Here is a 57,671-nt window from a genome sequence, read left to right as displayed (position 1 = left end):
TTCGCCCTGACCGCCCTGATCGTGACGGCCACCGTCGTGACCATGGCGGTCGCGCCCGACCACAGCGAGCCGGTGCCGCCCCGGCACGCCCGCGAGGCGGGCCACAACCGCGCCGATACCCCCGGCGCCCCGGGCCACGCCCCCTCCGACGACCCGGCGCGCGCGGCAACGGACGCACGCACCGACGCACCCCCGCCCGTCCCGCCCCGCGTCCCCCCGGCCGCACACCGCAACCCCCGCCCCGGCCTACGGGACGCGCACGGGGCGCGACTCCGCCCGGACACCGGCAAACCGCCGCTGCCCTGAGGTCTTGGCCGTAGGCGCGGTCCTGGCGGGGACGGGCAGCGGCGAAACCCCGCTGGGCCGAGCTCCGTCCGAGCGACGCGGAAACGGCGCGGGTCCGGCCCCTTCCGAGGAAGGGAACCGGACCCGCGCCGTGTGGCGTGCCGAGCCGACCGCAGGTCAGCCGGCCAGGATCGACCGCGCGAGGCGCGCCGTCTCGGACGGCGTCTTGCCGACCTTGACGCCCGCGGCCTCCAGGGCCTCCTTCTTGGCCTGCGCCGTGCCGGAGGAGCCGGAGACGATGGCGCCCGCGTGGCCCATCGTCTTACCCTCGGGCGCGGTGAAACCGGCGACGTAGCCGACGACCGGCTTCGTCACGTTCTTCTCGATGAAGGCCGCGGCCCGCTCCTCGGCGTCGCCGCCGATCTCGCCGATCATGACGATCAGGTCGGTGTCGGGGTCGGCCTCGAACGCGGCGAGCGCGTCGATGTGCGTGGTTCCGATGATCGGGTCACCGCCGATGCCGACGGCGGACGAGAAGCCGATGTCGCGCAGCTCGTACATCATCTGGTACGTCAGGGTGCCGGACTTGGAGACCAGGCCGATGCGGCCGGGCTTGGTGATGTCGCCCGGAATGATGCCCGCGTTGGACTGGCCGGGGGTGATCAGGCCGGGGCAGTTCGGGCCGATGATCCGGGTCTTGTTGCCCTTGGCCTGGGCGAGCGCCCAGAACGCGGCGGAGTCGTGCACCGCGACGCCCTCGGTGATCACCACGGCGAGCGGGATCTCGGCCTCGATGGCCTCGACCACGGCGTCCTTGGTGAACTTCTCCGGGACGAAGATGACCGTCACGTCCGCGCCGGTGGCCTCGATGGCCTCCTTGACGGAGCCGAAGACCGGGACCTCGCCCTGGTCGAAGGAGACGGTGGTGCCCGCCTTGCGCGGGTTGACGCCGCCGACGATGTTCGTGCCGTCGGCGAGCATGAGCGTGGTGTGCTTCATGCCGGTGGCGCCGGTCATGCCCTGGACGATGACCTTGCTGTCCTTGGTCAGGAAGATAGCCATGGTTGTCGGTGTCCTCGTCCCTTACTTCGCAGCCAGCTCGGCGGCCTTGTCGGCCGCTCCGTCCATGGTGTCCACGCGCTGTACCAGCGGGTGGTTCGCGTCGGACAGGATCTTGCGACCCAGCTCCGCGTTGTTGCCGTCCAGGCGTACGACCAGCGGCTTCGTGACGTTCTCACCCTTGGACTTGAGCAGCTCCAGGGCCTGCACGATGCCGTTGGCGACCTCGTCGCAGGCGGTGATGCCGCCGAAGACGTTGACGAAGACGGACTTGACGTCCGGGTCGCCGAGGATGATCTCCAGGCCGTTGGCCATCACCTCGGCGGACGCGCCGCCGCCGATGTCCAGGAAGTTGGCGGGCTTCACGCCGCCGTGCGCCTCACCGGCGTAGGCGACGACGTCGAGGGTGCTCATGACGAGCCCCGCGCCGTTGCCGATGATGCCGACCTCGCCTTCCAGCTTCACGTAGTTGAGGCCCTTGGCCTTGGCCTTCGCCTCCAGCGGGTTGGCGGCGGCCTTGTCCTCGAGCGCCTCGTGCTCCGGCTGCCGGAACGCGGCGTTCTCGTCGAGCGAGACCTTGCCGTCGAGCGCGACGATCTTGCCCTCGCCGGTCTTGACCAGCGGGTTGACCTCGACCAGCAGGGCGTCTTCCTTGACGAAGACGGTCCAGAGCTGCTGGAGGACGGAGGCGACCTGGTCGGCGATGTCGGCCGGGAACTTCGCGGCGGCGACGATCTCGGCGGCCTTCTCCGGGGTCACACCCTCCAGGGCGTCGACCGGGACCTTGGCCAGCGCGTCCGGGTTCTCCTCGGCGACGACCTCGATCTCGACACCGCCCTCGACGGAGGCCATGGCGAGGAAGGTGCGGTTGGTGCGGTCCAGCAGGAAGGAGACGTAGTACTCCTCCTTGATGTCCGCGGTCTCGGCGAGCATCACCTTGTGGACCGTGTGGCCCTTGATGTCCATGCCCAGGATCGCGTCGGCCTTGGCCACCGCGTCGGCCGGGTCGGCGGCCAGCTTCACGCCACCGGCCTTGCCGCGGCCGCCCACCTTGACCTGAGCCTTGACGACCGCACGGCCGCCCAGTCGCTCCGCCACCTCGCGCGCCGCCTCAGGCGTGTCGATGACTTCACCGGCCAGCACCGGTACACCGTGCTTGGCGAAGAGGTCCCTCGCCTGGTACTCGAACAGGTCCACGCGCGTCCGTCTCCCTTTTCCCTGGTTTCCAGGGTTCCTGGTTTCCCTGGAATTCAGCATTTCGCAAGCTGCTGCCGCCTGATGTGTGCGGCGCTGCGTGCGTTTCTGCCTGATCTGCCTGGGCGTGCCGCTACGGGCAGGGCGACTGCACTGTCACAAGGGAAGCGCACACGGTGACCGAGTACGCGGCATGTCCGTCTCGCAGGTTATCGCCGAGGGCGGTGACGGGCTAAATCGCAGATCACATGTGGGCGGTGAGAACGGTCACAGATCACCGTCCGGGTCCGTTCCCGATCGTCGTTCACGCCTCCGGTATCGGAATCGGGCGTTTCTCGATCGCCGCTGCCATCACATCGGGAAAGAGGTCGGGGGTGCAGGCGAACGCCGGAGCGCCGAGGGCGGCGAGCGCGGCGGCGTGGTCGTGGTCGTAGGCGGGCGCGCCCTCGTCGGACAGCGCGAGCAGCGCCACGAACTGGACGCCGGCCGCCTTCATGGCCGCCACCCGCTTCAGCATCTCGTCGCGGATACCGCCCTCGTAGAGATCGCTGATCAGTACGACGACGGTTTCGGCCGGACGGGTGATCAGGCCCTGGCAGTACGCGAGCGCCCGGTTGATGTCGGTGCCGCCGCCGAGCTGGGTGCCGAACAGCACGTCCACCGGGTCGTCCAGCTCGTCGGTGAGGTCGACCACGGCGGTGTCGAAGACGACGAGCTTGGTGGCGATCGAGCGCATCGAGGCCAGGACGGCGCCGAAGACGGACGCGTAGACGACGGAGGCGGCCATCGAACCCGACTGGTCGATGCAGAGGACGACGTCCTTCTTCACCGCCTGGTCGGCGCGGCCGTAACCGATCAGCCGCTCGGGCACGACGGTGCCGTGCTCGGGCAGGTAGTTCTTGAGGTTGGCGCGGATCGTGCGGTTCCAGTCGATGTCCCGGTGCCGGGGGCGGCTGACCCGCGCCGAGCGGTCGAGCGCGCCGGTGAGGGTGGCGCGGGTCCGGGTGGCGAGCCGCTTCTCCAGGTCGTCCACGACCTTGCGGACCACCATCCGCGCCGTTTCCTTGGTGGTGTCGGGCATCGCCTTGTTCAGCGACAGCAGCGTGCCGACCAGGTGCACGTCGGCCTCCACGGCCTCCAGCATCTCCGGCTCCAGCAGCAGCGCCGACAGCCCGAGCCGGTCGATCGCGTCCCGCTGCATCACCTGGACGACGGAGCTGGGGAAGTACGTACGGATGTCGCCGAGCCAGCGGGCCACTTGCGGCGCGGAGCCGCCGAGGCCCGCCGAACGGTCGGCCCCGCGCCCCGAGGCGCTGCCCGTGCCGCCGTACAGCGCGCCGAGAGTACGGTCCATCGCCGCGTCCCTGCCGGTCAGTTCGCACCCGGTGCCGTCGGCGCCCCCGCCGCCGAGCACGAGCCGCCAGCGGCGCAGCCGCTCATCGGTGTCAGTCATCTGCCTGGTCCCCCTCGTTGGTCAGCCTGGCGGCGAGATCGGTCGTGGTGGTCGTGCCCAGCAGCAGCCGGACGGTGTGCAGGACGGCGTCGGCGCGGGCCGCGTCGAGGCCGGTGCCGAAGCCGGGCAGGCCCGGGTCCGACGCGGTGGCCGGGCGGCGCGCCGCCGAGGGGCCGCGCCGCACCAACTCCCCCACGCTGCGCCGCACCCCGGTCTCGAAGTCCGCGAAGGTCCGCCGCAGCAGGGGCAGCACGTCGTTGAACGCCGTCGCCGGTACGGCCGCCAGCCAGCCGTCGACCAGCGCCAGCAGCCGCTCGTCGTGCACCAGCAGCATCCCGCCGCCGGACAGGAACCCCTCGATCCACGCGGCCCCCTCCGCGGGCCCCGTCCCCGGCGACAGCGCCAGCCCCATCAGCCGCGCCGCGTCCTCCGCCTCGATCCGCCCGTCGTCCATGAGCAGCCGCGTCGCGGCCCCCCGCAGCAGCCCGGGTATCGCCCCGTCCCGCTCGGCCAACCCCCGCAGCGTCCCCGCCCACCGCTCCCGAAGGTCCCCCCCAGGAGCATCCCCCCGCCCCTGCGGGCTGGCCCCGGAGACCAGCGCGCGCCCAGAGCCGGGTGCGGTGCCGGAGGCGGGTGCGGTGGCGGGTGCGGTCTCGGGGGCGGGTGCGGTGCCAGAGGCGGGCTCGGAGGCGGGTGCGGGTGCGTCCGTCTGGGCCGGGCCAACCGCCGGTCCTGGGCCGACCGCAGGGTGCGGGGTCGGGGAGGGGAGGAGGCCGATCGCGCGGTGGACCTCGTCCATGTGGGTGCGCAGCGCCGCCGCGCCGTCGGCGTCGAGGCCGACGCAGGCCGGGGGGAAGCCGACGCAGATACGGGAGGCCAGACCCTCCGCGACCTCGCCGAGGGCGGCGGAGTCGGTGCCGCGGACGTCGCCGTAGCGGACGGCACGGACCAGCGCGGGCAGCGCGGCGGCGAGGTGGGAGACGTCGGCGTCGAGCGCGGCGCGGTCGGCGAGGACGCGCATGACGACGGGGAGCGCGTCGGACAGCCCGGCGAGCAGGCACTGTTCGGCGACCGAGGTGACGGCGGCCAGCGCGTCGCTGTGCACGGCGGCGTCCTCGGCCTTGGCCGTGGCGGCCGACCCCACGGTGGTGCCCCAGATCCCGGCCTCGGCGATCCGTACCGCCAACTCCGGCTCCCAGCGCAGCCGCCACGTCTCACGGAAGGTGCCCTTGCCGTGCCGGGCGACGGCCGGTTCGCCCCAGCCGATGCCGAGCATCGTCAGGCGGTGCAGCAGGCGGCTGCGGCCCGCGTCCATCTCCTTGCGCAGGTCCAGCTCCAGCTCCTTCTCCAGCGCCTCGGGCTTGAGCCGGAGCCTGCGCTGCTCGCGGGCGAGGTCACGGGCGAGCGGCACCGCGGGCGCGTCCGGCGGGACTTCACCGAGCACGTCGCCGACGACCAGCCGGTCCTGGATCAGGGCGAGCGGCACGTCGGAGCCGTCGCACATCACCGCGCGGACCGCGTCGGTGGTCTCGCCGAGACCGGCCAGCGGGCGGCCCCGCATCGCGGCGAGCGTGTCGGCCAGCCGTACCGCCTCGATGACGTGGGCCGAGGAGACCGGCAGGTCCTCCTCCCTGAGCAGCCCCGCCACCTTCGTCATCCAGCGGGTCACCGGGCGGTCCCGCGCGGTGAACAGGTGCCGGTACCAGCCCGGCGAGTCGATGCCCGCGCCGTAGCCGCTGGCCCTGGCCAGCCGACGGTGGGTCCACGGCACCCAGGTCGTCTCGACCTTCGCCTTGGGCAGGCCCTTGAGGAGCTGCCGGTCGGCGGTGGCCGTCGTCCGCTCGGTGAGGGCGGGCACGTGCCAGGCGCCGCAGACCACCGCCGTCCGCTCGTACGCCTTGCGCGCCTCGCGGACCCGCAGCCGCATGTGGGCCTCGCGCAGCGGGTCCTGGGCGTGGCCGCCGTCGCCGTAGGTCTCGCGGATCGCCGCCATGGCCTCGGCGAGCGCCGCGAAGGGGACGAGCGGGTCGCCGTCGCCGTCGCCGTCCGCCGTGCCGCCGCGGTGCTCGACCGCGTCCTCCCACCAGCGCTCCGGGTCGTCGTACCCGGCTGCCCTGGCGAGGACGGCCAGCGGGTCGATCCGCGCGGCAGCCGCCGCCCCGCCGTCGTCCCTATCCCCTCCGGCCGCCTCCTCCTCGGCGGGCTGCTGCCCTTCCTCTCCTTCTCGCACCGGCCCCCGTACCGGCCCTTCCGGGTCCGGGCCGCCGGACGCGGCCTCCTCTTCCTCCGCGGCGGCGCGCAGCGCGAGGGTGTGCGCGGCCGGGAGGTCGATGAAGCGGACGTCGGCGCCCGCCTGCGCGGCCCACCGGATCGCCACCCACTCGGGCGAGAATTCGGCGAAGGGCCAGAACCCGGCCCGCGCCGGGTCGTCCACCACGTGCGCCAGCAGCGCGACGGGCGGGCGCATCGCGGGGTCGGCGGCCAGCGCGAGCAGCGCGTCGGCCTCCGGCGGCCCCTCGATGAGCACGGCCTGCGGCCGGTACGCGTCGAGCGCGGCCCGCACCGCCCGCGCGGACCCGGGCCCGTGGTGCCGTACTCCGAGCAGTACGAGGTCGTCGCCGTAGTGGCCGCCCGCACCGCCGCGGACGACGGCGGCGGGCACCGCCCCGGCCCGGAGTCCTTCCGCCGTGCGGTCCCCCGGCCCGCTTCCGGCCGCCGTCGCACCGTCCTCCGCGCGACCGGGCACCGCCGTACCGTCAGCCGTCCGCGTGCCGCCCGCCGCGCGGTCACCCGTCGTCGTGCCGCCGGTGGCGGCGTCCATGACCGTCATGCCGACACCTCGCGGCAGGCGCGGTAGAAGTCCTTCCAGCCGTCCCGCTCGCGGACGACCGTCTCCAGATACTCGTGCCAGATCAGCCGGTCGGCGGCCGGGTCGCGGACGACGGCGCCGAGGATGCCCGCGGCGACGTCACCGGCCCGCAGCACGCCGTCCCCGAAGTGGGCCGCGAGCGCGAGGCCGTTGGTGACCACGGAGATCGCCTCGGCCGTGGAGAGCGTGCCCGAGGGGGACTTGAGCTTGGTGCAGCCGTCCTCGGTGACGCCGCCGCGCAGTTCGCGGAAGACGGTGACGACCCGGCGGATCTCGGTGGCGCCCTCCGGGGCGGCCGGGAGGTCGAGGCCGCGGCCGAGCTGGTCGACCCGGCGGGAGACGATGTCGATCTCGTCCTCGGCGGAGGCGGGCAGCGGCAGCACGACCGTGTTGAAGCGGCGGCGCAGCGCGCTGGAGAGGTCGTTGACCCCGCGGTCGCGGTCGTTGGCGGTCGCGATGAGGTTGAAGCCGCGTACGGCCTGTGTCTCGGCGCCCAACTCCGGTATCGGCAGGGTCTTCTCGGACAGGATCGTGATCAGCGAGTCCTGGACGTCCGCCGGGATGCGGGTCAGCTCCTCGACGCGCGCGAGCCGGCCCTCGGCCATCGCCCGCATGACGGGGCTGGGCACCAGCGCGTCCCTGCTGGGGCCGTTGGTGAGGAGCTGCGCGTAGTTCCACCCGTAGCGGATGGCCTCCTCGGGGGTGCCCGCGGTGCCCTGCACCAGCAGGGTCGAGTCGCCGCTGATCGCGGCGGCGAGGTGTTCCGACACCCAGGTCTTCGCGGTGCCCGGCACGCCGAGCAGCAGCAGCGCCCGGTCGGTGGCGAGCGTGGTCACGGCCACCTCGACGATCCGCCGCGGGCCCACGTACTTCGGTGTGACGACCGTGCCGTCGGGCAGTGTCCCGCCGAGCAGGTAGGTGGCCACGGCCCAGGGCGAGAGATTCCACCGGGCGGGGCGCGGCCGGTCGTCCGCCGCGGCGAGCGCCTTGAGCTCGTCCGCGAACGCGTCCTCCGCGTGCGGCCTCAGGGCCTGCTCGGCGCCGGTGCCGCTGTCGGTCTCGGCACCCGTCGTACCGGTCATGGCTCTCCCCCACTCATCCGTCGGACCCGCGTGGTCCGAGCTGTTCTCCACGATGCACCCGACCACTGACAATCGGTCACAGCGCGCGATCCGCGCAGGTCAGAGCGATTGTCAGTGGGGGGTTCTACCTTCGGGGGCATGGAGACGGAAGCACGGTGGACAGCGGATCAGGTCCTGGCGCTCGCGCCTGACGCCGCATCACGCAAGGCGGGCGCGCGGCTCGCCACACCCGCGCCGTGGTCCGGTGCGGGGACGGCCGGCGGCGCGGTGTGGGGGCTGTGCGCGGGCAGCGGCAGCAAGCCGTACCAGACGGTGGTGGATGTGAACGGGCCCGCGCACCGGTGCAGTTGCCCGAGCCGGAAATTCCCGTGCAAGCACGCGCTCGGACTGCTGCTGCTGTGGTCCGAGGGCGGGGCGGGGCCGGTCGGCGCGGGGGACGTGCCGGAGTGGGCCGAGCAGTGGATCGACGCCCGGCGGAAGAAGGCCGAGACGGTGGCCGAGACGGCCGCGGTCCGGGCGGAGTCGGGCCCCGCGGACCCGACGGCGGCGCGGCGGCGGGCCGAGCGGCGCGCGGTCCGCGTCGAGGGCGGGGCCGCCGAGCTGGAACAGCGGCTCACCGACCTGCTGCGGGGCGGGCTCGCGGGCGCGGACCGCGCGGGCTATCAGCAGTGGGACGAGATCGCGGCCCGCATGGTCGACGCGCAGGCGCCGGGACTGGCCACGCGGGTGCGGGAGTTGGGGACGGTGGTCGCGGCGGGCGGCGACTGGCCGTCGCGGATGCTGGAGGAGACGGCGCTGCTGCATCTGCTGGCGCGCGGTTTCCTCGGCCGCCAGGGGCTGCCGGGGCCGCTGGCCGACACGGTCAGGTCGCGAGTCGGATTCACCGTCGACACGGCGGAGTTGCTGGCCGGGCCGACCGTCCGCGGCCACTGGCAGGTCCTCGCGCAGTACGACAGCGCGGACGAGCGGCTGACGACTCGGCGGATCTGGCTGTACGACCGGGAGCCCGGCCGTTTCGCGCTGCTCCTGTCCTTCGGGGCGGTCGGCCGCGCGCCCGAACTGGCCCTGCCGGTGGGCGCGGTGCTCGACGCGGAGCTGGCCTACCACCCGGCGGCGCTGCCGTTGCGGGCTGCGCTCGGCACCCGGCACGGCACGGTCGGCGCGGGAGGCGGCCCCTCCGGCGGCGGTACGGGGGGCGGTACGGGCGGCGGCCCCTCCGGCGGCGGTACGGGCGGCGCACCGGTCGGGACCGGGATCGACGCGGCGCTCGCGTCCTACGGCAGCGCGCTCGCGGACGACCCCTGGCTCGACGCGTGGCCCGTCGTCCTGTCGGGAGTCGTCCCCATACCGGGGCCGAACCGCTGGCAACTGGCGCACAGGGAAGGGCAGGACGCCGTCCCGCTCACCCCGGCCACCACCGGCCTGTGGCGCCTCGCCTCGGTCTCCGGCGGCCACCCGGTCACCGTCTTCGGTGAGTTGGGTCCGACGGGCCTGCGCGCGCTGGCGGTCTGGCCGGACGGCGGGGAGACGGTGCCGCTCTAACCGCGCCGGAAGCGCGGGGAGCGGGCCCGGAGTTGGGCCCGGCGTGGAACGCACGGTTTACGGGGGGACGGGTACGGGGGCGCGGGGCGGCCCGCCCGGGGGACGGTGCGCGACTGCGGAGGGGGCAGCCGCGCGCGGGAACCCGGCGGGCCGGACCCGGCCGGAGCAGCGGCATCAGGCAACAGGCAGCAGGCAGCAGGCAGCAGCGGGATCAGCAGCATCAGCGCAGGGGAAGCGGACGACGCGGAGGAGATCCGCGAGGCGACGTCGTGGAGTGCGAAGGGGGAATGTGATGAGCATCGGTTGGGACGATCTGGTCGGCAGCGCGCTGCTGGGCACCGAGCGGCGGCGGCCCGCGATCGTGGCGGGCGACGCGGACGAGGCGGCGGCGGGGCTGCTGGACGCGGCGGCGGCCGGGGTGGTGCGGCGGCGTGCCGGTGTACGGCCTGGGGTGGCGCGGGAGCGGCCGGGATTGGCGCCGCCCGACACACGACGGCCGCTGCCCGAGGCCGCCCGGCAGCGGCTGGACCGGCTGCTGACGGACCGCACCGGCGGCGGTTCCGGCAACCGGCGGGGGTCGGCGCCGAATCTGGCCGAGCTGTTGCCGCAGTGGCTCGCGGAGGCCAACCTCCTCGGGTACGGGGCGCCGCCCGCGCTGCTGCCCGCACTGCTGGACGCCGCCAGGGCGCGGACGGACCTGCGGACGGACGCGGTGGCGCTGGCGGGACCGCGCGGGCTGTGGCTGGCCGGGCTGAATCCGGACTGGAAGTTCGTGCTGCGCTCGGGCCACCGGGGCCTGGCGGCGGCGCCCGAGGACCCGGACGCGGCCGAACGGCTGTGGGAGGAGGGCCTGTTCGCGGAGCGGGTCGCGCTGCTCACCCGGATCAGGCTGGCCGACCCGGCCCGCGCGCTGGCGCTGCTGGTGTCCACCTGGAGCGGCGAGCGGGCCGAGGACCGGCTGATGTTCCTGGACTCGCTGCGGGTGGGCCTGTCGGGGGCCGACGAGCCCTTCCTGGAACAGGCGTTGACCGACCGCAGCCGCAATGTCCGCTCGACGGCGGCCGAGTTGCTGGCCGCGCTGCCCGAGTCGGCGCTGGCCGGGCGGATGGCGGACCGGGCCAGGAGCTGTGTGTCGCTGGGCCCCGACGGCATCACGGTGGAGGCGCCGTACGAGTGCGACGCGGGGATGGAACGGGACGGGGTGGCGCCCAAGCCGCCGAGCGGGCGTGGTGAAAGGGCCTGGTGGCTGGGCCAGTTGGTGGACGCGGCGCCCCTGGCGACCTGGGGCGCGCGGTTCGGCGACCGCGACCCGGAACAGATCATCGCCCTCCCGGTCCTGGACGACTGGCAGGCCGATCTGCACGCCGCCTGGTGCCGGGCGGCGGTACGGCAGCACGACACGGGCTGGGCGCGGGCCCTGCTCGGCCCTCCCCCGGCGCCGTCCTCGCCGGTGGCGGCGGTCGGCGACCCGGCGAAGCTGCTGTCGATCCTGCCGGAGGACGAACGGGCCACGTGGGTGGCGGAGTTCATCGCCACGCACGGGCTGTCCGAGGCGTTCCAGATGCTGGGCGTGTGCGCGGTGCCGTGGTCTGAGCCGCTGGGCCGGGCCGTGGTGGACGCCCTGGACATCGCGCGGGACGCGGGCAGTTACCCGTGGAGCTTCAGCGGCGTGATGGGTCTGGCGGAGCGCTGTCTCGACCCGGCGGCGGCCGACCAGGTCGGGGTGCTCAGCGCGGCGGCGGAGGAGCCGCCGGACGGTTCGCCGGGCGCGGGCGCGTACTGGTCGGAGGCGTTCCAGCGGCTGACGGGCACGCTGCGGCTGCGCGCGGTGATGCTGGCCGAGCTGCGCGGCGAGGCCACCGCCCCCGGGGCGCCGGGGGACGGGGGTGAGTGATCATGCGGACGGTACGGCGGGCGGCCCGCACCGCGGCCCGGGCGCTCCGGGGCCTGGCGCGACTCGGAGGGCCCGGCGGGCTCGGGCGGACGGGGCGGCGGCGGTCAGGCGCCGGTGGCCTGGTGGACGTTGGCGCGCACCCAGTCCACGGCGGCCGTGGTCGGGGTGCCGGGGGTGAAGATCGCGGCGACGCCGAGTTCCTTGAGGGGCGCGATGTCGGCCTCGGGGATGATGCCGCCGCCGAAGACCTTGATGTCCAGGGCGTCGCGCTCCTTGAGCAGTTCGAGGACCTTCGCGAAGAGCGTCATATGGGCGCCGGACAGGATCGACAGGCCGATCGCGTCGGCGTCCTCCTGGATGGCGGTGTCGACGACCTGCTCGGGCGTCTGGTGCAGGCCGGTGTAGATGACCTCCATACCGGCGTCCCGCAGGGCGCGGGCGATGACCTTGGCCCCGCGATCGTGGCCGTCGAGACCCGGCTTGGCCACCACCACGCGGATCGGACCGGACACTCCCATCACTGCCTCCATGCGTACGGCTCGCGGGCCGGGAATTCGGGGCTGCGGTCGCGGAGAGCGTCCCACAGTGTGAACGAACGTTATCGCCCCGCTCCGCCGCCCGACAGTTTCGCGGGACCCAGGGAGGGGGAAATCACACAGTGGGACACATTCACTACGGGTGGGACCCCGGGAAACGGCTCGTCACGGTGTGGGACACGCCGGAGCCGTCGCTCACCGGTCCGGCCCGCTGTGGAGGAGCCGCTGCCAGGATGCCGTGTTCCCGCGCTCGCAGCCGCAGAGCACGGGGACACGGCCTCCGCTCCGGCCCTCGACAGGGCACGCCGGGCCACCGGGCCGCACGGAGCGTGCCGTGACGGGAGGTGGGCCATGACCGTCGGACCAGCCGATTCGCCGGACGCCACGACACCGGCCGGCACCCCGGCCGCCACCGGCCCTGCGCGGGCCGCGGAGGACCCGCAGGCGGACCGTCCGTCCGCCAGGGCGGCGACGGCCCCGCTGGCCCGGCTGCTGCACGGCGCGGCGCTGGTCAAGGCCACCGCGTTCGACCTGGCGATCCTGGCGGGCCACCTGCTGCTCTACCCCACAGGGATACTCCCCGCGCGGACGGCCGCCCCCTCACCGAAGACACCCGCGATAGGCCGGGCGCCCGGCGGGGCGCTGCGGCTGCCGACCGAGGGCAGGGCCCACCCGCCCGTGGTGATGCTGCACGGCTTCGTGGACAACCGGTCGGTCTTCACCCTGCTGCGCCGCTCCCTGCTGCACCACGGCTGGACACGGGTCGACGCGCTGAACTACTCACCGTTGACCTGTGACATACGCGGAGCGGCCGAGTTGCTGGGGCGGCACGTCGAGCGGATCTGCGCGGAGTCCGGGCACAGCCGGGTCGACCTGGTGGGACACAGCCTGGGCGGGCTGATCGCGCGGTACTACGTGCAGCGGCTGGGCGGTGACGCGCGGGTGCGGACGCTGGTCACGCTGGGGACGCCGCACACCGGGACCAGGGTGGTGCCGCTGCTGACGCCGCTGCCGATCGTGCGGCAGATGCGGCCCGGGTCGGCGCTGCTGGAGGAGCTGTCGCAGCCCGCGCGGGGGTGCGGGACGCGCTTTGTGTCGTTCTGGAGCGACCTCGACCAGTTGATGGTCCCGGTGGCCGCGGCGCGCCTCGAACACCCGGATCTTTCGGCGGAGAACATCCGGGTGAGCGGGATCGGCCACCTGGCACTGCCCGTGCACCGGGGTGTGGCCGCCGAGATACGGCAAGCGCTGAGCGGGAAGGAGCTCTGGAGGGGCGCGATCGACGCCGCATAACGGACACGTAACGGTCGAATATCAACCGAACACCGGGCAAGGCGGACGCCAGGTCACCGCAGAAGATTGTCGGCTCCCCGTACGGGGAGCTACAGTCACCGCTAATTCTCCTGCTGCCTAGGCGAAAGAGAAGCTGGCGGTGAACGAACGTCCTGCGTCGGGGTACGCCCCCGACTACGACGCCTACGGGTACGACGCTTATTCCACGGGCGCCTACCAGACCGTCGGCACCACCTTCGCTGACGCCGATCAGCTGTACGGCCACGCGCCCGACGCGACCGGTAGTTACGCGTATGCCCCGCAACCCCCGCAGTACACACACGGGTACGGCTACGACACCGGTTACGGCTACGACCAGGGGCAGCCGCAGGCCCAGACCCCGGTCCAGCAGCCCCACGTACCGGCGCAGTCCCAGCCCGCCGACGCGTACGACACCGGCACGTACACCTCGTACGACACGGGCACGTACGACACGGGCACGTACGACACGGGCACGTACGACACGGGCGTCTACGACACCGGCATGTACGCGGCCGGGACCGGGACGTACGACACCGGGACGTACGACACCGGCGGCTACGCGGCGTACGACCCGTACGCGACGCAGGCCGCGGGGACGTACTACGACACGGGGACGTACGACAGCACGGCGTTCTACCAGCAGCCGTATCAGGAGCCGCAGGCTCCGGCCCAACAGCCGCAGCAGGACTGGGACTCGGGCGCGTATCCGACGTACGGCTACGGGTACGGCTACGACGCCAGCGGCGACACCGGTGTGTACGAGCAGATGGCGCCGGTCCACGAGGAGCCGCAGCCGCACCCGCGGGTCGAGGAGCCGGTGGCGGAACCCGCCGCGACGACGGCCGAGTTCGAGGCGGTCGACGCGGTCGAGCCCGTGACGGCGACGGCGACGGCCGAGGCGGCCCGCGACGACGAGCCCGCCGTGGAGCACGCCTACGCGGACGCGTTCCCGGCGGACGGCGAGCCGGTGGCGCGCAGCCGACGACGAAAGCCCGCCCGGCGGTCGGCGCTGCTGACCGTGGCGGTCCCCTCCGTCGCGGTGATGGGCGTGGCGGCCGTGGGCGCGGCGGCGGTCTCCGGGGTCGGCGTCGCCGAATCCTCGAAGACGCAGGCCGACGGCGGGAGCGCGGCGACGGACGCGAACGCGCCGACGACGCAGTTCGACCGGCAGCTCGCCGGGGTGAGCGCCGACGCGAACGACTTCGCGGACCGCGCGAGCCGGACGCAGGAGCGGATCGACCTCAAGGACCGCGAGGCGGCGGCGAAGAAGGCCAAGGCGGACGCGGCGGCCCGCAAGGAGGCGCTGCGGCCGAAGTTCCTGCTGCCGGTGACGGAGAAGGGCCTCAGCGCGTACTTCGGCCAGGCCGGCGTCAACTGGATGGCGCTGCACACCGGCATCGACTTCCCCGTGTCGGTGGGGACGCCGGTCATGGCGGTCACGGACGGCACCGTCCGCACGCAGTGGAACAGCTCCTACGGCAACATGGCGATCGTCACGGCGGCCGACGGCACGGAGACGTGGTACTGCCACCTCAGCAGTACGAAGATTCGCAGCGGGTCGGTCAAGGCGGGCACCGTCATCGCCTACTCCGGCAACACCGGCAACACCACCGGTCCGCACCTGCACCTCGAGGTGCGGCCCCACGGGGGATCTCCGATTGATCCGCTGCCCTGGCTTCTGGCCCACGGGCTCGACCCCCGCTGACGCCCTGCGGGCGGGCCCACTCGCGACGTCCACCCCGCGCATGACGGTGCGCCCCGTCAGGGGCGCGGCCCCTGTGCGTTCACCCTGCGGGTGGGCTGTGCCCCGTCTGGGGCGCCGGGGGCACCCCCGGCCGGAGGTGGGGGGAGGAACTGCGCGGCCGGCCGCCGCGCTCCCGCAGGTCACCACCCGCCCCGGCGGGGCAGTCCGGTTGTCGCCGGACCCCCCGCCGGTGGGGGCTTGTCGCGCAGTTCCCCGCGCCCCTAAAAACCAGGGCCCGCGCAAGGTGAATCCCACGGGGGCCGCGCCCCTAAAAACCAGGCCCCGCGCGGGAGGGGCTAGAGCTTTTCTACGGGGGCGTAGCGGAGAAGAAGCTGTTTAGGGCGTTCGTCGCCGAAGTCGATGGTGGCCTTTTCGTCGCCCGGCTGGCCGGTGACGGAGATGACGGTGCCGAGGCCGAACTGGTCGTGGGTGACGCGGTCGCCGACCTTGAGGGAGATGACGGGGCGGTCACCGGAGGAGCGGCGGGTGGCGAAGCCGCCGGCGGCGCCGGACCGGCCGCGGGCGGTGACGGAGGAGGCCGCGGAGGCGGACTTGGTCATGGGCCCCGAGGACCCCCCGGCGGAGCCGAGCCGCTTCCATTCGATCAGCGTCGGCGGAATCTCCTCCAGGAAGCGCGACGGCGGGTTGTAGGAGGGCTGGCCCCAGGCGCTGCGCATCGTCGAGCGGGTCAGGTAGAGCCGTTCGCGGGCGCGGGTGATGCCGACGTAGGCGAGCCGCCGCTCCTCCTCCAGCTCCTTGACCTGGCCGAGCGCCCGCATGTGCGGGAAGACGCCGTCCTCCATGCCGGTGAGGAACACCACGGGGAATTCCAGGCCCTTGGCGGTGTGCAGGGTCATGAGGGTGATGACGCCGCCGGAGTCGTCCTCGTCGGGGATCTGGTCGGAGTCGGCGACCAGCGCGACCCGTTCCAGGAAGTCGGCGAGGGTGCCCGGCTCGTCCGCGTCCCGCTCCTGCTCGAACTCCAGGGCCACGGCGGCCAGTTCCTGGAGGTTCTCCACGCGGGTCTCGTCCTGCGGGTCGGTGGACGCCTGCAACTCCGCCAGATAGCCCGTGCGTTCCAGCACGGCCTCCAGGACGACCGCGGGGCCCGCGCCGGACTCCACGATGGTGCGCAGCTCCTCCAGGAGGGTGTTGAAGCGCTTGACGGCGTTCGCCGAGCGGGCCGCCATCCCGTACGCCTCGTCCACCCGCCGCAGCGCCTGCGGGAAGGTGATCCGCTCGCGCGCGGCCAGCGCGTCGATCATCGCCTCGGCGCGGTCGCCGATGCCGCGCTTGGGCACGTTGAGGATGCGGCGCAGCGGCACGGTGTCCTCGGGGTTGGACAGCACCCGCAGATACGCCAGGACGTCGCGGACCTCGCGCCGCTCGTAGAAGCGGACGCCGCCGACGACCTTGTAGGGCAGGCCGACGCGGATGAAGACTTCCTCGAAGACACGGGACTGCGCGTTGGTGCGGTAGAAGACGGCGACGTCGCTGGGGCGGGCGTCGCCCGCGTCCGTGAGCCGGTCGATCTCCTCGGCGATGAACTGCGCTTCCTCGTGCTCCTGGTCGGCGACGTAGCCGACGATGACCGGGCCGTCGCCGGACTCGGTCCACAGGTTCTTCGCCCGCCGCCCCGCGTTGCGCTCGATGACGGCGTTGGCGGCCGTGAGGATCGTCTGCGTGGAGCGGTAGTTCTGCTCCAGCAGGATCGTGCGGGCCTGCGGGTAGTCCTCCTCGAACTGGAGGATGTTGCGGATCGTCGCGCCGCGGAAGGCGTAGATCGACTGGTCGGCGTCACCGACCACGCACAGCTCGGCCGCGTCCTCGTCCTGGTCGGTGCCGACCAGTTCGCGGACCAGCGTGTACTGGGCGATGTTGGTGTCCTGGTACTCGTCGACCAGGACGTGCCGGAAGCGCCGCCGGTAGTGCTCGGCGACGTCGGGGAACGCCTGGAGCAGATTGACGGTGGTCATGATGATGTCGTCGAAGTCCAGCGCGTTGGCGTCCCGCAGCCGCGACTGGTACATCGCGTACGCCTCGGCGAGCTTCTTCTCGAAGGGGTTCTCCGCGGTGGCCGCGAAGGTCTCCTCGTCGATCAGCTCGTTCTTCAGATTCGAGATCTTCGCGCTGAACGACTTCGGCGGGTACTGCTTGGGGTCCAGGTCGAGGTCCCGGCAGACCAGCGCCATCAGCCGCTTGGAGTCGGCGGCGTCGTAGATCGAGAACGACGAGGTGAAACCGAGCGACTTGGACTCGCGGCGCAGGATGCGCACGCACGCGCTGTGGAAGGTGGAGACCCACATCACATTGGCGCGCGGGCCGACCAGCTCCTCGACGCGCTCCTTCATCTCGCCCGCGGCCTTGTTGGTGAAGGTGATGGCGAGGATGGAGCCGGGGTGCACGTGCCGGGCGCCGAGCAGATAGGCGATCCGGTGGGTGAGCACCCGGGTCTTGCCGGAGCCCGCGCCCGCGACGATGAGCAGCGGGCCGCCCGCGTGCTCGACGGCGGCGCGCTGCTGCTCGTTGAGCCCTTCCAGGAGCTGCGCGGGGTCGGTGGCGGGCCGCGGGGCGCCGTCCCGGTAATACGCGTCCCGCCCGGTGGCCTGCGGCGGCGGTCCGTCGAACCGGCCGCCGAACAGGTCGTCCGGTACGTGCTCGCCGCCGGTGCCCCCGTCCTCCGGGGGCGGCGGAGCGGTGGGGTCGGCGGGCTCGGGGGCCACATGCAGACCGTTCAGGAAGTTGTCGTCAAAGAGGCTGCTCATCGCTCCCCGAGTCTAGAGCCCGGCACCGACAGCCCACGGCCCTTCCCCGCACAGCCCCCGGCCGACACCCCCGGCCCCCGTACGACGACCCCCCGGCCGACACCCCAACCCCTTCGCCCGGAACCCCGGCCGACACTCCCGGCCTCCCGCCCAACGGCCGCCTCCGGGGCAACCACGTACCTTTACCCCGTAGTCCCGTTACCACGCACCGTGACAATGGGAAATGATTACGAAAAGGTATCGGGCCTATCGGACACCGCTCTTCCCAGCAGCCCGGAGCGTTGGCTACGGTCTCGCTCCAGCAGCGTCCGGATGGGCGTCCGAAAGGAGTCCGCGCGCCATGGCGACACACCGTAAGGCTCGCGCCGCGATCCTCAGCACCCCCGGCCCGCGTGCGGCCGTGGGGATCACGACGGCCGCGCTGGCCACCGTGACCCTCTTCGCGGAGAGCGCCAGCGCCGAGCCGGCCAAGCCGAAGCAGCCGAGCATCGCCGAGGTGAAGGCGAAGGTCGACGGGCTGACGCACCAGGCCGAGGTCGCCACGGAGAAGTACAACGGCATCAAGGAGTCGACCGACGCGCAGAACGCGAAGGTCAACCGGCTCCTGGAGCAGGCGGCGAAGAAGACGCAGGCGCTGAACGACTCGCGCCGGGTCCTCGGGCAGTACGCCGCCGCGCAGTACCGCACCGGGGGCGACGACTCGACCGGCCGCTACCTGCTGGCCACCGACCCGCAGTCGATGCTCGACCAGGTGCACCTGTCGGACGTGCTCGGCAAGCGGCAGCAGAAGGCCGTCGAGTCGTACCGGGTGCAGCAGGCCGCGGCCACGCAGCAGCGCATCGAGGCGGCCAAGAGCCTGGCGACGCTCACCACCCAGCAGGGCGAACTGCGCACCGCCAAGCGGGATGTGCAGGCCAAACTGGGCGAGGCGCAGAAGCTGCTCAACAGCCTCAACGCGCAGGAGAAGGCGCGGCTCGCGGCGCTGCGGGCCAAGCAGGAGGAAGAGGCGCGCGTCAAGGCCGCCGCCATCGCGGCCAAGGAGAAGGCGGCGGCCGAGGCCGCGGCGAAGGCGGCGAAGGCCGCGAAGGACTCCTCGACGCCGACCGTGCCGAGCACGGGTTCCTCGAAGGCCGACGACGCCATCGCCTTCGCGCGCAAGCAGCTCGGCAAGCCCTACGTGTGGGGCGCGACCGGGCCGACGTCGTACGACTGCTCGGGGCTCACCCAGGCGGCGTGGAAGGCGGCCGGGGTCGATCTGCCGCGCACGACCTGGGACCAGGTGAACGTCGGCACGCGGGTGTCGGAGTCGGATCTCCGGCCGGGTGACCTGATCTTCTTCTACAGCGACATCAGCCACGTCGGCCTCTACATCGGCGGCGGCCAGATGATCCACGCGCCGCACACCGGCACCGTGGTCAAGATCGCCCCGATTACCGAAATGCCGTTCTACGGGGCGGTCCGTCCCGCATAGTCCACCCGGCATAGTCCGACTTGTCCGGACGCCGCCGCGCTCACAAACGGTAAGATCACAAAGCGATTTCGGTCACATTGCAATCCAAACTTCCCAAGGCTCGCACAAGTTGACTACGGTAGCCCGCTAGGTGGTGAGCTTCCCCGTCGGCTGAAGAGCCGACAGCGAATCACCTCCGCTCAATCCGGCCCAGGCCGGAGCCGGGGACCCAACAGCACGTGGGGTGAATCGGAACGGACGCCGCAGCAGGCGTCGGGACCGTAGGGCGACCTTCAGCCCGAACCCGTCAGCTAACCCGGTCGGCGGTATTCGGAAGGAGTCGCCTCCCTTGGCGTCGCACCGCAAGCCGCGCAATCGCATACTGTCCACGGCCGGTCCACGGGCCGCCGTCGGGATCACCACAGCGGCCCTCGCGTCGGTCACCCTGCTCAGCGAGAGCGCCAGCGCGGCGCCCGCGAAGCCCTCGATCACCGAGGTCAAGGCGCAGATCGACCAGCTCAACCAGGACGCCGAGGTAGCGACGCAGCACTTCGACGCCGCCAAGGAGAAGACCGACAACCAGCGGGCCAAGGCCAATCAGCTCCTGGAGCAGGTCGCGCAGAAGACCGCGAAGATGAACGAGACGCGGCGGGTGCTCGGGCAGTACGCCACCGCGCAGTACCGCGACGGCGGCCTCGACCAGACGACGCAGTTGCTGCTGACGGACGACCCCCAGAAGTTCTTCGACCAGTCGCACATGATGGACCGCATCTCCACCACGCAGGAACAGGCGCTGGAGACCTTCAAGGTCCAGCAGGAGCAGGCGTCCATCCAGCGCGCGCAGGCCACCAAGAGCCTCAACGAGCTGACCAACGCGCAGAACAAGCTCGCGGCGGCGAAGAAGAACGTCCAGACGAAGCTGGCCGCCGCGCAGAAGCTGCTCAACAGCCTCAACGCGCAGGAGCGCGCCAAGCTCGCCGCGATGCGGCCCACCGCCCCGACCAACACCGCGGGCTCCTCGAATTCCTCGAACTCCTCGAACTCCACGGCGAGCAACGTCAGTTACACCTACAACGGCCCGGCGTCCGGCCGCGCCGCCGCCGCCATCCAGTTCGCGATGTCGCAGCGCGGCAAGCCGTACGGCTCCGGCCGCACCGGCCCCGACGCGTACGACTGCTCCGGGCTCACCCAGGCCGCCTACCGCGCCGCCGGTATCTCCATCGGCCGCACCACGTGGGACCAGGTCAAGGACGGCACGGCGGTCTCGCAGTCCGACCTGCGCCCCGGCGACCTGGTGTTCTTCTACTCCAGCATCAGCCACGTCGGCATGTACATCGGCAACGGCCAGATCGTGCACGCCCCGCACAGCGGTGCGGTCGTCGAGGTCGCCCCGATGAGCTGGATGCCCTTCGCGGCGGCCCGCCGCATCGCCTGAACCCGCGTCCGCGGAGCCTCAGGACCGCCGGGCTCACAGCCCCGCATAGCACCCCGTGCCCGGTCGGACCTCCCGACCGGGCACTTTGGTCAGCAGGCGCGCGCATATGACCGGGTCACCCGTCGAACGGCGGTCGTTTACGGTCACGGGCCGGTCGAATCGGAGCAGTCCCGGTCTCCTTCCCCTGGCGCACCCCCGGTCAGGTTTAGCGTCGCTCCCCAGGTGACCGATCCCCACAGCCGTCAGGACCGTGGCGGCGCGGTCACCCCCGCCGAAGGTCCGGCGGCGCTCTGCTCCCCCGTGCAGGCGTCGCCGGGCCTCCGCGCGGGCCCGTCGGAGCACTGGAAGGAATGACGGCCGCATGGCCTCCCACAGTCCCGCCTCACACCGCAGAACCTCGGCGGCGCGTACGTCCGCCCGCACGTCGGCGCTCACCGCGACCCGCGCCGCCCTCACCGTGGCGCTCGCGTCCGCCGCCTCCGTGAGCCTGCTCGGCGAATCCGCCCTCGCGGACCCGCGGCCGCAGGCACCGGCCTCGCTCAGCGAGGTGAAGGACCAGGTCGACACGCTCTACCGGCAGGCGGAGGCCGCCACCGAGCAGTACAACGGCGCGAAGGAGCAGGCCGATCAGGCCCGCGCCGCGGTCGCCGATCTGCAGAACGAACTGGCCCGCAAGACCGCGCGGCTGAACGCCACCCGCGACACGATCGGCGCCCTCGCGGCGGCGCAGTACCGCACCGGCTCGCTCGACCCCAGCGTGCAGCTCGCGCTCAGCTCCTCGCCCGACACGTATCTGGACCGGGCCGGGATGCTCAACCGCCTCGACTCGCGGACGGCGACCGCGCTCGCGCAGCTCACCGAGGAGCAGCGGGACGTCACCCGTACCCATGACGCGGCCGACGCGAAACTCGACGCGCTCAAGGAGGCGCAGTCCAAGCTGGCCGCGCGCAAGGCGACCGTGCAGGGCAAGCTGCGGGCGGCGCGGGCGCTGCTCGACCGGCTGACGGCCGCCCAGCGCGCGGCCGTCGAGGCCGCCGACACCCCGTCGTCGGGACCGGCCGCCGCGACCCGCGCCAGCATCCGTACGCCGCTGCCCGGCGACACGACGCCCGTCGCCGCGCCGTCCTCGCGCGCCGCCCAGGCCGTCGCCTTCGCCTACCGCGCGCTCGGCCTGCCGTACGTCTGGGGCTCCACCGGGCCCAACTCGTACGACTGTTCCGGCCTCACCCAGGCCGCCTGGAGGGCCGCGGGGGTCTCGCTCCCGCGCACCACGTACACCCAGATCAACGCGGGCACCCGGGTCTCCGAGTCCCAGCTCCAACCCGGTGACCTGGTCTTCTTCTACTCCGGCATCAGCCACGTGGGCCTCTACATCGGCAACGGCCAGATGATCCACGCCCCGCACCCGGGCGCCCCGGTCCGTATCGCCCCGATCTCCGAGATGCCCTTCGCGGGAGCCACCCGCCCCACCTGACCGAGGCCGCCCGCCCGCTGAGCCCGGCCGTCGGCCCGTCCGCCCCGCCCACCGGTCCGTACGTCAGATGTTGATACGAAATCCGGACAAGCTCTTCTCCTGACGAACCGCCCGACTCCGGGCAGACTTGCCCCATGACGTCTACGCCGCTGAGCAAGGGTGCGAATGTGCCGGTCGCCGTGCCCGCCGTACGGGCCGAACTGGCCTGGGGAGCGGGCGGCGGGCCCGACGCCGACGCGTCGGCGCTGCTGCTGGCGGGCGGCGGGAAGGTGCGGGACGACGCCGACTTCGTCTTCTACAACCAGCCAGGACACGCGTCGGGGGCCGTACGGCACGCGGGGAAGCGGCAGGCGGCCGTGGTCACCGACACCATCGAGGTGGACCTGGCGCGCGTCGAGCCGGGGATCGAGCGGATCATGCTGTGCGCGTCCGCCGACGGCGGCACCTTCGGCGCGATGACCGGCCTCGGACTGCGGCTGCTGGACGCGGCGTCCGGCGCCGAACTGGCGTACTTCCCGGTCACCGCGACATCCGAGACGGCGCTCGTCGCGGGTGAGCTGTACCGGCGCGGGGACGGCTGGAAATTCCGCGCGATCGGCCAGGGGTACGCCTCGGGCCTCGCGGGGCTCGCCACCGATTTCGGCATCAGCGTGGACGCGGAGGAGGAGGAAGCGGCGCCCGTTCCCGTGACGGCGCCCGCCGCCGCGCCGCCGATGCCCGCCGCGCCCCCGCCGCCCGCGTCCCCGTACGCGGCGCCCTCGCCGTACGGCTCTGCGCCCGCCCAGCCCGCTTCCCCGTACGGCTCTGCGCCCGCGCAGCCCGCTTCCCCGTACGGCTCTGCGTACGGCGCGCAGCCCGCGTCCGGATACGCGTCGGCGCCTGCCCCCGGCTCCGGTGCGCCCTCGCTCGTCAAGGGCGAGGAGCACCTGCCGGTCGACATGCGCAAGCGGCTGTCGCTGCGCAAGGAGCAGGTCGCGGTGAGCCTGCGCAAGCACGGCGCCGACAACGTCCGGGCGCGGGTGATCATCGTGCTGGACGCGTCGGGGTCGATGTCCCACCTGTACTCGCGGCGCGTGGTGCACGACGTGGTGGAGCGGATGGCGGCCGTGGCCGCCGCGCTCGTACCGGACGGCGTCATGCAGGCGTGGACCTTCGCCAGCAACCCGGCGCGGCTGCCCGACCTCGACCTCGGCTCGCTGCCGCAGTGGCTGGAACTGCACGTCCGGGTCGGCGCGATCGGCATCTTCAAGCGCCGCAAGCCGTCTCCGAACGGCCAGGTGGACATGAAGCTGGTCGGCTTCGGCAACGAGGAGCAGAAGGTCATCGCGCAGGTACGGGACTACGTGCGCGGCGAGCCGTCCGCCGCCCCGACCCTCGTGCTCTTCTTCTCCGACGGCGGTGTCTACCGCAACGCGGAGATCGAGCACGAGCTGCGCGGGGCCGTCGAGGAGCCGCTGTTCTGGCAGTTCGTCGGACTCGGCCAGTCCAACTACGGCGTCCTGGAGCGCTTCGACACCATGACCGGCCGCCGCGTGGACAACGTCGGATTCTTCGCCGTCGACGACATCGCCAGCCTCTCCGACGCCGAGCTGTACGACCGCCTGCTCACCGAGTTCCCGTCCTGGCTGAAGGCCGCGACGGCCGCGGGCATTCTGCGCTGAGCGCCTGCCCGCGGGCATCCTGTCCTGAGCGCGGCGACGGCCGCGGGCATCCTGCGCTGAGCGCGGCGACGGCCGCGGGCATCCTGCGCTGAGCGCGCGCCCGCGGCCGTACGCCTCCACCGGTCGCCGGGTCAGTACCGCCCGGCGACGAGCAGCAGCAGCGCGCCGAGGACGGCCAGCCCGGCCGCCGAGGCGAGCGACGCCAGCCAGGCCCGCGTCCACCGCGGCGCCCGTACGGACCCGTCCCCCGAGGTGCCGGTGCCGGGGCCGCCTCCCGGCTCCGCCCACAGGTAGCCGAAGAAACCGGCCCCCGTCACCGCGCACGCCAGCAGCCACGCGGGGCCGCTCGCGCGCCGGTGCCGGGTCACCGCCAGCGTCCGTACGACCACCAGGAGACCGGCGAGCAGCGCCGCCACCCGCAGCCACGCCCACGGGGTGAGCAGGACGTAGGCGACGGGCACCAGCAGCGTCAGGCCCCCGGCGCCGTAGGAGCTGTCGAAGCTCCGTACGGCGAGGCCGTCGGCCGCGGGTCCCGCCTGCCGCCTGATGTCCGCGGTGAACTCCCCGACGACACCGTTCCGGCCGCCGGGGAAGGGGTTCGCGGGCCGGTAGGTGTACTGCCGTTCGGTCAGCGGCCCGGCGCTCCAGCGGACGGTGATCCCGTCGGAGCCCTGGTCGTCGACCCGTACCGAGTGGGTCCGCCCGGCCTCGATGTCCCGCGCCAGGGCGCCGGTCGACCCGCCGCCCGGCACGATCCGCAGCAGGACGGTGGCGAACGACAGCACCAGCACGGCCAGCAGCACCCAGCGGGCGGGCCCCCAGAGCCGGTCGAGCCGGGCGGCGGGCCCGGAGCCGTGACCGCCGGAGCCCGGCCCCCCGGGCTCCCCGCCGTCCGGTGCGGCGGGGAGCGTGGCCTGCGGACCGGTGGTCACTCGACGCTCACCGTGACGGACCAGTAGTACTCCTGGTACACGCTCGCTCCTCCGTAGCCCTGCTTGATGTCCGGGACCCCGAAGTGGAAGGCGGACGCGGTGCCGGTGTCGTTGAACGCGGCGAAGGCCACGGTCATGGAGTGGTCCTTCTTGTTCTGGTTGATCACCTGGTACACGAGGTCGTAGCCGCCGGTGAAGGCTTCGGGGACCTTGGTGCCCACGCGCCCCCTGGTGGCCATGCCGCTGAGGTCCTTGGGCAGATTCTTCATCTTCTCCCCGAGGTTCTTCCCGTCGACATAGTCGTCCTGGCCTCCCAGCGCGTCAATGTCGGCCCCGAAGTCGGCGTCCGAGACCGCCCTGGCCAGATTCTTGATGATCTGGAGACTGTGGCCGTTGAACGCCAACTGCTTGGTGAGCAGGCTGTTCGCGTCGAAGGGCACATTGGCGCCCTTGCCGCCGAGCCACAGTTGCAGCAGGTCGGTCCAGGTCAGTTGCGGCGAGTTGCCGCCCATCTGGTTGCAGGCGGCCATGGTGCCGGAGGTCACGGACGCGCCGACCTTGCAGGGGTTGGTGTTCCCGGCGAGGGCGAGGACGTAGTCGCGCAGTTCCTTGGCCAGCGCCGCGTGGACGTTCTTCTCGTTCTTGTCGTCCTTCCAGGTGTTCTGCTGGAGCGCGGCGAGCGCGTTCTGGCAGGCCCGGTCGCAGCCGCCGCTGCCACTGCTGTTGCTGTTGCCGTTGCCTTTGCCGCCGCTGTGGGACGGCCGGTTCCCCGGGTCGCGGTCCGGGTGGTAGACCGAGCCCTTGCCGGGCACGCCGTTGTGGCAGCCGGTGATGACACCGGTCATGCACTCGGGAACGCCCTCGCCGGTCGGGTCGGCGAGCCCGGTGGGATTGTCGGCGGCGTAGACGTAGCCGTTGAGGGTCTGCGCCTTGTCGGTCTGGAGCAGCGGGTCGACGCTGATGAAGCGGCCGGTCGACGGGTCGTACTCGCGGGCGCCGATGTGGACGAGTCCGGTGCCGGTGTCCGCGGGCTTGCCGAGGAAGGTCTTGTCGTCGGGCCACGCCGTCGCGGGCGCGCTGCCGCGGGCGGCGCCGAACGGGTCGGTGTAGCGCTTGGTGACGGCCTGCGTGCCGGCGTCCACCGCGAGGCTGCTGGTGCCGTGGTTGTCGCCCGCGAGCCAGGTCAGAATGGTGGCGCCGGACTGGGTGGAGCGCACCGCGATCGCCGGTCCCCCGGCGCCCGCGGTGTACGTGCGGACCGCCCAGGTGGTGGTCTTCCCGGCGCTGACCTTGCTGTGGATCTCGGTGGCGCCCAGGTAGACGACGCTCTCGCCGTCGCCCGCGGACGCCCGGCGGATCAGCAGGTTGTCACCCGCGTCGTAGAGGTAGTCGGTGACCTTGGCGCCCTCGGTGGTCCTGGTCAGGTCGCCTTCGCTGTTCCAGGCCAGCGTCTGCGAAGTGCCGCTCGGGCCGGGCCGCTTGGTGGTGTCGCCCGCCTCGTCGTAGCCGTACGTGGCGGTCGCCCCGGTGCAGCTCGCCGCCGCTGTGACGGTGGTCAGGGCGTGCGGGTGGGCGGAGTCGTTGTAGCAGGACTGGGCGGTGCTGTCGCCGGTCGCGGTGTGCTGGGTCCGGGTGAGCCGCAGCCCCGCCGGGTTGTAGGTCCAGCCGGTGGAGTACGGGGCCGCGCCGCCGGTCGTGGTGCTCGCGCAGTCGGCGTTGGCGGGCGTCCAGGCGCTGGTCATCCGCTGGTAGCCGTCGTAGCCGAAGCACTGCGTGTCGGCCTGCGCGGTGCCGCCCTGCGTGGTCGGGTCGGCGATCTTGGTGACGTTCCCGGCGTCGTCGTAGCTGTAGTTGAGGTCCTGCGTCATGTACGCGTGGGTCTGGTCGGTGACCGAGGAGCGGGTCAGCCGGCTGGTGCCCTCCTCGTAGACGTTGGTGATGTACGCCTTCTTCACCCCGGACGCCGCGGTGGCCAGGGTGAGTTGCTGCGGTTCGCCGAGCGCGGAGTAGGCGGTGTCCTGGAGGTAGCCGCTGGTGCCGGTGGCGGTCTCGATCTGGCCGGTCGGCGTGTAGCCGTAGCTGACGGACTCCTGCGGCAGGCCGCCGACGGCGGGCTCGGTGGTGTGCTGGAGGCTGCCGTCGACGTTGTAGTAGGCGGAGTAGCTGTAACTGGCCTTCGCCGCACCCGACTTCACCAGCGGGTCGTTGGCGTCGAGGTCGATCTCGCTGCCGGTGACGTGGTAGGCGTCGTCGTACGCGGTGACCTTCTGGGTGTACGCCTTCCCGGCCAGTCCGCCGTCGTAGCGGGTGGAGGTGTCGAGCTGTCCCGCGGCGGCCGTGTCGTACGTCCACGCGGCGATCTTCGTCGCGTCGGTCCTGGCCGTCTCCCACTCGCCGGTCTTGCGGCCGAGCGTGTCGTACTCGAACAGCAGCGTCTTGTGCGTGGAGCCGGTCGTCGTGGCGATCTGGTCGAGCGCGTTGTACGTGGTCGACGTGGCGCCCATGTCCGGGTCGTTCGCGGAGACCTGACGGCCGAACAGGTCGTAGCCCCAGCTCCACTTGGCGTTGTCGGGGCCGGTGGCGGTGGACTGCTTGCCGTCCCTGGTCAGGCCGTACAGGGTGCTGGTGTGCGCGGGCAGCGGGGCGGCGCCGCCGTAGTCCGCGTCGGCGGGCGAGGCGCCCGAGTAGTCGCGGCGCTCGACGGTGCGGCCGAGCGCGTCGGTGATCACACGGGAGGCGGTGCCGCCCGGCTGGGCGCTGGTCGCCGTCGAGTCGCCGGTGTACGTCGAGGTGACGGTGACGCCCTTCTGCACGCCGTAGACGAGCAGCTTGTCGGAGGTGGTGCGGCCCGCGCCGTCGAAGGTGATCTCGTGCTGGGTGGGCGCGCCGCCGTATTCGGCGCGGGCGTACGTGCCGCTCGGGGTGTGGTCCTGGTCGAAGATCCCGGCGAAGGTCTCGTACGCCAACCCCCGTGAGTCGTACCGGGTGTCGGTGAGGACCCGGCCGCCCAGCGGGCTCGGCGACTGCGTCTGGAGCGGGCGCAGCAGCGCGTCGTCGATCTGGTAGGTGACCCTGCGGACGTTGTTCGGGCCGAGCGTGGAGGTGCTGACGTACGGCGCCGAGCCGCGCTCCATGTGGTAGCCGTAGACGATGCTGGCGCTGTCGCCCGCCGACTTGACGCGGCCCGGCTGCCACACGCCGGTCAGCCGTCCCAGACCGTCGTAGGTCAGCTCGGTCTTCTTGGTGTTGACGTCGTAGGTGGTGGTCGGCAGGCCGCGCAGACCGTCGTAGAAGGTCGTGGTCTTCTGGCTCTTGGCGTTGGTGATCACCGAACGGGTCGGGACGCCCGCGCCGGTCGGGGTGTAGGTGTTGGACGTCGGGTTGCCCGCGCCGTCCTTGGCGAGGGTCATCCGGCCGAGGGTGTCGTAGGCCGAGGTGCCGGTGGTCTGCCAACTACTGGGGTTACGGTCGCCGTTGGCGTCCGCGCCCGCCGGGTACGCGGCGGCCCGGCCCTTCCACATCGCGTCGCCCTTGGCCGGGCTCTGGTTCGCGGTCCAGGCCGTCGCGGCCGAACTGTCGTAGACGGTCGCGGTGTCGGCGAGCACATCGCCGCGCGTGGTGCTGTTCGCGGGCAGCGACAGCGACGCGTCGGCGGTGCCGCACGGCTGGCCGACCGTACGGACCCTGGAGGTCAGGGAGTTGATGCCCGCGCTGTCGTTGCGGGCGTACCAGGTGCGGGTGCAGGTCTCGTCGCCGCTCTTGGCGGTGTCGCCCGCGTCGTCGACCGTGACCGGCATGCCGTAGGAGTCGTAGGTGCTGGCCGTGGTGCTGGTGCGCCACTTGGCGGGCACGGTCAGATAGGTGTCGGAGTACGTCTTCGCGGTGCGCACGTAGTACGCCTCGACGTCGGCGTACGACTTGTGCTGCGTGGCGGTCCTGACCGACCACGGGTCGTTGACGGTCGCCGAGACGGGCGTGTCCCCGTTGTAGGTGACCTGTTGGCGCTGGAAGCCCGCGTACTGGTCGGAGTCGGTGAGCGCCGCCGTGGTCAGTCCCGGCACGGTCAGCCCCGCCACGGTCACCGTACGGGTGCCGCCCGCCTTCACCTTGTCGCCGTTCATGCCCTGCATGTAGCGGGTGACGGTCCTGAGCCGGTTGCCCGCGCCGGTCCCGGAGTACGAGGTGACCGTGCCGTAGCCGCGGAAGACCGACCAGGTGCGCTCGTCGTCGGGTGTGAACGGGCTGTCGTTGTAGTGCCAGGCCGGGTCGGTGTAGACGTAACTCTGCTCCAGCGCCTCGTTGTTGCCCGCCGGGTCGGAGGTGGTGACGTCCACGACGCGGTACTTGTGGAACCAGTCGAGTCCGGCGTCCTCGGCACCGTTGATGTGCCAGTACTGCGGATAGCAGTTCATGGTGTCGCTGTCCTCGGCGGCGGGCATGTGCGAGCCGCGCACGCACTCCGGCGTCGACATCGTGACGCTGGTGACCGCGCCGGTCTCCGAGGTGACCGACTGGATGCGGGGCCGGTGCAGCGGCAGGATGTCGTCGGTGGCGTCGACCCGGTTCGCCAGCATCTGGTAGGTGAACGACACCGGGTCCAGCGGGACCGCGGTGCCGGCCTCGCCGGTCCGCTTGATCGAGTCGAGCACCAGCGTCTGGTCGCTGCTGTCGCCGAGGTCACCGGCGTCCAGGTACTTCTCCGCCAGCGCCCAGGTGTCGACGGGCGTGTACGAGGTCCCCGACAGCACCAGGGCCTGCACCGAGGTGAGGCGCTTGCGGGTGAAGAACGACGGCGCCTGGGCGGCGCAGTCGGTGTCGGACGCGCCGGAGGCGCAGATCGCGTCGAAGGGCACGTCGGGCCAGTTGTGCGCGGTGTCCTTGGTCAGCTTCGAGCAGTCCGAGGCGGTGCAGCGCTCGGTGTAGCCGAAGGTCACCTCGTAGGGCGCGGTGGCGCTGAAGAGCGTGTCGGAGCGCTGCCCGTAGAGGATCTTGTCGAGGTGACCGCCGCGCGTGTAGGAGGCGTTGGCGGTCTTCGAGCCGTTCTTCTTGTAGAAGTTGGACTCCGCCGTGTACCAGTACGACTCGGCGTTGCCGTGGGTGTCGACGACGTAGTCGAGGTTCCAGCGCCACGCCTGGTTGTAGGAGCGGTCGGCGAAGGCGCTGCCCTTGGCGTAGCCGGGCTCGCCGGAGTCGTCGCCGAACACCGGGACGGTCCATACGGAGTTGGTGCGCTGCGTGCCCGCGCCGGTGAGCTTGTTGAGGCCGAAGACGTACTGGGTGCCGTCGCCGGTCGTCACCGTCCAGTACTCGCCCGCGCCGTCCACGCTGTCGCCCTCGTCGCCGTTGTCGGCGCCCGTGGAGTGGGTGACGGTGGAGGCGTCGTCGTCGGCCAGCCGCCACTTCCCCGTGGTGTCGTCCTTGACCAGCTCCGTGGACTTGCCGTTCAGGACGACCGAGGCGTTGTCGAACTTCCAGCACTGGTCGAAGACCTCGGCGTGCCCGTCCTTGTCGCAACCGCCGTACTGGCGCTCGACGTAGGAGTCGGCGGAGACGGTGAAGCCCTCACCGACCTGCGAGCCCTGGTTGTTGGTCGATGCGGTGCGGCCGTCGATGCTGCCGGAGTCGTAGGTGAGCGTCACCGCGGGCACCGGGCCCGCGACGGACGGGGCGACCTCCATCGGGTACGACCAGTCGAAGGAGCCGGAGGAGGTGCCCGCCGACCACTTGGAGGACGCCGACAGGGGGGTGGCGCCGTAGTCGCCGCTGCCCTTGGCGGACTCGCCGCTGTCGGCGGTGACGGCGAAGGCGCTCAGGGTGCCGGCGTCGGTACCGGCCGTGGCGGGGGCGTCGTCGGTGGCGTCAGCACCGGCGTCACCACTGGCACCGGCACCGGCATCGGCGCTGACGTCGGCCGAAATCGTCTGCCGGGCAAGGTCGTTGACGGACGAAGGGACCGGGGTCCGGGTCCTGCACCGCGCCTTCTGCGGGGTGGTCAGGGCGCACGCCGGGAGCCGCACCAGGCGCAGGCGGCCGGACCAGTCGCCGCCGTAGGCGGAGGCGAAGGAGGAGTAGTCGACGGAGACGTGGACGCGTGCGCCGGCCGGGCCGGTGTGCGCGGCGGAGGCCGAACTCGCGTCGCGCGCCCGCGGTTTGACGGCGAGCAGCACACCTCGTACGCCTGCCGCGTCCGTCGCGGCCCGGTCCAGGACGGTGACCTCGGAGGTGCCGGACGCGGCGCTCTTGAGGGTGCTGCCCTTGGGCCAGGTCGTGTGCTGCTCGGCGAGCGCGCGCCGCGCGCTCCGGTCGTCGGCCGCCTTGCCCGCCGCGGCCTTCGCGCGGGCCTGCTGCGCGCCGAGGCCCGCGGTGTGCACCGTGCCGTTGCGCGGCGCGGGCAGATCGGGGCGGCCCAGCGGCCCCGGCGCGGCGTGGGCGAGCGGGCTCAGCCCGACCGGCACGGTCAGCGCGGCGGCGAGCGCCACGACGAACAGCTTGGCGCGCCTGCCCGGCAGGTACGCGCGGGCGCGTGCCCGCCGCCCGCGGCCGGCGAATCCCGATCTCACGATGACAACCCCCTGGTGAATGACGGCCGCGGACCGGAGCACCGCGGCACGAGCAGTCCCGACACCGGCCGCGGACGGACATCCCGCCCCGCGGCCGTACAACCCCACGAACGATCACCACGCGCCCGGCCGGGCCGGTTCGTCCCGCCCCGCCCGGCGGCCGTCACCCGCCGACGGCCGCGTCGGCCCGTTCCCGACGCGCCGCCGCCCCGGCCGTGTCGCCGCCGCCGGAGGAGAGGGCCGTTCGCGAGGCGACGGCCCCGGGCGGGGCGGAAGCCGTGGACGCTTTTGTATTCGCGCGGGAATCCGGACGGGCGGAATCCGGACGGGCGGAATCCGTATAGCCGGAATCCGGAGCGGCGGAATCCGGACGACCGGAATCCGTAGGTGACGTCGGCAGGGGCGGCACTCCCGGAATGGCTCCCGTCGTCGGCGGTACGGCGGCGCTCACACGCACCGCACCCGCCGCGCGCGGCCTCAACCGCCCCTCGCGCACGCCGAACAGCCCCGCTCCACCCCGAGCCATTTCCCCCACCCCACGCTCAGCGATACCTACAGCCGCGTATCGAATCACCGGTCGCCGGGTGGTGACTACGAACCCCCGTGTTCGTAAGGATTGGCGTGGAACGGCGAGGCCGGCCGAATAGCGGAGCGCGCCGGAAAGGCATACGTGCCGGGGGCACCTTCCCGGCGGCCGGAATAACCGGTTGGCCGCGGACGGCCGCGCCTCAATACTGTCCCGGTGTTCACCGACGACGACGATGCCGTGCTCTACGACCTGCTCAATCAGTGGGACCCCGAGCGGTCACCCGGCGACCGGTTCTACACCGACCTGGTCATGGCCGCGGACTCCGTTCTCGACGTGGGCTGCGGCACCGGCATGACGCTGCATCACGCGCGGGCGCTGGGCCACCGCGGCCGTCTGGTCGGCCTCGACCCGCACCCCCCGTCCCTGCGCCGGGCCCGGCGCCGTACCGACATCGAGTGGCTCGACGGCCGCGCCGCCGACGCCCCGCCCGGCGCCGGTTTCGACCTGGCGATCATGACCGGGCACGCCTTCCAGTGCCTGCTCACCGACGACGACATCCGCGACTCGCTCGCCGCCGTCCGCGCCGCCCTGCGCCCCGGCGGCCGTTTCGTCTTCGAGACCCGCCACCCCCAGGCCCGCGCCTGGCTGTCCTGGACCCCCGGTCACCCCGTCACGACCACCCACCCCACCGCCGGTCCGCTCCGCGTCTGGCACACCGTCGACTCCGTCACCCCCGACCTCGTCACCTTCACCACCACCACCGCCGCCCCGGACGGCACCCCCCTCCACACCGACCGCTCCACCCTCCGCTTCCTCTCCGAGCCCGCCCTCGACGCCTTCCTCACCGCCGCGGGCTTCCGCACCGAGTCCCGCTACGGCGACTGGCCCCGCACCCCGGTCACCCCGGTCACCCCGGCCAGCCGCGAGATCATCACCGTCGCCCTGGCCTGACCCCCGCCCTTCAGACGGGCCTGGCCGCCAACAGGTAGCCCTGGGGCTGGCGTTCGTCCGGGGCCGGAGCGCGGGTCGTGGTGGCGGTGACGGTGAGGCCGGCGGATTCGGCGAGGGCGGTGATACGGGCGGGGGGATGCCAGTAGACGTCGAGGGAGATGGGGTGGCCGTAGCCGTGGGAGAGGTGGTGGCGGGTGTCACCGATCTTGTAGGCCACGGCGAGCGGGGCACCGGGGGCCAGGACGCGGTGGAATTCGGCGAAGACGCGCGGCAGCAGGCGCGGGGGCAGGTGGATGATCGAGTACCAGGCGACGAGGCCGCCGAGGGAGCCGTCCGGGAGGTCCAGGTCGGTCATCGAGCCGACGTCGAAGCGCAGTCGGGGCAGATCGCGGCGGGCCACGGCGACCATCTCGGGCGAGAGGTCGACGCCGAAGACGTCGAGTCCCAGCTCCGCCAGATACCCGGTGATCCGTCCGGGGCCGCACCCGATGTCCGCCACCGGCCGTCCCCGCTGGGCCAGTTCGGCGAACGCCCCCAGCGTCGCGCGGTCCAGGACGCCGGCCGCCAGCGCGTCCCGCAGCAGGTCGGCGTAGCTGTCGGCGACGGTGTCGTAGGCCGCGCGGATGTCCGTCAGGTCGGTGGATTCCGTCATGCGGGCGACCGTATCGCCGCCCTCTGACACCGCTTATCCGACGCTGCCGTCCGTCAGCGACCTGCGGTCACCGCCCGGCGGACCGCCGCGGCGACGGCGGGCGCGTCGTTCCAGGGAGGTCAGGACGGCGGCCAGGAAGGCCAGCGGGATCACCAGGCCGAAGAGCGTCCACCAGGCGGCGGTACGGTCGTCGGCCCGGCCCTGGTAAGGGGTGTCGGACGCGCTGGCGACGAAGGCGACGACGTCCAGCACCCCGGCCAGCAGCAGCAGCGCCCACACGAGGGCCAGGCACGCCAGCCACAGCACACGCCCGGGCGTGACGCGTCGCTCGCGGCCAGGCTCTCCTGCGGGCTCGCGGCCAGGTTCGCGTACGGGCTCTCCTGCGGGCTCCGGCATGCGCGCCCGGCTCAGACCAGGCGCCGTGCCGTCGCCCACCGCGTGAGCTCATGGCGGTTGGAGAGCTGGAGCTTGCGCAGGACGGCCGAGACATGGGACTCGACGGTCTTGACCGAGATGAAGAGCTGCTTGGCGATCTCCTTGTACGCGTAGCCGCGCGCGATCAGGCGCAGGACCTCGCGCTCGCGCTGGGTGAGCCGGTCCAGGTCCTCGTCGACCGGCGGGGCGTCGGTGGACGCGAAGGCGTCCAGGACGAAACCGGCCAGCCGCGGGGAGAAGACGGCGTCGCCGTCGCGCACGCGGAAGATCGAGTTGATCAGGTCGGGCCCGGTGATGGTCTTGGTGACATAACCGCGCGCGCCGCCCCGGATGACACCGATGACGTCGTCGGCCGCGTCGGAGACCGAAAGGGCCAGGAAACGCACCGGGTTGTCGGGGTCGGCGGCCAACGGGGCGCAGCGGCGCAGGACTTCGACACCGCCGCCGCCGGGCAGGTGCACGTCGAGGAGGACGACCTCGGGCCGGGTCGCGGTGACGACACTGACCGCCTGGTCGACGTCGGCGGCCTCGCCGACGACCTCGACACCGGTCTCCTCGGTGGCGCCGATCTCCGCCTGGACCCCGGTACGGAACATCCGGTGGTCGTCGACGAGCACCACCCGTACCCGCCGCTCCCCCGCCAAAGGCGCACTCGGTGTGCTCATGCCGCCACCCTCTCCATCTCCAGTTCGACTTCCGTACCGCCGCCGGGTGCGGCCCGCAGCCGGGCCTCGCCGCCGTTGCGCTGCATCCGGCCGATGATCGACTCGCGGACGCCCATGCGGTCGTCCGGCACCTGGTCGAGGTCGAATCCGGGGCCGTGGTCGCGCACGGAGACGAACACCTTGACGCCCTCCACCTCCGCGTAGACCTGAACGGGTCCGCTGCCACCGTACTTGGCCGCGTTCACCATCGCCTCCCGCGCGGCCTGCATCTGCGCCGCCAGCTTCTCGTCCAGCGGGCAGTCGCCGACGCAGACGACCTCGACCGGGACGCCGTGCGCGTCCTCGACCTCGGCGGCGGCGGCGCGTACGCCCTCGGCGACCGTCGTCGGCTCGTCGTCGCGCCCGGTGCCCTCGGGGCGGTAGAGCCAGGCGCGCAGCTCGCGTTCCTGGGCGCGGGCCAGCCGGTTGACCTCGCGGGGTTCGTCGGCGTGCCGCTGGATGAGGGTCAGGGTGTGCAGGACCGAGTCGTGGACGTGGGCGGCGACTTCGGCGCGCTCCTGGGCGCGGATGCGCATCAGCCGCTCCGCCGACAGGTCCTGTGTCATACGGACCAGGTAGGGGCCCGCGATCAGGGCGACGCCGACGAGGACGGCGAGCGCGGCCTGGAGGATGCCGCCGAGGTGGCTGCCGGAGCCGCGCACCACGATGAAGCCGGTGACGCCCGCGACGACCAGGGCGACACCGGCCGCCGCGCGGGCCAGCGGCCAGAACCGCTTGCCGTGGCTCATCTCGACCCAGCGGGCCTTGCGGGCGTTGTCGGCCTGCCGCCAGACCAGCGCGACACCGAGGCCGATGACCAGCAGCGGCCACACGGCGCGGTTGGCGGCGCCGAGGTTGAGGTTGTCGATGAGGATGCCCGCGCCGACGGCTAGCGCGATCAGGGCCATGATCTGGCCCTTGTCGGGCCGCTTGCCCGCCAGCCATGAGCGGGCGTCGCGCGGCTCCTTGGCCATGGCGACACCGCCGACGCCGAGCGGTACGAAGAACCAGAAGACGGCGTAGAGGAGCACGCCGATGCCGTTGAAGCAGGCGAGCAGCACGAACAGGCCGCGTACCCACAGCACGGGCAGGCCGAAGTGCCCGGCCAGGCCGCGCGCGACGCCGCCGACCATCCGCCCCTCGGAGCTGCGGTAGAGCTTGCGCACCCCGGAATCCCCCGGCTCGTGCGAGGACAGGGGCGAGGAGAGGAAGGACGCCCCGCTGGGACCGCCGGGACCGCGCGGAGCACCGGGCCCGCCGAGACCGGGACCACCGGAGCCGCCCAGGCCGGGACCACCGGGACCGGGGCCGCCCGGCACGCCGGGTCCGCCGGACCCGCCCGGCATACGGGACGCTCCGGGCATGCCGGACGCTCCGGCCGGGCTGCTCGCTGACATACCCCGATCGTCACACGTCCGGGCCGCCCGGGGCATCAGGGTTGTCCCCCCAGGGGAAGGGCAGGGTACGGATCAGGGACGTACCAGGGTCGGGGCCGATGCCGGCCGCCCCCGTGAACCGTCACCATGGTCGTATGACGGACCAGCCACCCGAAGAGCCGAGCGACGAGCCGCGCGACCGGCCGAGTGCACCGCGCGCCAGCGCCGCCGACGGCAGCGACCTCGGCACCGGCGGCACCGGCGGCCCGGACGGCGACAGCGCCGCGCCCAAGCGGCGGCTGACCCGTGGCCGCGACCACAAAGTCCTCGCGGGCGTGTGCGACGGGGCGGGCCGCTACTTCGACATCGACCCGGTGATCTTCCGCGTGGTGCTGGCCGTCCTCTCCCTCACCGGCGGCATAGGTCTGATCATCTACGGCATGGGCTGGCTGGTCATCCCGCTGGAGGGCGAGCGGCAGAGCGAGGCGCAGCGGCTGCTGTCCGGCCGGATCGAGGGCGCGCCGCTGACCGCCGTGCTGATGGCGCTGGTCGGCTGCGGGCTGTACGCCTCGATGCTGGACAACGGCGACGACCAGGCGTTCTCACTGATCCTGCTGGCCGCGACGACCGGCGCCGTCTACTACTGGGCCCAGGTACGGCGTCGGCAGGCCGCGGGCGAGGCCGCCTCCCCGTCGGGCGCGGCGAGCGCGGTGGTGGACGCGCCGCCCGCCGTGCAGGCGCCGCCGGAGCCCGGCGGCTCCGCGTCCTGGTGGCGCGGCCCGCTGACCAAGGAGCCGTCGTATCTGTGGGGCCCGGACGACGGCCCCTACGGCGACGAGGACAAGGTCGCCTGGCGGGAGCGCAAGCGCGCGGCCCGCAAGAAGGAGAGCTCGTGGGTCTTCGGCCTGACCGTCTTCGTGCTGGTCGTGGCGGCGGGCGCGATCGGCACCGGGGCCGCGGCGCCGTACCAGTCCCCCGCCGTGAGCGTCGAGATCGGCCTGATCGCGGTGCTCGGCGTCTTCGGCCTGGCCTTCGTCGTCGCGTCGTTCGCCGGGCGGGCGCGCGGCGGCACCGTCTTCTTCACCCTGCTGACCCTCGCCGGGCTGATCGGCACCGCGTCGGTGCCGCACGACAACGCGGGGTGGCGCGACACCTGGAGGCCGATGACCGCCGCCGCCGTCCAGCCGACGTACGAACGCGGCAGCGGACAGGGCGTCCTCGACCTGACCGACCTGACGCTCGACGGCAGGACGGTCAACACACGGGTCGACCTGCGCGTCGGCGAAGTGCTGATCAGACTGCCCAAGGACGCGACCGTGCGCCTGACCTACCACGTCGCCGTCGGCGCCATCCGCCTGCCGGAGAAGGACCACGGCGGACTGAACGTCAACAGCGAAGGGGCCGTGCCGGTCGTCTTCGCCCCGCCCGCGGGCACCATGAACACCGGCACGGTCAACGTCCACGTGCGGATCGGCGCCGGTGACCTGCGGATCGAGCCCGCCACCGCCGGGACCGGCACGGGGACGGCCCCGCTCGCGCCGACCGCGCCCGCCGTACCCGGCGCGCGCCACGTGCCCGTACCCGGCGTGCCCGGCCCGCCCGCAGGACAGGTGAACCGATGAGAAGGCACCGCTTCGAACCCGCCGTCCTGGTCATGGGCCTGGTGCTGCTCTGGCTGACGGCGTGCTTCATCCTCGACGCCTGCCAGGTCTGGGACCTGCGGCCCGAGTACTCCGTCCCGCTCGTCGTCAGCGGTCTGGCCCTGACGGTGGCCACCGCGATCGTCACACAGGTCGTGAGGGCGGTACGGGGGCGCCGGAAGCGCCGCCGCGCGTAGCGGAGCCCGAGCCGTCGGCGGCGTGCGCGCCGGGCCCCGGCACCGCGCCGCCGCCCTTGCCGCGCCGCCGCGCGAGCAGCGCGTCCAGCGACAGATAGGGCGTGCCCGCGAGCACCAGCGGCAGCCAGGCCATCAGATACGCGAGGTCGTTGCCGTAGTAGTACGGCGTCGAGGACCAGCTCACCGTCAGCCACAGGCTGAGCGAGACCAGCGCGCCGCCGAGGGCGGCGACCCGGCCGAGGAGCCCGAACAGCGTGCCGAGCCCCGCCGCTGTCTCACCGAGCGCGATGGCGTAACCGAAGCCGTGCGGCGCCTTCAGCGCGAGGTCGATCATCGCGGGGATCGCCGCGGTGTCGTGGGCGCCGTGCAGGATCTGCACCAGCGAGCCGTTCGCGGAGTCGGTGAAGAAGGTGTCGCTGGTCAGCTTGTCGAGCCCGGCGTAGATGAACGTAACGCCGAGGAAGATCCGCAGCGGCAGCAGTGCGTAGCGACGGGCGGTGTCCCGCCGGACGTCGAGCCGTTCGAGCATCGTGTTCCGCCAATCCCGCCGCCCGTGCGTTCCCTGATGAGAACGATTCTGCCGGTACGGCGCCCTCGGGGGGACATACGTACGCCCGGCGGCTGTCACTCAAGGCGGCGGGCGGAAACCGTGGGACCCGCAGAAAGACCCGCACGTCTCTGGCAGTACGCGGCCCCGCCCCCGATACTCAGGCATCGCACGGACCCGACGGGTGGAGGTATCCGAGTTGCCGTACGACCTGACGATCTACCTGGCCCACCGCGACGACTACGCGGACTTCCTCACCGCGACCGACGAGGAGGCGTCCGTCGTCTGGCACCGCAGGCAGGGCGACCACACCGACAGGGCCGACCTCCTGGAGCGTACGGAGGCCGCGTACGGCAGGACCCAGGCCGCCCTCAATGTGCTGGACATCGAGGGCGGCGGCCCGCTCACCGAGGCGAAGGCCCTGGTCGGCCGCATCCGGTCCTTCTACGACATGGACGAGATCCCGGACAGCGCGTGGGAGGAGTACAAGGCGGCCAGGAGCCGCTACGTCACCGCGGCCCGCGAGAGCCTGGCGGCGCACTGACCGCGCGTCACTCCCACTCGATGGTGCCCGGCGGCTTGCTCGTCACGTCGAGCACCACGCGGTTGACGTCGGCCACCTCGTTGGTGATCCGGGTGGAGATCTTCGCCAGCACCTCGTACGGCAGCCGCGACCAGTCCGCGGTCATGGCGTCCTCGGAGGAGACCGGGCGCAGCACGATCGGGTGGCCGTAGGTGCGGCCGTCGCCCTGGACGCCGACGGAGCGGACGTCGGCGAGCAGCACCACCGGGCACTGCCAGATGTCGCGGTCGAGCCCGGCCGCGGTCAGCTCCTCGCGGGCGATGGCGTCGGCCTCGCGCAGCAGGTCGAGCCGGTCGCGGGTGACCTCGCCGACGATCCGGATGCCGAGCCCGGGGCCGGGGAACGGCTGCCGCTGCACGATCTCCTCGGGCAGGCCCAGCTCCTGGCCGACCATCCGCACCTCGTCCTTGAACAGCTTGCGCAGCGGCTCGACGAGCGTGAACTGGAGGTCTTCGGGCAGGCCGCCGACATTGTGGTGCGACTTGATGTTCGCGGTGCCGGTGCCGCCGCCGGACTCGACCACGTCCGGGTAGAGGGTGCCCTGGACCAGGAACTCCACCGGCTCGTCGCCGGGGGCCTCGGCGACGATCTCCGCCTGCGCCTGCTCGAAGACCCGGATGAACTCCCGGCCGATGATCTTCCGCTTCTGCTCCGGGTCGCTGACCCCGGCGAGCGCGTCCAGGAAGCGGTCGGTGGCGTCCACGACCTTGAGCTGGACGCCGGTCGCGGCCACGAAGTCCTTCTCGACCTGCTCGGTCTCGCCCTTGCGCATCAGACCGTGGTCGACGTACACGCAGGTGAGCCGGTCACCGATGGCCTTCTGGACGAGGGCGGCGGCGACCGCGGAGTCCACGCCGCCGGACAGCCCGCAGATGGCCCGGCTGCTGCCGACCTGCTCGCGGATCAGCGCGATCTGCTCGTCCACGACATTGACGGTCGTCCACGTCGGCGCGAGGCCCGCGCCGCGGTAGAGGAAGTGCTCCAGGATCTGCTGGCCGTGCGTGGAGTGCAGCACCTCGGGGTGGTACTGGACGCCGTACAGCCGCTTCTCGTCGTTCTCGAACGCGGCGACCGGCACCACGTCGGTGGACGCCGTCACGGCGAAGCCCTCGGGCGCGGCCGAGCAGGCGTCGCCGTGCGACATCCACACCGACTGCTCGGCGGGGGTGCCCTCGAAGAGGGTGGAGCCGGGCTTGGAGACGGCCAGCGCGGTGCGGCCGTACTCCCGCGCCCCGGTGTTGTCGACGGTCCCGCCGAGCGCCGTCGCCATGAGCTGGAAGCCGTAGCACATGCCGAAGACGGGGACGCCCGCCGTGAAGATCGCCGGGTCCAGGGTGGGGGCGCCCGGCTCGTAGACCGAGGACGGGCCGCCGGACAGGATGATCGCGCTCGGCCGCTTCGCCAGCATCTCGCTCACCGGCGTCGTGGAGGGCACGATCTCGCTGTACACCCGGGCCTCACGGACCCGGCGCGCGATCAGTTGCGCGTACTGCGCACCGAAGTCCACGACCAGGACCAGGTCCGGTGTATCCGGTGTGCCCGACGAGGGGGCGGGGGCGACTGGCGTTACCACGGTGTGCCTTCCGGCGGTTCCAACGGGGATAGGACCCGATTCTACCGGGGCGGCGGACTCCCTCCTTCCCCCGGCTTGCCCCGCGGGAGGCGAGGGGGGCACACTGACGCCATGCACACGCGCAGCGTCACGTTTACCTATGGCACCGGCTGGTCCGGCTGCCATGGTCGCGTCGCGTGAGCTGACGAGCGACTTCCCAGGCGCCCCGGGCCGGACGGCCCGGGGCGCCTGTCGTTTCGCTCCCCCGGGACCCGAGGCCCGCGGCGCCGCCCGCCCCTCCCGAGGAGAGCAGACATGACGACCCCGACCCCGACACCTACCTCCGTCCCGGCCCCCATTCCGGCCCCGGCCCTCGCGACCGCGACCGCGGGCACCGAGAGCGTCCCGGACGCCCCGGACACCCACGGCGTCCCGGAGTCCGCGGACGCGGTCATCGCGCGCAAGCGGCGGCGGATCGACGATCTCGACACCCGGATCATCGGCCTGGTCAGGGAACGGATGACCGAGTCGGCCGACATCCAGCGCGCCCGCATGACGTCCGGCGGTCGCCGGGTGAGCCTGAACCGCGAGATGGAGGTGCTGACGCACTACAGCGCGGAGTTGGGGAGGCCGGGCACGTCACTGGCGATGACGCTGCTGGAACTGTGCCGCGGCAAGGTGTGAGCGGCGCGGCCGGAGCGGCCCGCGAGGCGTGACGTTTCGCCCTTTCGAGCGGCATCACCCGTACGGCACGTGACCGGCCCGCGATGGCTTCGTTGGAGGTGGTGTCCGTGCCATCCAGGGGCGGTAACCCAACACCACGCGTGGAACTGGACACCGCCTAGACGCAGCTAGGCGGGGTGTGACCGATGCGATGAGGCGACCGCAGGTGTGCGGTCGCCGTGGGACCTCGTGTCGGTGCTATGTGACCGGACGGCAGGGGACAGCAGCCCGGTCACGACTCAAAGAGGCGGTCGGCTCCGGGGACGCTTGGATCCGGCCGCTCTGCGAGAACCCACATTACTCATGTACGGCTCCCGGCACGGACTTCCCGTCCACGATCGGGTGACACAGCGCGTGCCCGTGCGCACGGGTACGCGTCGGCGCGCGCGGACGCGTCACCCGAACGCGTCAGTCACCGCACTCAGTTCAGGCAGTTCAGCCGGTTCAGCCAGTTCAGCCGGTTCAGGCAGTTCAGCCGCGTCACTCTGCCGCGGACCTGGGCGGCACCGCGGGGACCGGCAGCATCGGAAGCCGCAGCGCGCCGAAGGCTCCCTCCGGCACCACCGGGGCGGCGGGCCGTACCGCGGCGATCCTGCGGTAGCCCTCGCCCTGGGCCGGACGCGGGTCCGCCTCGCCCTTGTTGGGCCACAGCGACATCGCGCGCTCCGCCTGCGCGGTGATCGTCAGCGACGGATTGACGCCGAGATTCGCCGAGACGGCCGAACCGTCGACCACATGGATGCCCGGGTGCCCGTAGAGCCGGTGGTACGGGTCGATGACGCCGTGGTCCGCGTCCTCGCCGATCGGGCAGCCGCCCAGGAAGTGCGCGGTCATGGGGCGTTCGGTGGCCTCGCCGACGTTGCTGCCCGCGAAGCCGTTGATCTCCTCGGCTATCAACTCCGCGGCCCGCGCGCCCTCCGGGATGTGCGTCGGGTTGGGAGCGCCGTGGCCCTGACGGGCCGTCAGCAACCCTTTGCCCAGGCCCTTGGCCTTGCGGTAGGTGGTCAGCGAATTGTCGCTGGTCTGCATGACCAGGCCGATGATCGTCCGCTCCGACCAGTGGAAGTTGGACAGCGAGCGGAGGCCGACCGCCGGGTGGCGCAGGTAGTTGACGGCGAATTCGGCCCAGCGCGGCACCTTCCCGCCGTACGGCGCCGCCATGATCGACAGATTCCCCATCGCGTTGGAGCCCTTGCCGTAGCGGACCGGCTCGATGTGGGTGTGGTCGTTGGGGTGCACGGACGAGGTGATCGCGACGCCCTTGGTGAAGTCCAGTGCGCGGTCCGGGTGCCGCTTGCGGTAGCGGCGGGTGGAGGTCTGCGCGCCCACCAGCGCCTCGGAGTTGGTACGGGTCAGCTCGCCGAGCTTCGCCGAGATGCCGGGCAGCCGGCCGCCGTCGCGCATCGCGTGCAGCAGCGTCTGCGTCCCGTACGTGCCCGCCGCGACCACGACCTGACGGGCCCTCAGCACCGCCCGCTCGCCCTTCTTGCGCTGGTCGGTGGGGACGGCGGTGACACGGTAGCCGCCCTCGGGGTCCTCGGTGAGGTCGGTGACGGTGGTCATCGGGTGGATGACGGCGCCCGCCCGCTCGGCGAGGTGCAGATAGTTCTCCGTGAGGGTGTTCTTCGCGCCGTGCCGGCAGCCGGTCATGCACTCGCCGCACTCGGTGCAGGCCCGCCGCGCGGGGCCGGTTCCGCCGAAGTACGGGTCGGGCACCTCGCCGCCGGGCGCCGCCTTCGACGCGCCGCCCGCGTCCTGGCCGTCGCCGAAGAACACCCCGACCGGCGCGAGGTGGAAGCTGTCGCCGACGCCCATCCGCTCGGCCGCCGCCTTCAGATGCTCGTCCGAGGGGGTGAGCGTGGGGTTGGTGCGCACCCCGAGCATCCGCTGGGCCTGGTCGTAGTACGGCGCCAACTCCTGCTGCCAGTCGGTGATCGCGCCCCACTGCCGGTCCTCGAAGAACGCCTTCGGGGGCACGTACAGGGTGTTGGCGTAGTTCAGCGAGCCGCCGCCGACGCCCGCGCCCGCCAGCACCAGGACGTTGCCGAGGACGTGGATGCGCTGGATGCCGTAGAGGCCGAGCGCGGGCGCCCACAGGTAGTTGCGGACGTCCCAGGAGTTCTTCGGCAGTTCGTCGCGGGCGAAGCGGCGGCCGGCCTCCAGCACGCCGACCCGGTAGCCCTTCTCGGTCAGCCGCAGCGCGGAGACGGAGCCGCCGAAGCCGGAGCCGATGACGACGACGTCGTAGTCGTAGCCGTCTTCCTGTGACACGTGATCCTCCGTGCGTGGGTGCGGGACTCGTCCGGTCCGGCCGGGTCGGCGGGCAGGGCGTGGGCGGGGCGCGGGCGGCGGGCGAGGGCCGGGCAGCGCGCGGGCGGGCGGGGGTCAGCGCATCCGCAGGGCCTTCATCGCCTTCAGCGAGACGGTGAGGAACTTCGCGTACGTCTCGTCGGTCATGCCGAGCGAGGGCGCCATCGGCAGAAGGCGCTGGGTGGCGACGGTCTGGGCCTCGGTGTGCTTGAGGATGCCCTCGGAGCCGTGCCTGCGGCCGAGCCCGGAGTCCTTCATGCCGCCCATCGGCGCTCGGACGCTGCCGTACGCGGCGGCGTACGCCTCGTTGATGTTGACCGTGCCGGAGCGCAGCCGGGCCGCGATCCGCGCGCCGCGCCGGGTGTCCTTGGTCCACACACTGGCGTTGAGGCCGTAGTCGGTGTCGTTGGCGCGCTCGATCGCCTCCTCCTCGTCGCGGAAGCGGTAGACGGACACGACGGGGCCGAAGGTCTCCTGCGCGCAGACGGCCATCGGGGCCTCGACGCCGTCCAGGATCGTCGGCTCGTAGACGTACGGGCCGATGTCGGGGCGGGCCCGGCCGCCGGCCACCACCGTGGCGCCCTTCTCGCGGGCCTCCTCGACGTGCCGGACGACGGTCTCCAACTGCCGTTCCCCGGCCAGCGATCCCATGCCCGCGCCGTACGCGAGGGCCGTGCCGAGCCTGATCGCCTTCGTGCGCGCGGCGAACTTCTCCAGGAACGCGTCGGCGACCGACTCGTCCACCAGCAACCGCTCGACGGAGACGCAGAGTTGACCGGCGGAGGCGAAGCAGGCGCGGACGGCGCCGTCGGCGGCCTTGTCGAGGTCGGCGTCGCGCAGCACCAACAGGGGGTTCTTGCCGCCGAGTTCGAGGGAGGCGCCGATCAGCCGGGCGGCGGCGCGCTGGGCCACGTCGCGGCCGGTGCGCGTCGAGCCGGTGAAGGACACGTAGTCGGCGTGCTCGACCAGGGCCGGGCCGACGACCGGGCCCTCGCCGATCACGATCTGCCACACGTCGGCGGGCAGCCCCGCCTCGACCAACTGCTCGCGCGCCCACAGCGCGGTCAGCGCGGTCTCGGTGTCCGGCTTCATCACCAGGGCGTTGCCCGCCACGAGTCCGGGCAGCGCGTCGCCGACGGACAGCTCCAGCGGGTAGTTCCAGGGCGCGATCTGGCCGACGACCCCGCGCGGCTGCCGCAGCTCCACGGCCTTGGTCAGCGTCGGGATGGCGCCGGTGTGCCGCTTGGGCTTCAGGTACGCGGGGGCCTTGCGGCCGTAGTGCCGGGCCGCCATCGCGACCACCTGCACCTCTTCGTGCGCGTGCATGCGCGCCTTGCCGGTCTCCACCTGGATCAGGTCGAGCACCTCGGCCTGCCGGGCGAGCACCAGGTCGTGGAAGCGGAGCAGGACCGCGGCGCGCTGCCGTACGGGGGTGGCGGCCCACGCCTTCTGCGCCGTGCGGGCGCGCGCGAACGCCTCCGCGACCTCCTCGGGCGTGGTCTCCGGCAGGTCGGCGAGCTTGTCGCCGGTCAGCGGGGTGTGGCTGGCGGTACGGCCTCCCCCTGCTTGCCAGCGGGGGGACCCCCAGCCGATGACGTCGCGGGTGAGGCGGGCGACCAGATCGGGGGTGACGACGTCCTTCGGGCCGCGCGCCGTGGTGGGCGCGACCGGGTTTCCGTCGGTGGGGCCGTCGGTGGGGCGGCCGTCTGCGGGGGGCGTGCTGCGCTCCAGCGAATCCGTCATGCCGGTGAGATTACGACCGTCCGGCACCGATTGGATACCCGTGAGTAAGTATTTTCCTCGTGATCCGTGCAACTAAGCCAGCAATCGGTGGCGTCATACGGATCTTCGCAGGTCACGAGGGTTGCCCGGAGGGGCAGTGGCGGCAGGTGCCGGGCGCCCTCGGGGCGCGTACGTGTCGGTGGAACATCAGTGCGGACGGAAGGCGGCGCGCGCCGCGTCGAAGGTGTCCCGCGCCCGCTCGACCTGCTCGATCGGCGCCGACAGCCACATGTCGTACATCCGGCCGCCCTCCGTCCAGCACAGGTCGAACGTCCGGCGCGCGCCGTTGCCGTCCGCGAAACCGTCGTACGTGAACTGCCACAGCGCGGCGGGCCGCCCGCGCTGCGTGGTCTCGGTGATCACGCCGTCCCGGTACCCGGGATAGACACTGCCCGCGCGGGGACCGGCCAGATCCTGGTCGCGCAGCACCGCGTACGGGCCGCGCGGGTCGGGCGACTGCTCGCGCTCGCCGAAGCGGAAGGCGCGGTCGGGCGACCAGTAGTACACCCGCAGGACGCCGCTGCTGTCGCGCTGCGCGTCGCGTACGTATCCGGCGGGCAGCGCCAGCGAGAAGCCGGTCGGATCGGTGACGCGCTCGTACCCGGCCGGGAGGGCCGGGGTCGTCGGCGGGGGTGTCGTCGGGCTCGGCGTCGTGGGCGGCGTCGTGGGCGGCGGGGTCGTGCCCGTCACCGGCGCCGTGCTCGGCGGGGGCGACGCGGCGCGGGCGCCGCCGTCGTCGTGCCGGACGACCAGCACCGCGGCCAGCGCGCCGCCGCCGACCGCGAGGGCCGCCACGCTCACGGCGGCGGCGAGGACACGGCGCCTGCGGCCCTTCGGGCGGGGGGTCGCCCGCCGCTCGGGCTCCGCGTCACGCGGGGGTTCGGCCGCCGGGACCACCGGTACGTGCTGGGCGGGCGGCGGCTCACCGGTCTCCGCGTACGCCGTCAGCAGCGTCTGCGCCCGCGCCGCGCCCATCCGGCGGCCCGGGTCCCGGTCGAGCAGCGCCGTGACCACCGGCAGCAGCGGCTCCGCCGCCTCGGGCGTCCTGATCGTGTCGATCGCGACCGCGTGCACGATCTCGCCTATCGACTCGCGGTGGAACGGGGACTCGCCGTCCACCGCCGCGCACAGCAGCGCGCCGAGCGACCACAGGTCGGACTCCGGGCCCGCCGCACGGCCCGACATCCGCTCGGGCGAGGTGTACTCCGGCGACCCCACGAAGGACCCGGTCTCGCTGATCGTCGCGCTGCCCGCGACCCGGGCGATTCCGAAGTCCGTCAGCACGACGCGTCCGGTGCCGCGCTCGATCAGCACGTTCGCCGGTTTCACGTCACGGTGCTGGACCTCGCTCGCGTGCGCCGCCCGCAGCGCGCCCGCCACGGCCGCGCCGATCCGCGCCGCCTCCCGCGGTTCCAGGGGGCCGTCCTGTGCCAGCACGTCCGCCAGCGAACGGCCGTCCACCAGCTCCATCACGATCCACGGGCGGCCGTCCTGCTCCAGCACGTCGTACACGACGATCACATGCGGGTGCCTGATCCTGGCCACGCTGCGCGCTTCGCGCAGTGCCCGGTCCTGGCCGCCCTCGGGCAGGTGCAGCTCCTTGACCGCCACCGGTCGGTGCAGCAGCTCGTCCTCCGCCCGCCACACCGTCCCCATCCCCCCGCGGCCGAGCCGCCCCGTGATGCGGTACCTCCCCGCCACCACATCCCGAGGCTCCGCCTCCGCCGTCCACCCCCCGTCACTCCCCATACCCCCCAGGCTATCCACCCTCCCCACCCCGGCCCACCCTCCAGGGCCCCCGCCCCGAACGGCCCCTCCCCGCAGGGCGTGTTCCTCAGGGGCGCGGGGAACTGCGCGACCAGCCCCCACCGGGCCCGCGGCCCGAAAACAACCGAACCGCCCCACCGGGGCCGGTGGTGACCAGCGGAAGCGTCGTGGCTTGTCGCGCAGTTCCCCGCGCCCCTTAAAAGATCGGCTCACCGTCCCGGGCGGAAGAGGTGGGCCCCGTTAGGGGCGCGGGGAACTGCGCGAGCAACCCACCACCGGCCGATGGGGGCGGACCCCACCGCGGAAGGTGAACGGGCAGGGGCGCAGGCCCCTGGTGAACGGGCCGGGGCGGCGAGCCCTTGGCGTGGGGCGGGCGTCAGCTCGCCGCGTAGGTTTCGACGGCTTTGTCGAAGGCACGCTGGACATCGGCGCGCCGAGCGTCCGGCCCGCTGACGACGACGACGTGGTACGAGCCGTCGATGATGACCGCGAGATTGAGGGCGTAGATCTGCGTGTCGTTGGCGTCGCGGTAGCTGTACTCGCCCTCGGCGGCACTGTGCCCGCGCAGGTCGAGCGTGTGGAGACCGGAGGCGGCGGACCAGGAGGAGCCGCGGAAGGCGGCCAGTTCGGGCTCTTCGAGCTGGTAGGCGAGCGGATCGCTGCCGTGGTCGGAGACCTTGTCACGGCCGGGCACGACGGTGAGCTGGAGGTCGCTGCCGGAGTAACGGACCTGCCCCTGACCGTTCTTGCCGGAGCGCTGCCACCCGGTGTGGACGGCGACGGTGAACCCGGCGGAATCGGTCCGCATGACGAAGTCGCTGCCGAGGTCCGGCGGCGGCACCGCCGTACTCGGCGGCGGGGCCGGCTTCGTGGTGGCCGGCTTCGTCGTCGGCGCCGCGGTCGTACGAGTGGGCGTCGGCGTCGGCTTCTTGCCGCCGCTGTGCCCGCCCGGCACCTCGGCCGGGACCGTACGGTCGCCGCCCTTGGCCCCGTTGTCCGACGTGTCGCCGTTGCCGGGCATGGCGAGCACCGCGTACGCGACGACGGCCGCGAGCACCACCAGGACCGCGATCAGCAGCCGCACGCCCAGCTTGCGCGGTGCCTCGTCGCCGCCGCGCGGGGGCTTGCGGTAGACGACCTCCTGCTCCTGGTGGATCTGCTCCTGCCGCATCTCGCTGCGCCGCGCCTGCTCGCGCTTGGCCTTGGTGACCCTGGCCTGCTTGCCGCGGGCGTGCCTGCGGTGCTGAATCCCGGCGACGTCGGCCTCGGCGGCGGCCTTGCGGCGCCGCCGCCGTACCAACTCGCCCTTGCGGCGCACGATCGGCAATTTGGCCGGATCCGTCGGCACCTGGACCATGTCGAGGCCGAGATCCGGCTCGGGCGCGGAGCGGATCAGCGACCGCAGCCAGCCGCCCAACTCCTCGGCCTCCGGCCGCTCCTCGGGGTCGGGCCGGAGCAGCGACTCGACGATCGGCCGCAGCGCGCCGCACTCCTCGGCGAAGGCGGGCGGCTCGGCGCACACCATCTGCACCAGTTCGGCGGCGCTCTCCTCGGGGAACGGCGGATGCCCCTGCACGGTACGGAAGAGCAGCGAGCCGAGCGCCCACAGGTCGGCGGCCGGGCCGACCGGCGGCGACAGCCGCCAGTTCTCGTGCACCTCGTGCGCCTGCTCCGGCGCCCAGCGCTCGGTGACGGCGCCGATGACGGTGATCCGGTTCTGCCGGGCCCGCTCCTGTTCGAGCGCGGACTCGGGGCCGTGCCACGACTGGTCCTCACCCGCGCCCGACAGGCCGCCGCCCGCGAGGACCTGGATGTGCTGCGGCACGGGGTCGTAGCCGCACAGCGCCTCCTGGGCGGCGCCCGCGGCGAGCCCGGCGAGCATCGCCCGGCCGTCGTCGCAGACCAGCACGGTGCTCGCGGTCACATTGCGGTGCGTCCAGCCGTACGCGTGCACGGCACGCAGCGCGGTGAGCACGTCGGAGGCGACCTCGGCGGCGCGATAGGCGTCCAGCGGCCGGTCGGCGAGTAACGCGGCGAGCGGCCGGGCGGACACCAGTTCGCTCGCGATCCAGAGACTGCCGCCCTCGATGAAGATGTCGAAGACCTGGACCAGGCGGGGGTGGTCGGGTATCGCCGCCGCCGCGCGGGCGGCCTCGAGGGCGCGCCGGGCGCTGTCGCTCAGCGCGTCCTGGTCGCCGTAGCCCCGGTCGTCGCCCGGGTCCTCGGCCGTGACGACCTCGGGCAGCAGCACCTGCCGGACCAGGACCTCCTGGCCGCTGTAGGTGTCGAAGGCGCGCGTCTCGACCAGTTCGAACTCGTCGGCGGGCGGCCGGGGCAGCCGGTACCGGTCGGCGAGCACGCGGCCCGCGTATTCGTCCACGACGCCCCCTCTCCGGCCCTTCCCGACCCGATGCCATCCGTGCGGGAACCCTCGCCCGCACCCCACCTTGTACCCGAAGCGGTCCGATCCGAACGGAATCCGGCTGCGGACAGTCCACGGCTACTCACAATACGTGCTGCGGAAGGCTCACTTGGCCGGTTTGAAGGTAGCGAAGAAGGTCGTGAGGGCCTTGGTGCTGGTATCGCTGGTCCACGCGTCGGCCGGAGTCGTGAACATGATGGCGTACCCGTGCTTCGGGTCCGTCACCATGCCGCGATTCAGGACGTGTACCTGCTTACCCTTCACGTCCCGCTTGTACTCCCAGTCGGCCGCGTCGTACGAGCGGTACTGCGTCTGGGCCACCTTGAGTTCCTGGTAGCCGGGCATGCCGTTCCGGCCGGACTTGGCGGTCTTCGCCGCGTTCTGCCAGTCCTTGAGCGCGCTCGGCCCCGGCGAATGCGTCCAGTCCACGAGCAACTCGCTGCCGTCCGAGCCCCGGAACTTCGAGCCGCTGCCGTACCCGTTGTCCCCCACGCGCTTCCAGCCGTTGGGCAGGGCTATCGAGAAGCCCTCGGAGTCGTCGTAGCGGTAGAAGCCCGCCGGTACGGCGTCCGAGCCGCCGGTGGCCGGCGGGGACGAGGCGGGGGTGGTCGGCGCGGAGGCCGAACCGCCCGGCGACGACGGCGACTTGCTGTCGTCCGTGCCGCCCTTGCTGTCGTCGTCGTTCTTCGCGCCGGTCGACGCGGACGCGGAGGCCGAGGCCCCGCCCTTCGGCTTCGACGCCGATCCGTTCCCGCCGTCGCCGCCACCGGAGTTGGCGAGCGCTATGCCGATCACCGTGCCCAGCAGGACGATCACGATCGCCGCGGCCACGATGACCATCGTGCGGCGCGGTACGACGTCGGTGAGCGACGCGCGCGGCGGGGCGGGCGGCGGGACGTGGCCGCCCGGCTCAGGGGCGGCGGCCGACGTCGCGGGCTTCGCGGGGATCTTGGCGGCGGCGGCCTTGCGGACCGAGCGCAGCGCGTCGCGGACCCGGGCCTGGTCGGCGGCGGCTTCGCCTCCGGCGGTGGGGGTCCCCCCGCCGGAGGCAGCGGGAGCGTCGGTCGGGGTGGGCTGCGGGTCCACGTTCAGCACGACGGTACGGGCGTCGGAGGTGGGCGGCGCGACCGGGCGTTCGGGGGCGTGCGCGACGGTGGACAGCAGGGCGTACGCGGCGTCGTGGTCGAGGCGTTGGGCCGGGTCCTTGACCAGCAGGCCCTTGATCGCCTCGGCGAGCGGCCCGGCGTTGGTCATCGTCCCGACCGGCTCGGTCATCACGGCGGTCAGGGTGGCGATGGCCGACCCCTTGTCGTAGGGCGGGCGGCCCTCGACCGAGGCGTAGAGCAGCGCGCCGAGCGACCACAGGTCGGCGGGCGGGCCCGGCTTCTGGCCGCGCGCGCGTTCCGGCGAGATGTACGAGGGGGCGCCGACGAGCATGCCGGTGGAGGTGACGGACGGGTCGCCGTCGATCTGGGCGATGCCGAAGTCGCTGAGGACCACGCGCCCGGCGCCGCGGCCCGCGGGGTCCGAACCGCGGTCGGCGAGCAGGACGTTGGAGGGTTTCACGTCGCGGTGCAGGATGCCGGCGTTGTGGGCGGCCTTGAGGACGTCGAGTATGACGAGGCCGACCTCGGCGGCGCGCTTGGGCGTGAGCGGGCCGTCCTCACGGATCGCGTCGGACAGCGAGCGGCCCTCGACCAGCTCCATGACGATCCACGGCCGGTCGTCCTCCTTGACCACGTCGAAGACGGTGATCGCGCCGGTGTTGCGAATCCGCGCGGTGGCCTTGGCCTCGCGCAGGGTCCTGGTGACCAGGCGCTGCTTCTCGTCCTCGTCGACGTTGCCGGGGAAACGCAGCTCCTTGACCGCGACGGTACGGCCCAGCGTCTCGTCGACGGCGCGCCACACCGTGCCCATGCCGCCTTTGCCGAGGACTTCGCCGAGGCGGTACCGGTCGGCGAGCACGCGTCCGTCGGTACTTTCGACCTCGCTCATGGGATCCCTCTGGAGTGCTGGACGTGTAAACACCCATCATCCCCGAACGGGGGACGCGGAAGCGAACCCGGCTTATGGGTTCGATAGCCGGAAACCGGCCACAGCGTTCGTGAACACCGGTCGGTAGGTGTCCCATTCGGCGTCCGGAGCCGACAGGTAGACCGCGTACTCACGACCACCCGGCTTGCCGAATCCGAGGTCGATCGCATGGAACTTGCGGACCGAGCCCTGGAAGGTGAACTCCCACAGCGCGGCGGGCATCCCCAACTGCACGGTGCGGATCATCCGTTCACGGTGGTACTCGTCAACCTGCTCCTGGGTCTGCGGCTCCAGAGTCAGCCAGTGCTCGTACGGGTCGTCGCTGCCGAAGTCCAGCGAGCTGATCTTCAGGCCGATCTTGCCGGTCGGGTCGATGAAGTCGACCTCGTCGCCGTCGTTCTTGACCTGCCGCGTCCAGCCGTCGGGCACCGGCACCGCGTAACCGTGGTCGGACTCCGTGACCAGGTGGTAGCCGTCGGGGACCGGCGGGGGCGGCGCCGTGGTGCTCGGCGTGGGACCGGCCGAGGACGTGGTGCCGGTGGGCGGTGTGCTGACCGCGGTGGTGGGGCCGGGGCTCGCGTCCGTACCGGAGCCGCCGTTGTGGATGACGGCGAAGGCGGTGCCCGCGGCCACGAGGGCGAGGACGGCGACGCCCGCGATCCACGCTCCGGTACGGCGGCGCGGCCGTTCGGGGCGGTGCGCGCCGGAGTGCGGGCCGGTGTCGGGGCCTGAACCGCCCGCGCCCGTACCGAAACCGGCGGCCGTTCCCGTACCGGTTCCCGTGGAGTAGGGCGGAGGGGGCCCGAAGGAGTCGGCGTACGGAGGGGAGTGCGCGCCGCCGGGGGGCGGGGCGCCGGGGGGCGGGGCGCCGGGCACCTGGGTCACGGTGGCGGTCCGGCCGTCGCCCGCGGAGTAGGTGAACCGGTCGGTGTCGACCTGCCCGGTGTCGGGTTCTGCCAGCGGAATCCGCAGCAGCCGCTCGGTCTCGGCCGCGGACAGCCGCTCGGCCGGTTCCTTGGCGAGCAGCCCGGCGATCACCTGGGTCAGCGCGCCCGCGTTGGCGGCCGGCAGCACCGGCTCCTCGGCGATGGCGTACGCGGTCTCGATCGCGGTCGGCCGCCGGAAGGGCGACTCGCCCTGGACGGCCTGGTAGAGGGTGGCGCCCAGCGCCCACAGGTCGGCCTCGGGTCCCGGCAGGGCGCCCCTGATCCGCTCGGGCGACAGGAAGTCGATGGAGCCGATGAGTTCGCCGGTCCGGGTGAGGGTGGAGGTGCCGGACGCCTGGGCGATGCCGAAGTCGGTGAGGACCACGCGCCCGCTGCCGTAGCCCTGTTCCGCGGAAGCGCCCTCGACGGGCGCGCCGCCCTCGACGCCGAGCAGGACGTTGCCCGGCTTGACGTCGCGGTGCAGCACTCCGGCGCGGTGCGCGGCCCGCAGCGCGGCGACCATGCCGCGGCCGATCCTGGCGACTTCGGCGACCGGCAGCGGTCCGTGCTTCTTGAGCTGTTCGCCGAGCGTGACCGACGGGACGTACTCCATGACGATGGACGGCAGTCCCTCGTCGTCCACGACGTCGTGCACGACCACCACGTTGGGGTGGCTGATCCGGGCGGCGGCGCGCGCCTCGCGGCGGGTGCGTTCGAAGAGGGTGGCCAACTCGTCGTCGTGCATGTGCGGCTGGGGCGGGTGCAGCTTCTTCACCGCGACCTGCCGGCCGAGGAGTTCGTCCTCGGCCCGCCACACGGTGCCCATGCCGCCCCGGCCGATGCGTTCGAGCAGCCGGTACCGGCCCGCGACCAACCGCCCCTCGTCGGCCTGTCCCGTCATCTCGCGCCCTTCCGCCCGCTCCCCCGACGCGCGCCGCGTCTCCCCCGAGACGCACCGTGCCTAGAGGGGAACGATATCGGGCGCGCCCAGCCTGGCCGCATCCGCGGTCAGATCATCGGGCTGGAGCTGCGACTCGCGCTCGGCCTCCACGCGCTTCTCGTAGTAGGCCACTTCCTTGTCGATCTGGTCCTTGTCCCAGCCCAGGACGGGTGCCATCAACTCGGCGGCCTCGCGGGCGCTGCGGGTGCCGCGGTCGAAGGTCTCGATCGAGATCCGGGTCCTGCGGGCGAGCACGTCGTCCAGGTGGCGGGCGCTCTCGTACATCGCCGCGTAGACGATCTCGGCCCGCAGGTAGTCGTCGGCCGAGGTCAGCGGGGCGCCCAGCGACGGGTCCTCGGCGATCAGCGCGAGCACCTCCTCGGCGAGCGAGCCGTACCGGTTGAGCAGGTGCTCCACCCGGGCGACGTGCAGTCCGGTGCGGGCGGCGGTGCGGGCGCGGGCGTTCCACAGCGCGTGGTAGCCCTCGGCGCCGACCAGCGGCACATCCTCCGTGCAGCACTCGGCCACCCGGTGGTCCAGGCCGTGCACGGCCTCGTCGACCGCGTCCTTGGCCATCACGCGGTACGTCGTGTACTTGCCGCCCGCGACCACCACGAGTCCCGGCACCGGGTGCGCCACGGTGTGCTCGCGCGAGAGCTTGCTGGTGGCGTCCGACTCCCCGGCCAGCAGCGGACGCAGGCCCGCGTAGACGCCCTGGACGTCGTCCCTGGTCAGCGGGGTGGACAGCACCGAGTTGACGTGTTCGAGCAGGTAGTCGATGTCGGCGCTGGACGCCGCCGGGTGGGCCTTGTCCAGGTCCCAGTCGGTGTCGGTGGTGCCGATGATCCAGTGCCTGCCCCAGGGGATGACGAAGAGCACGCTCTTCTCGGTCCGCAGGATGAGCCCGGTGGTGGAGTGGATCCGGTCCTTGGGGACCACCAGGTGGATGCCCTTGGACGCGCGGACGTGGAACTGGCCGCGCTCGCCGATCAGCGCCTGCGTGTCGTCGGTCCACACCCCGGTGGCGTTGACGATCTGCTTGGCGCGGATCTCGTACTCGCCGCCCTGCTCGCCGTCCTGCACCCGCGCGCCGACGACGCGCTCGCCCTCGCGGAGGAAGCCGATCACCCGCGCCTGGTTGGCGACCTGCGCGCCGTAGGAGGCGGCGGTACGCACCAGGGTGGTGACGAAGCGCGCGTCGTCGACCTGCGCGTCGTAGTACTGGAGCGCGCCGACCAGCGCGTCCTTGCGCAGCGCGGGCGCGACCTGGAGGGCGTGCTTACGGGTGAGGTGGCGGTGCACCGGCAGGCCGCGGCCGTGCGCGGAGGAGACCGACATGGTGTCGTACAGCGCGACGCCGGAGCCCGCGTAGAGCCGCTCCCACGCCTTGTGCTGCAAGGGGTAGAGGAACGGGACCGGCCGCACCAGGTGCGGGGCGAGGCGTTCCAGGAGCAGGCCGCGCTCCTTGAGGGCCTCGCGGACCAGCGCGAAGTCCAGCATCTCCAGGTAGCGCAGGCCGCCGTGGATCAGCTTGCTCGACCGGCTCGACGTGCCGGACGCCCAGTCGCGGGCCTCGACCAGACCGGTGGACAGGCCACGGGTGACGGCGTCCAGCGCTGTTCCCGCGCCGACCACCCCGCCGCCCACGACCAGCAGGTCCAGCTCGTGCTCGGCCATCCGGGCCAGTGCCCCGGCCCGCTCGGCGGGGCCCAGTGTTGACGTACGCATCCGTGTGCCTCCCATGGTGGCGGCGCTCTCGCGTGCCGCCGCGGTGGATAGCCCTCCACTCGATAGTGACCGCCACCGCCGCGAGCGGCCACCCTTGACCCGCCGTCGAGGGGGGTGCCGGGGCGCGCCCGCGGTGCGGCGAGGCGGTGAACGCCCTGCGGGCAGGGCGTCCGGGCCGTCCCTCTCCTACCCGGCGATCCCGTGCCTCTTCTGCCCGTAACCCGGATGACTGCACGGCGCGCCGTGCAGTCATATCAGTCATTTGTCTGGTTAGCCTGATTTAAAGCCATCCGTGGAGCCATCCGTGGAGTCCCCGTGGTGGTCGCAAGGGAGAGGACTGAACCGCATGCCCGCAGACCTCGCAGTGCTCGGACTCGGCCGCACCGGACTTCCCCTCGCCCAGGCGGCGACCGCCGCGGGCGTCGGCGTCATCGGCTACGAACCCGACCCGGCCGCCGCGGCCGACATCAACGCGGGCCGCGTACCGCCGGGCACGCTCGCCGCCGCCGACCTGCGCCGGATGCTCGCGGGCGGCTTCCGCGCGACCGCGGACCCGGCGGTGCTCGGCCGGGTCAGGACCGCCGTGATCTGCGCGCCCACCCCGCTCGGCGAGGACCGCGCCCTGGACCTGACGGCGGTGTCCGCCGCCGCCCGCGCGCTCGCCGGGCACCTGCGCCCGCACACCACCGTCGTCCTGGAGTCGGCGGTCTACCCCGGCACCACCGAGGGGTTCCTGCGCCCGCTGCTGGAGGCCGACGGGCTGCGCGCGGGCCGGGACTTCCACCTCGCCTACTCCCCCAGCCGCCTCGACCCCGGCAACCGGGACTTCCACCTCGCCAACACCCCCAAGGTGATCGGCGGTTGCACCCCCGCCTGCACCGAGGCCGCCGCCGCCTTCTACGGCCGCTTCACCGAACGCATCGTGCGCGCCCGCGGCCCCCGCGAGGCCGAGGCGGTCAATCTGCTGGAGACCAACTACCGGCACGTCAACATCGCCTTCGCCAACGAGATGGCGGTCTTCTGCCACGACCTCGGCGTCGACCTGTGGGACGTGATCCGCTGCGCCGAGACCAAGCCGTTCGGCTTCCAGGCGTTCCGACCGGGACCCGGCGTCGGCGGCCCGGCCGCCGCCCTCGACCCCAACGCCGTCCCGCTCTTCGCCGCCATGCCCGCCCAGGGCCAGGTCCGCATGCTCGGCCACCCGCTGCGGATGGTCGAACTGGCCCAGGAGGTCAACTCCCGCATGCCGCGCTACGTCGTCCAGCGCGCCGCCGCGCTGCTCAACGAGCACGGCAAGTCCCTGCGCGGTGCCCGCGTCCTGCTGCTCGGCGTCACCTACAAGGCCGACCTGGCCTCCCAGGAGGGCGCCCCCGCCCGCGAGATCGGCACCCGGCTCATCGAACTCGGCGCGCAGCTGTGCTACCACGACCCCTACGTACCGCAGTGGCGCGTTCTCGACCGTCCGGTGCCGCGCGCCGACTCCCTGTGGGAGGCCGCCTCCGAGGCCGATCTGACGGTGCTGCTCCAGCACCACCGCACGTACGACCTCCAGGGTCTGGCGGTCAAGGCGCAACTCCTGCTGGACACAAGGGGGGCGACGCCCGCGGGCGCGGCGGCGCGGCTGTAGCGGCCCGCCGCGGCGGGGTTCCCGATCCGCGTGTAGTGGTCATGTAACGACCGGAAGAACAACTTGTCCGATTGTCACCCCCTGCTGCTAGATTTCGGCGTCCATCGTCGAATGCCGTATCCCGGGGGACCCCATGAGCGCCAACTACCCGCCGCCGCAGCAGCCGCAGCAGCCCGGTGGCCAGAATCCGTACGGACCGCCGCCGGGCGCCGGATACGGCTACCCGCAGCAGCCCCAGGCCCCGTACGGCCAGCAGCCCCAGGCGCCCTACGGTCAGCAGCCCCAGCAGCAGTGGGGCGCGCCGCCCGCGCCCGGCGCCTTCAACCCGGCCGCCTACCCGCCGCCGGCGCCGGTCGCCCGCCGCGACAACCCCGGACTCGGCTTCCTGGTCGGCCTGCTGGCCGCGATCGTCGCCGCGCTCGCGTACGGCGGCATCCTGCGCGCGCTGTCCAGCGACGACGGCAGCACCCACGAATTCCGGCTGATGGCGATCGGCGTCGGCGCGCTCGTCGGCCTCGCCGTCGGCAAGGCCGGCGGACGCAACCCGGCCCTGCCGTTCGTGGCCGTCCTGCTCGCGCTGTTCGCGGTCGTCTTCGGCGAACTCTTCGGCGGCGCCCTGGTGATCAGCCACTACGTGTCGGGCCAGGGCGGCTCGATGCCGGTCACCGACATCTTCTTCCACCACTTCGGCGACCTGCTCGACTCGTGGAAGCAGGACTTCAGCTTCATGCGCTTCCTCTTCCTCGCCGTCGCCGCGTTCATCTCCTTCGGCGTCGCGAAGCACGCGGGCGACAACTGACGACAACCGCCCCGGCGCGGTGACGCGTACCGCGCCGTGACGCGACGAGGGGCCGTACCGCCTGCGCGGTACGGCCCCTCGTGCGTTCTCCGGCGTGTGCGGTCTAGGTGTATTGATCACGAGCGTTGTTGACATGTGCCGGTGCTTGATCATGGCGAAGACCTCCGGTGTGGTGGAGCTGTCTAGGACTGCACCGCA

General features: G+C 72.8%; 38 protein-coding genes, 1 pseudogene and 1 riboswitch (1 of these 40 running past the window's edge). Of the genes and pseudogenes, 17 read left to right on the top strand and 22 right to left on the bottom strand.

Going from position 1 to position 57,671, the window contains the following annotated elements:
* On the top strand, nucleotides 1-306 hold the 3' portion of the coding sequence (locus ACFZAM_RS30045) for a hypothetical protein (RefSeq protein ID WP_391050474.1). The gene continues 951 nt to the left of window position 1, outside the view; only the last 306 of its 1,257 coding nucleotides appear in the window; its start codon lies off the left edge, out of view; the stop codon is at nucleotides 304-306.
* Nucleotides 307-462: 156 nt separating this feature from the next.
* On the opposite strand, the gene sucD is transcribed toward ACFZAM_RS30045, so the two are convergent.
* The 5 genes from sucD to ACFZAM_RS30020 form a co-directional block, all read right to left on the bottom strand.
* Nucleotides 463-1,347, bottom strand: coding sequence for a succinate--CoA ligase subunit alpha (gene sucD / locus ACFZAM_RS30040; RefSeq protein ID WP_355336840.1), 885 nt, complete (start codon nucleotides 1,345-1,347; stop codon nucleotides 463-465).
* A gap of 21 nt (nucleotides 1,348-1,368) precedes the next feature.
* Nucleotides 1,369-2,541: an ADP-forming succinate--CoA ligase subunit beta gene (gene sucC, locus ACFZAM_RS30035; protein ID WP_355336839.1), complete on the bottom strand. Its 1,173-nt coding sequence runs from the start codon at nucleotides 2,539-2,541 to the stop codon at nucleotides 1,369-1,371.
* A 301-nt stretch (nucleotides 2,542-2,842) separates the two neighbouring features.
* Complete coding sequence (locus tag ACFZAM_RS30030; protein WP_355336838.1) at nucleotides 2,843-3,991, bottom strand: VWA domain-containing protein; 1,149 nt, start codon at nucleotides 3,989-3,991, stop codon at nucleotides 2,843-2,845.
* Nucleotides 3,984-6,821, bottom strand: coding sequence for a DUF5682 family protein (locus ACFZAM_RS30025; protein WP_391050473.1), 2,838 nt, complete (start codon nucleotides 6,819-6,821; stop codon nucleotides 3,984-3,986). The genes ACFZAM_RS30030 and ACFZAM_RS30025 overlap by 8 nt, the downstream gene beginning before the upstream one ends.
* Nucleotides 6,818-7,942, bottom strand: coding sequence for an AAA family ATPase (locus ACFZAM_RS30020; protein ID WP_391050472.1), 1,125 nt, complete (start codon nucleotides 7,940-7,942; stop codon nucleotides 6,818-6,820). Before ACFZAM_RS30020 ends, ACFZAM_RS30025 begins: the two co-directional genes overlap by 4 nt.
* A 138-nt stretch (nucleotides 7,943-8,080) precedes the next feature.
* Between ACFZAM_RS30020 and ACFZAM_RS30015 the strand changes: the two genes are divergently transcribed.
* Nucleotides 8,081-9,484: an SWIM zinc finger family protein gene (locus tag ACFZAM_RS30015; protein ID WP_391050471.1), complete on the top strand. Its 1,404-nt coding sequence runs from the start codon at nucleotides 8,081-8,083 to the stop codon at nucleotides 9,482-9,484.
* Between the two features lie 292 nt (nucleotides 9,485-9,776).
* Nucleotides 9,777-11,378 carry a DUF5691 domain-containing protein gene (locus tag ACFZAM_RS30010; RefSeq protein ID WP_391050470.1) on the top strand — a complete coding sequence of 534 codons (1,602 nt, stop codon included), beginning with the start codon at nucleotides 9,777-9,779 and terminating at the stop codon, nucleotides 11,376-11,378.
* 104 nt (nucleotides 11,379-11,482) lie between these two features.
* Here the strand turns inward: ACFZAM_RS30010 and ACFZAM_RS30005 are convergent, their stop codons facing one another.
* Nucleotides 11,483-11,896 (bottom strand): cobalamin B12-binding domain-containing protein, encoded by a 414-nt coding sequence (locus ACFZAM_RS30005; RefSeq protein WP_355336833.1) that lies wholly within the window; start codon nucleotides 11,894-11,896, stop codon nucleotides 11,483-11,485.
* Nucleotides 11,897-12,265: 369 nt separating this feature from the next.
* Between ACFZAM_RS30005 and ACFZAM_RS30000 the strand changes: the two genes are divergently transcribed.
* Together ACFZAM_RS30000 and ACFZAM_RS29995 are read left to right on the top strand one after the other, a co-directional pair.
* Nucleotides 12,266-13,207: an alpha/beta fold hydrolase gene (locus ACFZAM_RS30000; RefSeq protein WP_391050469.1), complete on the top strand. Its 942-nt coding sequence runs from the start codon at nucleotides 12,266-12,268 to the stop codon at nucleotides 13,205-13,207.
* A 139-nt stretch (nucleotides 13,208-13,346) separates the two neighbouring features.
* Complete coding sequence (locus tag ACFZAM_RS29995) at nucleotides 13,347-14,933, top strand: peptidoglycan DD-metalloendopeptidase family protein (protein ID WP_391050468.1); 1,587 nt, start codon at nucleotides 13,347-13,349, stop codon at nucleotides 14,931-14,933.
* A 335-nt stretch (nucleotides 14,934-15,268) separates the two neighbouring features.
* Here ACFZAM_RS29995 and pcrA read toward each other — a convergent pair whose 3' ends face one another.
* Nucleotides 15,269-17,737: a DNA helicase PcrA gene (pcrA, locus tag ACFZAM_RS29990; RefSeq protein WP_391050467.1), complete on the bottom strand. Its 2,469-nt coding sequence runs from the start codon at nucleotides 17,735-17,737 to the stop codon at nucleotides 15,269-15,271.
* Between the two features lie 340 nt (nucleotides 17,738-18,077).
* Here pcrA and ACFZAM_RS29985 point away from each other — a divergent pair, with 340 nt between their 5' ends.
* The 5 genes from ACFZAM_RS29985 to ACFZAM_RS29965 all read left to right on the top strand — a co-directional run bounded on the left by ACFZAM_RS29985 (nucleotide 18,078) and on the right by ACFZAM_RS29965 (nucleotide 23,757).
* Complete coding sequence (locus tag ACFZAM_RS29985; protein ID WP_355336829.1) at nucleotides 18,078-19,208, top strand: NlpC/P60 family protein; 1,131 nt, start codon at nucleotides 18,078-18,080, stop codon at nucleotides 19,206-19,208.
* 166 nt (nucleotides 19,209-19,374) lie between these two features.
* A riboswitch (cyclic di-AMP (ydaO/yuaA leader) is annotated at nucleotides 19,375-19,529 on the top strand.
* Nucleotides 19,530-19,536: 7 nt separating this feature from the next.
* Nucleotides 19,537-20,622 carry an NlpC/P60 family protein gene (locus tag ACFZAM_RS29980; protein WP_391050466.1) on the top strand — a complete coding sequence of 362 codons (1,086 nt, stop codon included), beginning with the start codon at nucleotides 19,537-19,539 and terminating at the stop codon, nucleotides 20,620-20,622.
* 222 nt (nucleotides 20,623-20,844) lie between these two features.
* Entirely contained in the window at nucleotides 20,845-20,976 is a 132-nt protein-coding gene (locus ACFZAM_RS29975) for a hypothetical protein (protein ID WP_355336827.1), read from the top strand.
* Between the two features lie 7 nt (nucleotides 20,977-20,983).
* Nucleotides 20,984-22,096 (top strand): NlpC/P60 family protein, encoded by a 1,113-nt coding sequence (locus ACFZAM_RS29970; protein WP_391050465.1) that lies wholly within the window; start codon nucleotides 20,984-20,986, stop codon nucleotides 22,094-22,096.
* A 134-nt stretch (nucleotides 22,097-22,230) separates the two neighbouring features.
* Entirely contained in the window at nucleotides 22,231-23,757 is a 1,527-nt protein-coding gene (locus ACFZAM_RS29965; protein WP_391050464.1) for a VWA domain-containing protein, read from the top strand.
* 131 nt (nucleotides 23,758-23,888) lie between these two features.
* On the opposite strand, the gene ACFZAM_RS29960 is transcribed toward ACFZAM_RS29965, so the two are convergent.
* Together ACFZAM_RS29960 and ACFZAM_RS29955 are read right to left on the bottom strand one after the other, a co-directional pair.
* The gene (locus ACFZAM_RS29960; protein ID WP_391050463.1) at nucleotides 23,889-24,689 is read right to left on the bottom strand and encodes a hypothetical protein; all 801 of its coding nucleotides are present in this window, start codon (nucleotides 24,687-24,689) and stop codon (nucleotides 23,889-23,891) included.
* Nucleotides 24,686-31,249: an RHS repeat-associated core domain-containing protein gene (locus ACFZAM_RS29955; protein ID WP_391050462.1), complete on the bottom strand. Its 6,564-nt coding sequence runs from the start codon at nucleotides 31,247-31,249 to the stop codon at nucleotides 24,686-24,688. Before ACFZAM_RS29955 ends, ACFZAM_RS29960 begins: the two co-directional genes overlap by 4 nt.
* Before the next feature lie 742 nt (nucleotides 31,250-31,991).
* On the opposite strand from ACFZAM_RS29955, the gene ACFZAM_RS29950 reads away from it, so the two are divergent.
* Nucleotides 31,992-32,729 carry a methyltransferase domain-containing protein gene (locus tag ACFZAM_RS29950; RefSeq protein ID WP_391050461.1) on the top strand — a complete coding sequence of 246 codons (738 nt, stop codon included), beginning with the start codon at nucleotides 31,992-31,994 and terminating at the stop codon, nucleotides 32,727-32,729.
* A 10-nt stretch (nucleotides 32,730-32,739) separates the two neighbouring features.
* On the opposite strand, the gene ACFZAM_RS29945 is transcribed toward ACFZAM_RS29950, so the two are convergent.
* The 4 genes from ACFZAM_RS29945 to ACFZAM_RS29930 form a co-directional block, all read right to left on the bottom strand.
* Complete coding sequence (locus ACFZAM_RS29945; RefSeq protein WP_391050460.1) at nucleotides 32,740-33,381, bottom strand: methyltransferase domain-containing protein; 642 nt, start codon at nucleotides 33,379-33,381, stop codon at nucleotides 32,740-32,742.
* Nucleotides 33,382-33,414: 33 nt separating this feature from the next.
* On the bottom strand, nucleotides 33,415-33,687 hold the full coding sequence (locus ACFZAM_RS29940) for a hypothetical protein (protein ID WP_391050459.1): 273 nt from the start codon (nucleotides 33,685-33,687) through the stop codon (nucleotides 33,415-33,417).
* Nucleotides 33,688-33,788: 101 nt separating this feature from the next.
* Nucleotides 33,789-34,481, bottom strand: coding sequence for a response regulator transcription factor (locus ACFZAM_RS29935; protein WP_188281968.1), 693 nt, complete (start codon nucleotides 34,479-34,481; stop codon nucleotides 33,789-33,791).
* Nucleotides 34,478-35,917 (bottom strand): PspC domain-containing protein, encoded by a 1,440-nt coding sequence (locus ACFZAM_RS29930; RefSeq protein WP_355336819.1) that lies wholly within the window; start codon nucleotides 35,915-35,917, stop codon nucleotides 34,478-34,480. Before ACFZAM_RS29930 ends, ACFZAM_RS29935 begins: the two co-directional genes overlap by 4 nt.
* A gap of 134 nt (nucleotides 35,918-36,051) precedes the next feature.
* Here ACFZAM_RS29930 and ACFZAM_RS29925 point away from each other — a divergent pair, with 134 nt between their 5' ends.
* Entirely contained in the window at nucleotides 36,052-37,518 is a 1,467-nt protein-coding gene (locus ACFZAM_RS29925) for a PspC domain-containing protein (RefSeq protein ID WP_391050458.1), read from the top strand.
* The gene (locus ACFZAM_RS29920; RefSeq protein WP_391050457.1) at nucleotides 37,515-37,733 is read left to right on the top strand and encodes a hypothetical protein; all 219 of its coding nucleotides are present in this window, start codon (nucleotides 37,515-37,517) and stop codon (nucleotides 37,731-37,733) included. The genes ACFZAM_RS29925 and ACFZAM_RS29920 overlap by 4 nt, the downstream gene beginning before the upstream one ends.
* A gap of 46 nt (nucleotides 37,734-37,779) precedes the next feature.
* Here ACFZAM_RS29920 and ACFZAM_RS29915 read toward each other — a convergent pair.
* A pseudogene (locus ACFZAM_RS29915) lies at nucleotides 37,780-38,262 on the bottom strand (DoxX family protein); the annotation flags it as partial.
* A gap of 202 nt (nucleotides 38,263-38,464) precedes the next feature.
* On the opposite strand from ACFZAM_RS29915, the gene ACFZAM_RS29910 reads away from it, so the two are divergent.
* Nucleotides 38,465-38,824, top strand: coding sequence for a hypothetical protein (locus ACFZAM_RS29910; protein WP_355336816.1), 360 nt, complete (start codon nucleotides 38,465-38,467; stop codon nucleotides 38,822-38,824).
* 7 nt (nucleotides 38,825-38,831) lie between these two features.
* Here the strand turns inward: ACFZAM_RS29910 and guaA are convergent, their stop codons facing one another.
* Complete coding sequence (gene guaA, locus ACFZAM_RS29905) at nucleotides 38,832-40,436, bottom strand: glutamine-hydrolyzing GMP synthase (RefSeq protein WP_355336815.1); 1,605 nt, start codon at nucleotides 40,434-40,436, stop codon at nucleotides 38,832-38,834.
* Between the two features lie 294 nt (nucleotides 40,437-40,730).
* On the opposite strand from guaA, the gene ACFZAM_RS29900 reads away from it, so the two are divergent.
* Entirely contained in the window at nucleotides 40,731-41,099 is a 369-nt protein-coding gene (locus tag ACFZAM_RS29900; RefSeq protein WP_391050456.1) for a chorismate mutase, read from the top strand.
* Nucleotides 41,100-41,618: 519 nt separating this feature from the next.
* Here the strand turns inward: ACFZAM_RS29900 and ACFZAM_RS29895 are convergent.
* From ACFZAM_RS29895 to ACFZAM_RS29865, 7 genes are all read right to left on the bottom strand, one after another.
* A complete protein-coding gene (locus ACFZAM_RS29895) occupies nucleotides 41,619-43,409 on the bottom strand; it encodes a GMC family oxidoreductase N-terminal domain-containing protein (RefSeq protein WP_391050455.1) in 1,791 nt (596 codons plus the stop codon).
* 114 nt (nucleotides 43,410-43,523) lie between these two features.
* Nucleotides 43,524-45,191, bottom strand: coding sequence for a succinic semialdehyde dehydrogenase (locus ACFZAM_RS29890; RefSeq protein WP_355336812.1), 1,668 nt, complete (start codon nucleotides 45,189-45,191; stop codon nucleotides 43,524-43,526).
* A 186-nt stretch (nucleotides 45,192-45,377) separates the two neighbouring features.
* Nucleotides 45,378-46,979 carry a protein kinase gene (locus ACFZAM_RS29885; protein WP_391050454.1) on the bottom strand — a complete coding sequence of 534 codons (1,602 nt, stop codon included), beginning with the start codon at nucleotides 46,977-46,979 and terminating at the stop codon, nucleotides 45,378-45,380.
* Between the two features lie 394 nt (nucleotides 46,980-47,373).
* A complete protein-coding gene (locus ACFZAM_RS29880; RefSeq protein ID WP_355336806.1) occupies nucleotides 47,374-49,377 on the bottom strand; it encodes a protein tyrosine kinase in 2,004 nt (667 codons plus the stop codon).
* A gap of 147 nt (nucleotides 49,378-49,524) precedes the next feature.
* Nucleotides 49,525-51,414 (bottom strand): protein kinase, encoded by a 1,890-nt coding sequence (locus ACFZAM_RS29875; protein WP_391050453.1) that lies wholly within the window; start codon nucleotides 51,412-51,414, stop codon nucleotides 49,525-49,527.
* Nucleotides 51,415-51,486: 72 nt separating this feature from the next.
* Complete coding sequence (locus ACFZAM_RS29870) at nucleotides 51,487-53,280, bottom strand: protein kinase (protein WP_391050452.1); 1,794 nt, start codon at nucleotides 53,278-53,280, stop codon at nucleotides 51,487-51,489.
* A 60-nt stretch (nucleotides 53,281-53,340) separates the two neighbouring features.
* Nucleotides 53,341-55,047, bottom strand: coding sequence for a glycerol-3-phosphate dehydrogenase/oxidase (locus ACFZAM_RS29865; protein ID WP_188281981.1), 1,707 nt, complete (start codon nucleotides 55,045-55,047; stop codon nucleotides 53,341-53,343).
* Nucleotides 55,048-55,393: 346 nt separating this feature from the next.
* On the opposite strand from ACFZAM_RS29865, the gene ACFZAM_RS29860 reads away from it, so the two are divergent.
* Both ACFZAM_RS29860 and ACFZAM_RS29855 read left to right on the top strand, forming a co-directional pair.
* Complete coding sequence (locus tag ACFZAM_RS29860) at nucleotides 55,394-56,674, top strand: nucleotide sugar dehydrogenase (RefSeq protein WP_355336803.1); 1,281 nt, start codon at nucleotides 55,394-55,396, stop codon at nucleotides 56,672-56,674.
* A 133-nt stretch (nucleotides 56,675-56,807) separates the two neighbouring features.
* Complete coding sequence (locus ACFZAM_RS29855) at nucleotides 56,808-57,473, top strand: hypothetical protein (protein ID WP_391050451.1); 666 nt, start codon at nucleotides 56,808-56,810, stop codon at nucleotides 57,471-57,473.
* Nucleotides 57,474-57,671 lie beyond the last annotated feature (198 nt).

This window comes from Streptomyces sp. NPDC008079 (assembly GCF_042957385.1).
Taxonomy (GTDB): Bacteria; Actinomycetota; Actinomycetes; order Streptomycetales; family Streptomycetaceae; genus Actinacidiphila.
This window is presented reverse-complemented; position numbering and strand designations above follow the sequence as displayed.

Bases quoted from the DNA above. Each gene is read 5' to 3' on its own strand.
- sucD (WP_355336840.1), bottom strand. From the start codon at position 1,347: ATGGCTATCTTCCTGACCAAGGACAGCAAGGTCATCGTCCAGGGCATG.
- ACFZAM_RS30030 (WP_355336838.1), bottom strand. From the start codon at position 3,991: ATGACTGACACCGATGAGCGGCTGCGCCGCTGGCGGCTCGTGCTCGGC.
- ACFZAM_RS30025 (WP_391050473.1), bottom strand. From the start codon at position 6,821: ATGACGGTCATGGACGCCGCCACCGGCGGCACGACGACGGGTGACCGC.
- ACFZAM_RS30020 (WP_391050472.1), bottom strand. From the start codon at position 7,942: ATGACCGGTACGACGGGTGCCGAGACCGACAGCGGCACCGGCGCCGAG.
- ACFZAM_RS30015 (WP_391050471.1), top strand. From the start codon at position 8,081: ATGGAGACGGAAGCACGGTGGACAGCGGATCAGGTCCTGGCGCTCGCG.
- ACFZAM_RS30010 (WP_391050470.1), top strand. From the start codon at position 9,777: ATGAGCATCGGTTGGGACGATCTGGTCGGCAGCGCGCTGCTGGGCACC.
- ACFZAM_RS30005 (WP_355336833.1), bottom strand. From the start codon at position 11,896: ATGGGAGTGTCCGGTCCGATCCGCGTGGTGGTGGCCAAGCCGGGTCTC.
- ACFZAM_RS30000 (WP_391050469.1), top strand. From the start codon at position 12,266: ATGACCGTCGGACCAGCCGATTCGCCGGACGCCACGACACCGGCCGGC.
- pcrA (WP_391050467.1), bottom strand. From the start codon at position 17,737: ATGAGCAGCCTCTTTGACGACAACTTCCTGAACGGTCTGCATGTGGCC.
- ACFZAM_RS29985 (WP_355336829.1), top strand. From the start codon at position 18,078: ATGGCGACACACCGTAAGGCTCGCGCCGCGATCCTCAGCACCCCCGGC.
- ACFZAM_RS29970 (WP_391050465.1), top strand. From the start codon at position 20,984: ATGGCCTCCCACAGTCCCGCCTCACACCGCAGAACCTCGGCGGCGCGT.
- ACFZAM_RS29965 (WP_391050464.1), top strand. From the start codon at position 22,231: ATGACGTCTACGCCGCTGAGCAAGGGTGCGAATGTGCCGGTCGCCGTG.
- ACFZAM_RS29945 (WP_391050460.1), bottom strand. From the start codon at position 33,381: ATGACGGAATCCACCGACCTGACGGACATCCGCGCGGCCTACGACACC.
- ACFZAM_RS29935 (WP_188281968.1), bottom strand. From the start codon at position 34,481: ATGAGCACACCGAGTGCGCCTTTGGCGGGGGAGCGGCGGGTACGGGTG.
- ACFZAM_RS29930 (WP_355336819.1), bottom strand. From the start codon at position 35,917: ATGTCAGCGAGCAGCCCGGCCGGAGCGTCCGGCATGCCCGGAGCGTCC.
- ACFZAM_RS29925 (WP_391050458.1), top strand. From the start codon at position 36,052: ATGACGGACCAGCCACCCGAAGAGCCGAGCGACGAGCCGCGCGACCGG.
- ACFZAM_RS29920 (WP_391050457.1), top strand. From the start codon at position 37,515: ATGAGAAGGCACCGCTTCGAACCCGCCGTCCTGGTCATGGGCCTGGTG.
- ACFZAM_RS29900 (WP_391050456.1), top strand. From the start codon at position 40,731: ATGACGACCCCGACCCCGACACCTACCTCCGTCCCGGCCCCCATTCCG.
- ACFZAM_RS29890 (WP_355336812.1), bottom strand. From the start codon at position 45,191: ATGACGGATTCGCTGGAGCGCAGCACGCCCCCCGCAGACGGCCGCCCC.
- ACFZAM_RS29885 (WP_391050454.1), bottom strand. From the start codon at position 46,979: ATGGGGAGTGACGGGGGGTGGACGGCGGAGGCGGAGCCTCGGGATGTG.
- ACFZAM_RS29875 (WP_391050453.1), bottom strand. From the start codon at position 51,414: ATGAGCGAGGTCGAAAGTACCGACGGACGCGTGCTCGCCGACCGGTAC.
- ACFZAM_RS29870 (WP_391050452.1), bottom strand. From the start codon at position 53,280: ATGACGGGACAGGCCGACGAGGGGCGGTTGGTCGCGGGCCGGTACCGG.
- ACFZAM_RS29865 (WP_188281981.1), bottom strand. From the start codon at position 55,047: ATGCGTACGTCAACACTGGGCCCCGCCGAGCGGGCCGGGGCACTGGCC.
- ACFZAM_RS29860 (WP_355336803.1), top strand. From the start codon at position 55,394: ATGCCCGCAGACCTCGCAGTGCTCGGACTCGGCCGCACCGGACTTCCC.
- ACFZAM_RS29855 (WP_391050451.1), top strand. From the start codon at position 56,808: ATGAGCGCCAACTACCCGCCGCCGCAGCAGCCGCAGCAGCCCGGTGGC.